Source organism: Rubrivivax benzoatilyticus JA2 = ATCC BAA-35, from assembly GCF_000190375.1.
Taxonomy (GTDB): Bacteria; Pseudomonadota; Gammaproteobacteria; order Burkholderiales; family Burkholderiaceae_C; genus Rubrivivax; species Rubrivivax benzoatilyticus.
The window spans coordinates 109,779-163,838 of the sequence record NZ_AEWG01000074.1; the positions used below are offsets into that span (position 1 = coordinate 109,779).

The following is a 54,060-nucleotide window of genomic DNA, read 5'->3' on the forward strand; positions in this document are numbered from 1 at the left end:
CGTGGGCGAAGAAGTTGACGTTGTACGGCCGGCCGGCGTCACGCAGCCGCTGCAGCGACTGCTCGAGCGCTGGCAGCGGCAGCATCGCCGCTGCCAGCGAGCCGATCGCGCCGGCGTCGGCGGCAGCCAGCGCCAGGCACTCGTCCTGTACGCCGGCCATCGGGGCCTGGATCAGGGCCAGGGTCTGGAACGGGAGGCGCATGCATCGATTCTGCGTCGCTGCAGATGCCCCCGGTTCCGCTGGTGGCAGGCCGGACGCGGCGCCGTGCCGGCGCGAGAGATCAGGCTGGAGCGGCATCGCCCAGCCGCCCTGCGCCGCGGCGCTCGGCCACCGCGCACAAGACCTGCTCGAAACGCTGCAGCACGAGAGGCCAGTCGGCCGCGACAGCGCTCTCGCGGGCCCGGCGGCGCAGGGCCGAGCCGGGCCGGGCCTGCGCCAGCGCGCGGGCCAGTGCGGCCTCGAAGCCGGCTTCGTCGCCCGGCGGCGCCAGGCAGCCGTTGTCGCCGTCGACCACGTGCACCGCGGCGGCGGCGGTGTCGAAGGCGGCGAGCGCCAGCCCGCTGGCCAGGGCTTCCAGCGTCACGTTGCCGAAGGTGTCGGTCAGGCTAGGGAAGGCGAAGGCGTCGGCGCTGGCGTAGTGACGCGCGAGCTCCTCGCCGGTGCGCTGGCCGACGAAACACGCCTCGGGGTGACGGCGCTGCAGGCTCGGGCGCTGCGGGCCGTCGCCGACGACCACCATGCGCAGCCCCGGCCGGGCGGCGCGCAGCCGCTCCCAGCAGCGCAGCGCCAGCGCGACGTTCTTCTCCGCCGCCAGCCGGCCGACGTGCAGCAGCACCGGGTCGGCGGCGGCGGCGCCCCAGGCGGCACGCAGCCTGTCGTCGCGCCGCGCCGGATCGAAACGCCGGGCGTCGACGCCGCGGCCGCTGACCGCCAGCCGCCGGAAGCCGGCTGCCGCGAGCTCGGCCGCCAGCGCGGCGGTCGGCACGAAGCTGCAGTCGGCGCGCTCGTGCAGACGCTGCAGCCAGGCCAGCACCAGCGGCTCCAGCCAGCCCAGCCCGTAGTGCCGGCTATAGGCGTGGAAATTGGTGCGGAAGTCGGCACTGGTCGGGATGCCCTCGGCGCGGGCGGCGGCCAGCGCGGCGTGCGCCAGCGGCCCGGGTGTCGCGACATGCACCAGTGCCGGCGCGATCCGACGCCAGCGCCGACGCAACGCGGCCCGTGTCGCCAGTCCCCAGCGCAGCTCGGGATACATCGGGATCGGCGCGCCGGCACAGCGCCATTCGTCGGCGTCGTCGCGTGCCGCCTCGCCACGCTGGCGCGGGCGCACCAGATGCACCGGGTGGCCTGCGGCCCGGAGGTGGGCCACGGTGCGCGCGGTCGTCAGCGCGACGCCGTTGACTTCGGGCGGATAGGTTTCGGTGACGTAGACGATCTGCACGTTCCCTCTCGTGAATGACGCCGCAGGCGGCACAGGGCGCCTTGGCCGCAGGCGCGGTCTTGGCCCCGCGTGCGCATGACCCCGAATGCCGACCTGCCTCGAAGCCGTTTCGCCGACGCGTCGGCCGCCCGCCAGGCGGTCGATTGCGACCTGCCGCTCATTGAGCCGGCGCTGCGTGACAGTGACGTGAGCGGCCTGGGCGTGCTGCATCCGGCGCGGACCGTGTCGAGCACGACCGTCACGGTGCCACGCATGGAGCATGCTGCAGCGCAGCAACGCTCTGGTATAAGGACTCATCCTGGTGACCCCTGACGCCATGAACCGCTTCTTGCCCCCGCTCTCCGTCCACGATCGATCGGTTCCCGTCGTCCAGGCCGCCGCGCCTGCGCCGCTGCAGGCGCGGGTGGCGGCTGCACGCTGAGGCCCGCCGCGCCATGCGCATCGCTGTCGCCGTCGACGAGAACGCCGGCCGCATCGCCGGCCACGCCGGCCAGTGTCGCCACTGGCTCGTCTACGAATGCCGCGCCGGCCAGCCGCTGCCGCAGCCGCAGACCCTCGAGCTGAGCCGGGAGCAGCTGCCGCATCACTTCAGGGACGACGGCCCGCATCCGCTGCGCGGCTGCGAGATGCTGGTCGTGGGCAGTGCCGGCGACGGCTTCGTGCGTCACATGGCCAGCTGGGGCGCGGAGGTCGTGCGCACCGGCGAGTCGGACCCGCGCCGCGCGCTCGAGCGCCTGATCGCGGGCGACCCGCTGCCCGACACCCGACCGGACGTCACGCGGCTGCTGTGCAAGCTGCGTGACGTCTTCTCGCGCCACTGAGGCCCGCGCTTGACCCGGGGCGCGCCCGGCGCGAGCATGGGCCGATGAACGATCCTGTTCGCAGCGCCCGCCGCCAGAGGCGGGCCGTCATCGGCCTGGTGCTGGTTTCGACGCTGGGCGGCGGCTGCGCATCGGCCGATGGCGAGCGCGTGAGCGTCTTTCTTTCCGCGGGCACGCGGCAGTGCGAGCCGGCCGCGGCCGATCCGATGGACGCCGCGCTGCAGCGCCTGGCGGCTGCCGGCGTGCAGGCGACCGCACCGCGCTGCGGCCACGATGGGCGCATCCGCGCGGCGATGTGCGGCCTGTCAGACGGCCGCATCCTGGTCGTCGATGTGCCCGGCGCGATGCTGGACAAGGCACGGACCTTGGGCTGGCGGCCACTGGCCGAGCTACCCGACGCGCAGCTGCGGCGCTGCGAGTGATCTCGGCCGGCGCGGCCGCCGGAGTCAGTGCAGCAGCTCGAAGCGCGAGGCCCAGCGGCTGCTGCCGTCGGCGCCGACGCGGCGTGCCGCGCTGCGGTCCTCGTGGAAGGCCCGCCCGCTGACGACGACGACCAGGTTCGGGTTGAGCGACACGGCACGGGCCCGGGAGATGAACTGCGCCAGGCGGTCGAGCCGGTGCGAGCGACGGAACGACGGGCTCAGCGAGATGCAGAGCACGTCGTAGTGGCGCGCGGCAACCAGGGTCTGCAGGGCGTCGTCGGTTTCCGGGTACTCGGACTGCGGCAGCCAGCCGGCCTGCCAGAGCGACTCCGCGTCGAGCGCGGCGCCGAGCATGTGGGGCTCGCCGGGCAAAGGCACGACCAGCGCGGCACGGCCGGCATGGCCGGCGACGCGCGAGCCGCAGCCGTCGAGCTGGCGCAGCTCCGACAGCAGCCGGCACAGCCCGATGGTGACCTCGCTCTCGGTGCAGTCGTCGGACGACCACAGATCACCCAGACGTCGAGCCGCCGGCTCGACGAGCCCGGTGAACAGGCGGTGCAGTGAACCGTGGCCGGCGTAGTGCTCGCAAAGCAGCTCTCGCACGCCGGTGCCGGTGGGCCCCACCAGGCGGCGAGCCAGTTCGATGGCCCGGCGCTCGTCGACGACAGCCGGCAGCGACTGGTGCCAGGCCACGAGGCCGGGCAGCAGCACGGACTCGATCAGGCGCATCACCTCGGGCTGCGAGCGCCCGGTGGGCGCCGGTGCGCCATGGCGCCCGGCGGACACCACGGCCGGCATCGTGCAGGGCGCCATCGCGACGCCGCCTGCACAGGCCGAGACGCCCATCTGCAACGGCAAGACGACCGAGCGCCGGCGCACCGCAGCGCTGCGCAGCGCGTACCACAGGCGTGCCAGGCGGTCGGCTGGGCCAAGAAGCCAGAGTGCCGCGCGCAGGGTGCCGCTCCACCGGGGCGAGATCGACTTGCCAGCGTCCCGCGGTGACGGCTCCGAGGCGGGCGCAGGTCCGGTACTGCGTTCCGTCATGCGCCAATCCTAATCACGAATGCCGGACGGGCATGTGGTTGCGACAAACACTAGTCACTTTCCCTGAGTCCTGCGTGCGTCCGCCTGCCGGAACACGAGAGACGATGCCATCTGACGGAAAGCAGCCCGATCTTCTCTCCGTTATCGTCGTGCCCGATGGACTCCGGCCCCCTTCCCCGCGCGCACCGCTGGCCCGCCCGCTCGCGCTGCGCTGGCGTGACGCGCTGCTGCAGTTGTCGGCCTGGGCCTCGCTGGCCCTGGCGGTGGCGGCCGTGGCGGCGGCCTGGGTGGCCTACCGCTGGCTGGAGCCGACGCCCGAGCGCCGCATCGTCATGGCCAGCGGGCCGGCACAAGGCGCTTACGAGGAGTTCGCGCGGCGTTACGTCCCGCTGCTGCGCGCGCACGGTGTCGAGGTCGAGATCCGGCCCACCGGCGGCTCGGCCGACAACCTCCGGCTGCTGCGCGATCCGGCCTCCGGCGTGCAGGTGGCGTTCGTGCAAGGCGGCGTCGACGAGATCGTTGACCGGGACTCCGACACGCTGCAGTCGCTGGGCACGATCGCGCACGAGCCGCTGTGGGTGTTCTACCGCGAGGCCAGTGCGCGGGGTTTCGGGCCAAGGGGGCCGAACCGCGTGGCGCAGATGGCCGGCTGGCGCGTCGAGGTCGGCCCGCAAGGCGGCGGCACGGCGCCGCTGTGGCGGCAGATCCTGGCCGCCAACGGCGTCGACCCAAGAGCGATGCGGCTCGAGCACCGGCCGACCGTGTTCGGCGTCGTCGAGCTCGTCGAGGGCCGGGCCGACGCGCTGGCGATGGTCTCGGCCGCCGATGCGCCGCTGGTGCAGTACCTGCTGCGCGCACCCGGCGTGCGACTGATGGACTTCGAGCAGGCCCAGGCCTACGCCCGTCGGTTCCCGTTCCTGCACGCGCTGGCGCTGCCGCGAGGCGTCGTCGACCTGGCGCACGACCAGCCGCCGCACGACCTGCACCTGGTGGCCACCAGCGCCTCGCTGGTGGCCCGGCAGGACCTGCACCCGGCGCTGGTTCAACTGCTGGTACAGGCCGCCCGCCAGGCGCATGGAGGTGCCGGCTGGCTGCACGCACCCAACGAGTTCCCGCAGGCGGCCAGTGCCGAGTGGCCGCTGGCGCCGGAGGCCGAGCGATTCGCGCGCAGCGGCCCGCCCTGGCTGCAGCGCTACTTCCCGTTCTGGTTCGCAAGCTTCGTCGACCGCATGTGGATCGTGCTGCTGCCGCTGGCCGCGGCACTGATCCCCTTGTCGCGCGTGCTGCCGCCGCTGCTGGCGATGCGCTTCCGCTCGCGCGTCTACCGCTGGTACGCCAATCTGCGGGAGCTCGAGCAGGCCATCGAGCGGCCGGATGCGGAGTTCGGCCGCCTGCACGCCGAGCTCGACCGCATCGACGCGCAGATCGCCCGTATCGGCCTGCCGCTGGCCTACACGGGCGAGCTGTACGACCTGCGCAGCCACGTGCAGCTGGTGCGCAAGCGGCTGCTGGTGCGCGCCTCGGCTCAGGCGGCGGAGACTGCCGCGGGCTGACGCCGCAGCGCTGGGGACCGCGAGGCCGTCTGTTCGCGCCGGAATGAGGCGAACGGAGCGTGTGGGCCGCGGCTCAGCAGGCGACGGATGCGCGCTGGCGCCGGGGCGATCGCACACGCGCCGGCTCGGCCTTCGCCGGCGAGTGGTGGCGCACCATGCGCAGGATGGTGCACACGGTTTCGCACCACGGCAGTTCGTGTGCCAGGCGGTTGAGGGCGACCATCGCCGACAGCCCCTCTTCGGCCGGCGCGGTCGCGCCGACGCAGCGCAGGTTGGACTCGATCCCGTTGGGATCGCTGAGCACCACCACGCCGGGCCGCAGTTCGGTCCAGCTCCATGTCGCGGCCACCTCGACGCCTTCGAGCGTGGCAGCCCACACGGTGTCGCCTTGCCAGCGGCCCTGCTCGTCACGCGGCGCGCGCACCCGAGTTCCCATGTGCCACCACGCCGGCCATTCGGCGGGGTCGTCCGGCATGTACCATTCACGGATGGGCCACATCCGGATCATCCAGGGTTCGACGCAAACGGTGCCCATTAGATGACGATCTGCAAAGGAATTCGCCGGCAAGGGCGCGACGATGCGCCACGGTCGGCATGTTGGTCACGGCGATGAGATACCGGGATTTTCTGGACATTGGCACCGCGAGCGATCACGCGACGTTCAAGTCGCGGCTCGTGAGCTTTGCCCAGAATCTCGACTTCCAGATCGTCCAGGCCGTGCTGATGATCAAGCGCCCGTCGCAGCCGTCCGTCGTCTCGCGCCTGAGCAACCTGCCGTCGGACTTCGCCGAGGCGTCGATGGACGAGGCGGACTCGCGGCGCGACCCGGTGCTGCAGCGCCTGCGCACCGCGAGCGTGCCCTTCGTGTACGACCAGACGACGTACGTCGAGGCCGGCGCCGGCGACCTCTGGGAAACGCAGGCGCGCTACGGGTTCCGCACCGGCATCTCGATGTCGCTGCACATGCCCGGCGGCCGCCAGTTCCTGTTCGGCGTCGACCGCGAACAGGCATTGCCGGCCGACGAGCGCGAACTGATGCGCCTGATGGCCGACCTGCAGCTGCTGGCGGTGCACGCCCAGGAGACTGCGGCGCGGGTGATGATGCCGAAGCTCGACAGCCTCCCGAAGCGTCCGAAGCTCACGCCGCGCGAACGCGAGGTGCTGCAATGGACCCGCGAGGGCAAGTCGGCATGGGCGATCGGCCAGATCCTGTCGATGAGCGAGCACACGGTGGTGTTTCATCTTCGCAATGCGATGACGAAGCTCGAGGTCTCCAGCAAGCACAGCGCGGTGCTGAAAGCCATGGAGATCGGGCTGCTCTGAGGCCTCGGCACGCGAGAGCCTCCCGGTTGGCGAAAAAAGAGGCGTCGCCCATGACGGGCGACGCCTGACGCGAGTGCGCTGGAGGGACGAACGCTCCCGCATCGAAGGCCCGGGTCGTGATCACCAGCACTTGCCGGGCGCAGAAAACATTGCGCGCTGAAAACCGATGGCGCCGGGAGCGAAATCCCGCCGAATTCCATCGGGTCAGCACCGCAATTCAATAATCAATCAGAGGCCGCCGGTGCGAGGGAAGCCCAGGATTTCAGCAATGATGTCCCACATGATCGTCTCCCGATTAAGCCTTGCGGCTGCCAATTCAGTGAGACGAATTCCACCAGCGGAACGCCGTTTCCGGTCCTCCAAACCTTTGCAGGTATGACCCGCAGACGCGCGCCGGCGCCGCCCGACGTCTGGTGACGGGGCGCTGCCAGAGGAGGTGCACCCCGCGACTCAGGGGCGGCGGATTGCGACGAGGGGCCTGAGCCGCCCGCCTGCGGCGGCCGGGCTCAGTCGAAGGCGCAGGAACCCGGGCCGCCGGCGCGGCCGCAGCCGGCGCACGGGTTCGGCATCGGTGCGGGCGCATGGGCTTCGGACTTGCCCGCGGCGAAAACCGACAGCTGTTTGTCCAGCGCCGTCGAGTGGCAGTGCGGGCATTCGGGAACAGTGTCCGAGCGCACCAGCGTCTCGAAGCGCTGGCCGCAGTCCTGGCAGGCGTATTCGTAGATCGGCATCGTCAATCGTCCAAATCGAGCGCAAGGCCGCACCGGCGCGAATGGAAAGACGCGGCACAACTGGCGGCCCAAGCAAAAGGCCCGGTATCTTGCGATACCGGGCCTCGGCTTATCAATGGTCGGGATGGCGGGATTCGAACTCGCGACCCCTTGCACCCCATGCAAGTGCGCTACCAGGCTGCGCTACACCCCGACGAAGCCCTGCAGTATACCTCAGGGAATGCGCTTGTGAATCATGGCGTCAGCAACTCGCGGATCGACAGCAGTTCGGCCCGCAGATGCGACACCCCGTCCGACCAGTCCGCAGCCGTCGCGAGCTCGGAGTCGACCGCCTCGGCCGCCGGATCGGCGGCGCCCTCGAACTCCGCCGGCACCGAGCCGTCGATGGCGTCGAGCGCGGCGGCACGCGCTGCCGGATGGCCGTCGGCCAGCCGGTTGCGTGCGCCGCTGATCGTGAAGCCCTGGTCGTAAAGCAGCTCGCGGATGCGCCGGATCAGCAGCACCTCGTGATGCTGGTAATAGCGGCGGTTGCCCCGCCGCTTCATCGGCTTGAGCTGCGTGAACTCCTGTTCCCAGTACCGCAGCACATACGGCTTGACGCCGCACAGCTCGCTCACCTCACCGATCGTGAAGTAGCGTTTGGCAGGGATGGAGGGGAGCGTTTTCTCCATTGAAAACAACAGGATCGACGCGGGATCGAGACTTTACTCGAAGTCCACCTCGGCCGGCGTGTCGCCCTGCACGATCGCCTTCAACTTGTGACTCGCGTGGAAGGTGACGACGTTGCGCGCCTTGATCGGGATGAGCTCGCCGGTGCGCGGGTTGCGGCCCGGGCGCGGCGCCTTGCGGCGGATGTTGAAGTTGCCGAAGCCCGAGAGCTTGACGTCGTCGCCTTCGACGAGCGTGCCGTGCACGATCTCGAAGAAGGCTTCGACCATGTCCTTGGACTCGCGCTTGTTCAGGCCCAGACGGTCGAACAGCAGGTCGGCGAGCTCGGCCTTCGTGAGGGTCGGCGTCTCCAGCGACGGCAGGATGACGCGTTCCTTCGGTGCGGTGTCGGTCATGTCGGATCTCGGCTAGGGCTCAGGTGCGAAGACGCGCGCCGCAGGCGGCCTGCACGCGCTCGACGGCGGCGGCGACGGCCGCTTCGATGCGCTCCTCGGTCAGTGTCGCGGCCGGGTCCAGCAGTTCCAGGCGCACGGCCAGGCTGCGTTCGCCCGCGGCCAGACCGCCACCCGGCTGAGCCGGCTTGTACAGGTCGAACAGCGTCGCCTGACGCACCAGGGCGTCGGCACGCAGGGCGGCGATCAGCGCGTCGTGGCGCACGCCCTCGCCCACCACCAGCGCCAGATCGCGCCAGACGGACTGCTGGCGCGACAGCGGTTCGACGTTCGGCAGCGGGCGCTCGAGCAGCGCCGCAGCCTCGAGTTCGAAGACCACCGGAGCCTGCGGCAGCTCGTAGGCCTGGCGCCACTTCGGATGCAGCTCGCCGACGAAACCGACGGCACGGCCGTCGACCTCGACGCGCGCGCAGCGCCCCGGGTGCAGCGCCGGGTGCTCGGCGGCGACGAAGACCGGCTTGCGCGGCGCGAACAGCGCCTCGACATCGGCCTTGACGTCGAAGAAGTCGACCGGGCGCTCCTTCTGCCCCCACTGCAGCGGCGCGACGCCGCCGTAGGCCAGGCCGGCCACACGCAGCGGCTGGGCGACGCCGGCCACGGCCAGCGGGCCGTCGACCGCCGCCGGGTCGCGGCGGAAGACGCGGCCGATCTCGAAGACCCGCACGCGCGTCGTCTTGCGCGCCAGGTTGCCGCGCAGCACGGCGACCAGGCTGCCGATCAGGCTCGAGCGCATCACCGCCAGCGGCGCGGAGATCGGGTTCAGCACCTTGATCGGGTCGGCATTGCCGGCCAGCTCGCGCTCCCAGCGCTCCTCGACGAAGCTGAAGTTGATCGTCTCCTGGTAGTCGAGTGCGGCGACCGCACGCTGCAGCGCCGACGCGCTGCGGCGCGCCTCGGGGCGCACGCGCGCCGTCACCGGCGCCTGCGGCGGCGTCGCGGGCAGCTTGTCGTAGCCGACGACCCGCGCGACTTCCTCGATCAGGTCTTCCTCGATCTTCAGGTCGAAGCGCCAGCTCGGCGGCGTCACGGTCAGGCGGCCGGGTTCTTCGCTGAATTGCAGTCCCAGGCGGCGGAAGACCTCGGCGCACTGCGGCTGCGTCAGCGGCAGGCCGGTGACCTTGGCGGCACGCTCGACACGCAGCGTCACCGGCTCGGCCTTCGGCAACGCCAGCGTCTGGTCGTCCATCGGGCCGGCTTCGCCGCCGCAGATGTCGATGATCAGCTGCGTGATGCGTTCGATGTGCTCGACGGTCAGCGCCGGGTCGACGCCACGCTCGAAACGGTGGCCGGCATCGGTGCTGAAGTTGTAGCGCCGCGAACGGCCCTGCACCGCCTCGGGCCACCAGAACGCGGCCTCGACGTAGACGTTCTTCGTGTCGTCGGACACCGCGGTGGCGTCGCCGCCCATGATGCCGGCCAGCGACTCGACCTGCACCGCGTCGGCGATGACGCCGACCTTGGCATCCACGGTGATCGTGTTGCCGTTGAGCAGCTTCAGCGTCTCGCCTTCGTGGCCCCAGCGCACGACCAGCTTCTCGTGGATCTTGTCGAGGTCGAAGATGTGCGACGGGCGGCCGAACTCGAACATCACGTAGTTCGAGATGTCGACCAGCGCGCTGACGCTGCGCTGGCCGCAGCGCGCCAGGCGGTCGACCATCCACTGCGGCGTCCTGGCCTTCGTGTCGACGCCGCGCACGACGCGGCCGGAGAAGCGGCCGCACAGGTCGGCGGCCTGCACCTCGACCGGCAGGCGCTGGTCGTGCGCCGGCACGACCGGCGCGATGGCCGGCGTCACCAGCGGCGTGCCGGTCAGCGCCGAGACCTCGCGTGCGATGCCGTAGACGCTCAGCGCGTGCGCCAGGTTGGGCGTGAGCTTGAGCGTGAAGACGGTGTCGTCGAGCTTCAGGTATTCGCGGATGTCGGTGCCCACCGGCGCGTCGGCCGGCAGTTCGAGCAGGCCGCCGTGCTCGTCGGCGATCTTCAGTTCGCGCGCCGAGCACAGCATGCCGAAGCTCTGCACGCCGCGCAGCTTGCCGACGCCGATCTTGAACGGCTTGCCGTCCTCGCCGGGCGGCAGGACCGCGCCGACGGTGGCCAGCGGCGCCTTCAGGCCGGCGCGCGCATTGGGCGCGCCGCAGACGATCTGCAGCGGCTCGGCGGCGCCGATGGACACCTTGCAGACACGCAGGCGGTCGGCCTGCGGATGCGGCTCGGCTTCGAGGATCTCGGCGACGACGATGCCGCTGAACGGCGGCGCCACCGGCGCCAGGCTCTCGACCTCAAGGCCGGACATGGTCAGCAGGTCAGCGAGCTGTTGCGTGCCGAGCGGGGGGTTGCAGAACTCGCGCAACCAGGATTCTGGGAACTGCATGCGGCTCTCGTCGGGTCAGCGGAACTGGGAAAGGAAGCGCAGGTCGTTGTCGAAGAACAGGCGCAGGTCGGGCACGCCGTAACGCAGCATGGCCAGGCGATCCGGACCCATGCCGAAGGCGAAGCCGATGTGGCGCTCGGGGTCGAGGCCGAAGTTGCGCACGACGTTCGGGTGCACCTGGCCGGAGCCGGCGACCTCGAGCCAGCGCCCGGCCAGCGGGCCGCTGCGGAAGGCGATGTCGATCTCGGCCGACGGTTCGGTGAACGGGAAGAACGACGGCCGGAAGCGCACGTCGAAGTCGTCGGTCTCGAAGAACTGGCGGATGAACTCCGAGAAGACGAACTTCAGGTCCTTGAAGCTGACGTTCTCGCCGATCCACAGGCCTTCGCACTGGTGGAACATCGGCGAGTGCGTCGCGTCGCTGTCGACGCGGTAGGTGCGGCCGGGGGCGACGACTCGGATCTCGGGGATGCTCTTGCCGGCGGCCAGATCGGCAGCGTGCTTGGCGGCGTGGGCACGTGCGTAGCGCACCTGCATCGGGCTGGTGTGCGGACGCAGGTTCAGCCAGCGGCCCTGCTCGTCCTTCAGGTCGACGTAGAAGGTGTCCTGCATCGAACGCGCCGGATGGTTCTCCGGGTTGTTCAGCGCGGTGAAGCTCATCCAGTCGGTCTCGATCTCGGGACCCTCGGCGACGTCGAAGCCCATCGAGCCGAAGATCTGCTCGATGCGCTCGATGACGCGGCTGACCGGGTGCAGCCCGCCGACCGAACGCCCGCGGCCGGGCAGCGTGACGTCCAGCGCCTCGGCGCGCAGCTGCGCGGCGAGTTCGGCTTCGGCCAGGCGCTCGCGCGCGGCCGTCAGCTCGGTCTCGATGCGGGCCTTGGCCTGGTTGATCTCGGCGCCGAGCGTCTTCTTCTGCTCGGGCGGCAAGGCGGCCATGCCCTTCAGCAGCTCGGTCACGCGACCGCTCTTGCCGAGGTAGCGCGCCTTGGCGTTCTCCAGTTCGGCCGGGTTGGGCGCCGCGCCGAAGTCGGCAACGGCAGCCTGCACCAGCGATTCGAGGTCGTTCATGTCGGCAGGATCTGCGGAGAGCCGGCGCCCACGGTGTCGGCTCGAGAAAACAAAAAGGCCGCCTGCAAGCTGACGGCCTTTGGAACGCTCATGCCCCGGCGAGCCGGGGCTTGCCGGTCAAGCGAGCTGGGCCTTCACCTTCGCCACGATGGCGCCGAAAGCCGCCGGGTCCTTGACCGCCAGATCGGCCAGGACCTTGCGGTCGATGTCGATCTGCGCCTTCTTCAGGCCGGCCATGAACTTGCTGTAGGTGATGCCGAGCTCACGGCTCGCGGCGTTGATACGCGCGATCCAGAGCTGACGGAACACCCGCTTGCGGGTACGACGGTCGCGGTAGGCGTACTGGCCCGCCTTCATCACCGCCTGCTTGGCGATGCGGAAGACGTTCTTGCGACGGCCACGGAAACCCTTGGCGAGGGCCAGGATCTTCTTGTGGCGGGCGTGGGCGGTTACACCGCGTTTGACGCGAGGCATTGTGTGGCTCCTTGTGCGTGCGTAAGAAGATTACAGGCCGGCGAAGGGCAGCATCGAGGCGATGTGGCCCATGTCGGTCTCGTGCACGTTCGCGGCGCCGCGCAGGTGGCGCTTACGGGTCGTGCTCTTCTTCGTCAGGATGTGGCGCTTGAACGCCTGGCCCCGCTTGACGGTGCCACCCGGACGCACGCGGAAGCGCTTCTTCGCGCTGCTCTTGGTCTTCATCTTGGGCATGACTGCTCCTTCTAAGTGACCCCTGCAGGCGTCGCCGGAAGAATCCGGCGTGCTTGTCGGCCTGCAGCGGCTTCTGCTCCCCCGCCGCGGTGACCGACCGCGGCGGCGGAATTCCATCAACTCAAACGGCCCGCGCCTTCACTTCCGCTTGGGCGCCAGCACCATGATCATCTGCCGGCCTTCGAGCTTGGGCATGTGCTCGACGACCGCCACGTCCGCCAGCTCGTCGCGGATGCGCTCCAGGAGACGCATGCCGATATCCTGGTGCGTGATCTCGCGGCCGCGGAAACGCAGCGTGACCTTGCCCTTGTCGCCGTCCTCCGCGATGAAGCGGCGCAGGTTGCGCATCTTGATCGCGTAGTCGCCTTCGTCGGTACCGGGACGGAACTTGACTTCCTTGACCTCGATGACCTTCTGCTTGGACTTGGCTTCGGCAGCCTTCTTCTGCTCCTGGTACTTGAACTTGCCGTAGTCCATCAGCCGACACACCGGCGGATCCGCAGTGGCCGCGATCTCGACGAGATCGACGTCCAGCTCGCCAGCCATGCGCAGGGCCTCCATCGTCGGGACGATGCCCAGGGGTTCGTTGTCGACCCCGTTCAAGCGCACCTGCGGCGCCATGATCTCCCGATTCAGCCTGTGCTTGCGCTCCGCGTTGGGAGTGCGGCGATCCATGAACGTAGCGATGTGTCAACTCCTCGAGCGGCCCGAAGGCGACGGGCCGTCAATCCAAGACGTAGGTGCGGGCGGCGCGGGCAAGGCTCATACCTTGGCGGCGATGTCGCTGGCGATCTTCTGCTGGAAGTCTGCGAGAGGCATCACGCCGAGATCGAGGTTGCCCCTCGCGCGCACGGCAACAGCCCCGTTTGCCTTCTCCTTGTCACCGACGACGAGGATGAACGGGGCCTTCTGCACAGAGTGCTCGCGGATTTTATAGTTGATTTTCTCGTTGCGCAGGTCCAGGTGCACTCGCAGCCCCTGCTTTTGCAGCGATTTCGCCACTTCGGCGGCGTAATCGGCCTGGGAATCCGTGATCGACGCCACCACCGCCTGCACCGGCGCCAGCCAGACCGGCAACGCGCCGGCGTGCTGCTCGATCAGGATGCCGATGAAACGCTCGAGGCTGCCGACGATCGCCCGGTGCAGCATCACCGGGTGGCGGCGCGAGCCGTCCTCGGCGACGTACTCGGCGTCCAGCCGCTCGGCCATCGAGAAATCGACCTGCATCGTGCCGCACTGCCATTGGCGACCGATCGCGTCCTTCAGCGTGTACTCGATCTTCGGGCCGTAGAACGCGCCATCGCCCGGGGCGATGACGTAGTCGCAGCCCGAGCGCTTCAGGCTCTCGATCAGCGCCTCCTCGGCCTTGTCCCAGATGGCGTCGCTGCCGATGCGCTTCTCGGGCCGCGTGGCGACCTTGTAGAGGATGTCGGTGAAGCCGAAGTCGCGGTAGACCTTCTGCAGCAGCGCCGTGTAGGCCACGCACTCGCCCAGGATCATGTCCTCGGTGCAGAAGATGTGGCCGTCGTCCTGCGTGAAGCCGCGCACGCGCATGATGCCGTGCAGGCCGCCGGTGGGCTCGTTGCGGTGGCACTGGCCGAACTCGCCGTAGCGCAGCGGCAGGTCGCGGTAGCTCTTGATGCCCTGCTTGAAGATCAGGATGTGGCCGGGACAGTTCATCGGTTTCAGCGCGTAGTCGCGCTTCTCCGATTCCGTCGTGAACATGTTCTCGCGGTACTTGTCCCAGTGGCCGGTCTTCTCCCACAGCGCCTTGTCCAGGATCTGCGGGCCCTTGACCTCCTGGTAGCCGTTGTCGCGGTAGACACGGCGCATGTACTGCTCGACCTCCTGCCAGACGGTCCAGCCCTTGGGGTGCCAGAACACCGTGCCGGGCGAATGCTCGTCGAGGTGGAACAGGTCGAGCTCGCGGCCAAGCTTGCGGTGGTCGCGCTTCTCGGCTTCCTCGAGCATGCGCAGATAGCCCTGCAGCTCGTCCTTGGTCGCCCAGGCCGTGCCGTAGATGCGCTGCAGCTGCTCGTTGTTCTGGTCGCCGCGCCAGTAGGCTCCGGCCACCTTCATCAGCTTGAAGTGCTTGAGCCGGCCCGTGCTCGGCACGTGCGGGCCGCGGCACAGATCCTCGAAGTCGCCTTCGCGGTACAGCGAGACGTCTTCGTTGCTCGGGATGCTGCCGATGATCTCGGCCTTGTAGTCCTCGCCCAGGCCCTTGAAGTAGGCCACGGCCTCGTCGCGCGGCAGCACGCGGCGCACGACCGGCTCGTTCTTGGCCGCGAGTTCGGCCATGCGCTTCTCGATCGCCGCCAGGTCTTCCGGCGTGAACGGGCGCTTGTAGGCGAAGTCGTAATAGAAGCCGTTTTCGACCGTCGGGCCGATCGTCACCTGGGCCTCGGGGAACAGCTGCTTGACCGCGTAGGCCAGGAGGTGGGCCGTCGAGTGGCGGATCAGCTCCAGCGCGTCGGGGTCCTTCTCGGTGACGATCGCGAGCTGCGCGTCGCGTTCGATGCGATAGCTCGTGTCGACCAGCTTGCCGTCGACGCGGCCGGCCAGTGCGGCCTTGGCCAGGCCGGCGCCGATCGAGGCGGCGACGTCGGCGACCGTCAGCGGCGCCGGGTATTCACGCCGGGAACCATCCGGCAGGGTGATCTGGATCATGTTCAACCTCGGGAAATGAAAAAGCGCGGAGCCAGGCCGCGCTTTGTCCGGAGAAAGGGAATCGCGGGACGCGCGGGGCTCAGACCTCGGTGGTGAACGGGGTAGTCCGCGGTGTCATAACCGTCATGCCTTTCTCGCCCTTGTTGGGTTGATGGGAACGGGCATTTTAGCCCTCATGCAAGCGCCGCAGCGTCGATCGTGCGCCCGGAAGCCACCAGCTCGGCGAATTCGTCGGCCAGGCGGCGGCTCTCGTCGACTGCGCGGCGCCACACGCGCACGCGGCCCGCAAGGTCGTCGCCGTAGGCCTTGAAGTCGGCGCGGTCGGGCAGCTTGCCGTTCGGCAGCGAGGCCACCCACTCGGGTGTCGGCGCCAGGACGACGACGTTGTCGAGCAGCGGTGTCGCGCGATGGCGGCGTTTCCAGGCCTTGTCCAGCCAGCCGGGCACGACCTGTGGCTGGAAGTGCGGGTACAGCACCAGGCCGTCGGTCATCGCCGCGTAGCCCAGGTGCAGGTGGTAGTCGGTGATGCCACCGTCCCAGTAGGCGCCGCGCGGGCCACCCGGCACGTCGTGCACGGCGTCGAGCCAGAACGGGATCGAGCAGCTGGCCAGCACCGCCGGCGCGAGGTTGTGCGGTGTCAGCGCGCAGACCCGGCTCGGATAGTCCGACAGCGCGAACGGCAGCGCGTCGCGCGGGTCGCTGAAGACGACCCGCTCGATCCAGCCGCCCAGCGCTCGCCGGCTGGCGGCGTTGGCGACGAAGGCGCCGGCGTAGCCGATCGGCGTGCGCCAGCGCCCTTCCCGCCGCAGGACATGGCGGCCGCGACTCGTGAAAACGTGCAGCCGAAAACGCGGATGCGACAACACCTCGTCAGCGCGAACACCCAGTCGTGCGTTGACGGTCTGTCCGAATGATTCGCTGACCTGCCGCTTCGTCGGCGGCCGGCCCGGTTCGTGCTCGTAGTGTTGCGTGATGTAGTCCTCGGCCAGAGTCGCCAGCGCCCCGTCGGCGTCGGGCAGGCAGGCCGAAGCCAGTCTCCAGGAGCCGATCGATGCGCCCAGAAGGTGCACGGTCTCCGTCGTGTCACGCAGCCAATGCCCGAAAATGAACCGGTCGAGCGGAATGAGCACCAGACCTTTCGGCCCGCCGGCGGCACCCGGCATCACCCGGACGTCGGTGGCCCGCAGGCCGCGTTCCTGGAGTGCACGCCGTGCGCGTGGCCCGGCGAAGAGTTGCAAAGCACGCATGGGCCGCGATGCTAGGGCAGGTCTTGTTGCCATCGCTCACGGCCCGATACGCCCGCACCCCGCGACACGCGGCGGTTGCGACCCTATGTTCCAAGGCAATGCAAATTGAAGCGACGTCCGTGATGCGCCGCAGCGGCTGGCTGCGTGCCCTGACGACCCTCGTGGTCGCCGCCTCCTCCCTGACGGCCGGCCAGGCCGGCGCCTTCGGCCTCGACGATGTCGCCCGCGACGCCGAAGCCCTGGCGCGCCAGCCTTACCGGGAACCGGCGCCGCTGCCGGCCGAACTCGCCCAGCTCAGCTACGACGACTACCGCAAGGTCCGCTTCCGCCCCGACCAGGGCCTGTGGCGCGCCGAGGCCCTGCCCTTCGAGCTGCAGTTCTTCCACGTCGGCCGCGGCTTCACGCGGCCGCTGAAGCTGATGGAGATCGTCGACGGCCAGGCCCGGCCGCTGGAGATCCCGCGCGCCGCGTTCAGCGACGAAGGCGTGCTGCCGCCGTCGGAGGTGGTCTCCGGCATCGCCGGGCTGCGTGTGCACCACGCGCTGAACACGCCGAAGGTGATGGACGAGCTGATCGTCTTCCTCGGCGCGAGCTACTTCCGCGCGCTGGGCGCCGGCCAGCGCTACGGCCTGTCGGCACGTGGCCTGGCGGTGGACACCGCCGGCGGCAGCGGCGAGGAGTTCCCGGCCTTCACCGCCTTCTGGCTCGAACGCCCGGTGCCGGGCGCGCAGACGCTGCGCCTGTACGCCCTGCTCGACGGCCCGCGCGTGGCCGGCGCCTACCAGTTCGACGTCAAGCCCGGCGCGACGACCATCGTCGACGTGCAGGCCCGGCTGTGGCTGCGCGCGCCGGTCGCGACGCTGGGCATCGCGCCGCTGTCGAGCATGTTCCTGCACGGAGAGAACCAGCCGGTGGCCGACGACTACCGCCCCGAGGTACACGACTCCGACGGCCTGCAGATCGCCACCGGCGACGGCGAGTGGATCTGGCGTCCGCTGACCAACCCGAGGCGAGGCGCCTTCGTCACCTCGTTCGCGCTGAAGTCCCCGCGCGGTTTCGGCCTGCAGCAGCGTGACCGCAGCTTCACCAGCTACGAAGACCTCGAAGCCGCCTACGAGCGCCGCCCCAGCGTCTGGATCGAGCCGCTCGGCGACTGGGGCGCCGGCCGTGTCGAGCTGCTGCAGTTCCACACGCCCGACGAAACCCACGACAACATCGCCGCCTACTGGGTGCCGCAGACGCTGCCGCCCCCGGGACAGCCGCTGGCCATCGGCTGGCGCATGCACTGGGCCGCCGATGCCGCGACGCAGCCGCCGGGCGCGCGCGTCGTGCAGACGCGTTTCGGCCACGGCTACCGCGAGGCGCCGATCCCGCCACAGCGCCTGCAGTTCCACCTCGACTTCGACGGCCCGGCGCTGGCCGGACTGCCGGCCGACGCCGCCGTCGAGGCGGTCGTCAGCGGCAATGACAACGCGCGTGCGCTGCGCGCGGTCGCTTATCCCAATCCGGCGCGCGGCGGCTGGCGTGTCTCGATCGATGTCGAGCGCGCCGATGCCGGCCGCGCCCTCGAGCTGCGTGCGTTCCTGCGCCTGGGCGACCGCACGCTGTCCGAAACCTGGTCCTACGCCCTCGCACCCCAATGAAAACCACTCTACGCACCGCACCCCCGGTCGCGCGTTCGCCGATGCGACCGCACCCCTGGTTCGGTTTCCTGCGCGGCCTGCTGTTCGCCGCGATGCCCGGCATGAGCTACGGCGCGGTGCCACGCGACACGCCCTGGCTGGCCGCCGCGATGGCGCGCCGCCGGCTGCTGCTGGCGCTGGTGGCGGCGTTCGCCGTCGCCGCCTGGTCGCTGACACCCGAGGGCACGCCATGGCCGCAGGCGCTGCTGCAGACGCTGCTCTTCGCCTGGGTGGCGATCGGCTTCGTCACCGCGCTGATGGGCGGCTGGGTGATGCTGCGCGGCGACCCGCACGCGCTGACGCTCAAGCGCCCGCACGCGCCGATCGACCGCGGCGCACGCACCGCGGTGATCATGCCGATCTGCAACGAGGACATCACCACCGTGTACGGCGGCCTGCGCGCGACCTGCGAGTCGCTCGCCGCCACCGGGGCGCTGTCGCTGTTCGACATCTACGTGCTGTCGGACACCGCCGACCCGAAGCTGCGCGCGGCCGAAGTCGCCGCCTGGGAGCGGCTGCGCACGATGCTGGGCGACGGCGAGGTCGACGGCGGCGCGCGTGTCTTCTACCGCTGGCGCCGCCGGCGCACCAAGCGCAAGGCCGGCAACGTCGCCGACTTCTGCCGCCGCTGGGGCTCGCAGTACCGCTACATGGTCGTGCTCGACGCCGACAGCACGATGAGCGGCCGCACGCTGGTCGACATGGTGCGGCTGATGGAAGAGAACCCGCGCGCCGGCATCGTGCAGTCGCTGCCGACGGCGCGGGCGCAGGACACGCTGCACTCGCAGCTGCAGCAGTTCGCCACGCGGGTCACCGGCCGGCTGTTCTCGCTGGGCATGGCCTTCTGGCAGCTCGGCGAGTCGCACTACTGGGGCCACAACGCGATCATCCGCGTCGAAGCCTTCATGACGCACTGCGCGCTGGCGCCGATCCCGGGCCGCGGCGGCCTGGCCGGCGAGATCCTGTCGCACGACTTCGTCGAGGCCGCGCTGATGCGCCGCGCCGGCTACGAGGTCTGGCTGGCGCCGCAACTCGACGGCTCCTGGGAGCAATACCCGCCCAACCTGCTGGCCGAGCTGCAGCGTGACCGCCGCTGGTGCCAGGGCAACCTGCAGAACGCGCGCCTGGTCGCCGAACCGGGCTGGCGCCCGGCGCACCGCGCGATGTTCGTCACCGGCGCGCTGTCGTACGCGATCGCGCCGCTGTGGATCGGCTTCGTCGTGCTGGGCACGCTGCTGGACCCGCCGGAGATGTCGCACGACAGCGCCGTCGTGCTCTGGGTCATGACCGCCGTGCTGCTGCTGATGCCGCGCGTGCTGGGTGTCGTCGCGGTGCTGGCCGCCGGCCAGGCGCGCCGCTTCGGCGGCACCGCCGCGCTGCTCGCCAGCTCGGTGCTGGAACTGCTGGCCTCGGCGATCCAGGCACCGCTGCGCATGCTCGCCCACACGACCTTCGTCATCGGCGCGCTGACCGGGCTGAAGCTGGAATGGAAGTCGCCGCCGCGGCAGGCCGGCACGGTCGCCTGGCGCGACGCCGCGGTCAGCATCGGCCTGATGTCGCTGCCGCTGCTGGCGCTGGCGGTGCTGGGCCAGCGCAGCGGCGAGATCGGGGGTCTGGCACCTGGCGCCGCTGGTCGTGCCGCTGCTGCTGGCGGTGCCGTTCACGGTGCTGACCGGCAGCGAGGCCGTCGGCCGCGCAGTGCGCCGCGCCGGCCTGCTGCTGACGCCGGAAGACCGCGAGCCGCCGCGCCCGGTGGCACGCGCCGCCGAGAACCGCGGTTTTGCCGACCTCGTGCCGCCGCCGGTGGTCAACGCCGCCCGCAGCGCAGCCGCTGCCATCGGCCGGCCGCGCGCGGTGATGGCCACGGGCATGGCCGCGCTGGCGGTGTTCGTCACGCTGCCGCAGACCGGCATCACGCCGCAGCTGTCACCGGCGCTGCAGGCCCAGCGCGACATCTTCGCGCTGATGCGCTCGTCGCCGATCAGCGTGCCGCAGGTGCAGCTGGAGCCCAGCCCGGTGGCCGTGCGTCTGGACGCCAGCTACCGCCCGGCGGCGCGCATCGACGACGACATCCGCCGCCGCGCGCTGGAGGCCGTCCAGCGCGCCCAGGGCCAGGAGAACTACGAGCGCTTGGTCAACAACTTGGCGAAGGCCGCGGCCATCGCGCCCTGACCCTGCTGCTGCGCGGCGGCCTGGCCGCCGCCGCGGGCACGCTCGTCGCGTCCCGCGGGCCGGTAGGCGTTGCCGCCGCGGTCCCCCGCCGGGCGCGGCGCCGCATCCAGCTTCATCGTCAGCGAGATGCGCTTGCGTGCCAGGTCGACCTCGAGCACACGCACCTTGACCGTCTGGCCGGTCTTCACGACCTCGCGCGCGTCGTTGACGAACTTGTTCGACAGCTGGCTGACGTGCACCAGGCCGTCCTGGTGCACACCCAGGTCGACGAAAGCGCCGAACTGGGCGACGTTGCTGACCGTGCCTTCGAGCACCATGCCCGGCTGCAGGTCCTTGATGTCCTCGACGCCTTCGTTGAAGCGCGCCACCGTGAAGTCGGGCCGCGGGTCGCGCCCGGGCTTCTCCAGTTCGGCGAGGATGTCCTTGACCGTGATGGCGCCGAACTTGTCGTCGGCGAAGAGTTCGGGCTTCAGCGTGCGCAGCACCTCGGCGCGGCCCATCAGCTCCTGCACCGGCCGGCCGGTGGCGGCCAGCATCTTCTGCACGACCGGATAGGTCTCCGGGTGCACCCCGGTCAGGTCCAGCGGGTTGTCGCCGTCGCGGATGCGCAGGAAACCGGCGGCCTGCTCGAAAGTGCGCGGCCCCAGGCCCGACACCTCCAGCAGCTGCTGGCGGTTGCGGAAGGCGCCGTGCGCGTCGCGCCAGCGCACGATGCTCGCCGCCACGGCCGGCGACAGCCCCGACACCCGCGCCAGCAGCGGCGCCGACGCGGTGTTCAGGTCGACACCGACGCCGTTCACGCAGTCCTCGACGACGGCGTCCAGCGACTTCGCCAGCCCGCTCTGGTTGACGTCGTGCTGGTACTGGCCGACGCCGATGCTCTTCGGGTCGATCTTCACCAGCTCGGCCAGCGGATCCTGCAGCCGGCGCGCGATGCTGACGGCACCGCGCAGGCTGACGTCCAGCTCGGGCAACTCCTTGCTCGCGTACTCGCTGGCCGAATAGACCGAGGCGCCGGCCTCGCTGACGACGACCTTGTCGATCTGGACGTCGGGCGCCATCTGGCGGATGCGTTTGATCAGGTCGGCGGCCAGCTTGTCGGTCTCGCGGCTGGCGGTGCCGTTGCCGATCGCGATCAGGTTGACGCCGTGCGTCGCCACCAGGCGGCCGAGCACGTGCAGCGAACCTTCCCAGTCGTTGCGCGGCTCGTGCGGGTAGACGGTCGAGGTGTCCAGCACCTTGCCGGTGTCGCTGACGACGGCCACCTTGACGCCCGTGCGGATGCCCGGGTCCAGGCCCATCACGACACGCTTGCCGGCCGGCGCGGCCAGCAGCAGGTCGCGCAGGTTGTCGGCGAAGACCTTGATCGCCACGCCTTCCGCTTCCTCGCGCAGGCGCGAGAACAGGTCGCGCTCCAGCGACAGCGAGAGCTTGACCTTCCAGGTCCAGGCGACGGTCTTGCGGATCAGGTCGTCGGCCGGGCGCTTGGCATGGCTCCAGCCCAGGTGGCGCGCGATGCGGCCTTCGGCCCGCGAGGGCTGGCCGGGCACGAGTTCCTCGTCCAGCACCAGCTTGGCGTCCAGCCACTCCTGCGTGCGGCCGCGGAACACGGCCAGCGCGCGGTGGCTGGGCACGGTGCGGATCGGCTCGGCGTAGTCGAAGTAGTCGCGGAACTTGGCGGCGTCGGCGTGGTTGCCGTCCTTGCCGTCGACCAGCTTGCTCTGGAACAGGCCTTCGGCCCAGAGCCATTCGCGCAGCTGGCCGACCAGCACCGCGTCTTCGGCCCAGCGTTCGGCGAGCAGGTCGCGCACGCCGTCGAGCACCGCGTGCGCGTCGGCAAAACCGCCGTCGGCGTTGATGAAGGCGGCGGCCTCGGCCAGCGGCTCCAGCGTCGGGTCGGCAAAGAGCTTGTCGGCCAGCGGCTCGAGGCCGGCTTCGCGCGCGATCATGCCCTTGGTGCGGCGGCGCGGCTTGTACGGCAGGTACAGGTCTTCCAGTTCCTGCTTGGTCGGCGCGGCCTCGATGGCGGCGCGCAGTTCGGGCGTCAGCTTGCCTTGTTCGTCGATGCTCTTGAGCACCGCGGCGCGGCGCTCCTCCAGCTCGCGCAGATAGGCCAGGCGGGCCTCCAGTTCACGCAGCTGGACGTCGTCGAGGCCGTCGGTCGCCTCCTTGCGGTAACGGGCGATGAACGGCACCGTGGCGCCGCCGTCGAGCAGTTCGACCGCGGCCAGCACCTGCGCCGGGCGAACCTTCAGTTCGGCGGCGATCTGCAGAACGATCTTGTCCAAAAGCAAAGTCCGGGAAAGCGAAAGGCGCGCAGTTTAATGGCCGGCCGTGACCGCCCGCCGGCGGTGGCCACGGCCGGCGCGAGGGCTCAGCGCGACAGCCAGCGCGCGGCGCCGTCACCCGCCGCGAGCCCGGTCGTGAAGCAGCCGGTCAGCAGATAACCGCCGGTCGGTGCCTCCCAGTCGAGCATCTCGCCGGCGACGAAGACGCCCGGAAGCGCGTGCAGCATCAGGGCGTCGTCGACGGCACCGAGGCGCACGCCGCCGGCGCTGCTGATCGCCTCGGCGATCGGCCGCGGCGCCGTCACCGGCACCGGCAAGGCCTTGATCGCCGCGGCCAGCTTGTCGACGTCGTGCTGATCGGCCTTGGGCACCAGCTCCCACAGCAGCGCGGTCTTCACGCCGCCCAGGTTCAGGCGCGACTTCAGGTGCGAGGCCAGCGAGCGGCTGCCACGCGGGTGCGCCAGTTCGCGCCGCACCCACTCCAGCGGCCGCGCCGGCAGCAGGTCGAGCTCGAACACCGCCCGGCCGTCGCGCGCGATCGCATCGCGCAGCGCGGCCGAGAAGGCGTAGACCAGGCTGCCTTCGACGCCGGTCTCGGTCAGCACGAATTCGCCCGGGCGGCGCTCGCCGCCGAAGGTGATGGCCACCGACTTCAGCGGCTCGCCGGCGTGGCGCGTGCGCAGGAACTCGCTCCAGGCGACGTCGAAACCGCAGTTGGACGGCGCCAGCGGCGCGAGTTCGACGCCACGCGCTGCCAGCCAGGGCCACCAGGCGCCGTTGCTGCCCAGGCGCGGCCAGCTGGCGCCGCCCAGCGCCAGGATCGTGGCGTCGGCGCGGCGCGTCACCGGCCCGGCCGGGCCGTCGAAGGCCAGCGCGCCGTCATCGCTCCAGCCGGTCCAGCGGTGGCGCATCTGGAAGACGACGCCGGCCGCACGCAGCCGGTGCAGCCAGGCGCGCAGCAGCGGCGCGGCCTTCATCTCCGCCGGGAAGACGCGGCCCGAGGTGCCGACGAAGGTCGACACGCCGAGCCCGGCGGCCCAGGCGCGCAGCGCGTCAGCGCCGAAAGCCTGCAGCCGCGGCGCCATCCAGCCGGCGGCCGGGCCGTAACGCGTGACGAAACGCTCGAAGGGCTCGGAGTGCGTCAGGTTCAGCCCGCCCTTGCCGGCGAGCAGGAACTTGCGCCCCGCCGAGGGCATCGCGTCGAAGACCTCGACACGGTGCCCGGCGGCGGCCAGGCGTTCGGCGGCCATCAGTCCGGCCGGGCCGGCACCGATGACGACGGCCAGGCGATCAGCCATCGGCCCTCCCCTGGCGCCACTGCACGAGGTCCTCGATGGACAGCGTCGGCAGCCCGTGCAGCGCGGCGAAGGCCTCGATCTGGGCGCCACGCGCCATGCTGCCGTCGGGGTTCATCAGCTCGCAGAGCACCGCGGCGCGTTGCAGGCCGGCCAGGTCGCAGAGCTCGATCGCGCCTTCGGTGTGGCCGCGGCGCTGCAGCACGCCGCCAGCTTCGGCACGCAGCGGGAAGACGTGGCCGGGGCTGACCAGCGCGTTGGCACCGGCACCGGGCGCGGTGGCGGCACGCACCGTCGTCAGCCGGTCGGCGGCGCTGACACCGGTCGTGACGCCGTCGCGCGCCTCGATCGACACGGTGAAGGCCGTGCCGTGGCGGCTGCCGTTGTGAACGACCATCGGCGCCAGGCGCAGCCGCGCTATGGCCTCGGGCGGCAGGCACAGGCAGACGATGCCGCTGCATTCGCGGATCAGCATCGCCATCGTCGCCTCGGTGAGGTGTTCGGCGGCGACGATCAGGTCGGCCTCGTTTTCGCGGTCGTCGTCGTCGACGAGCAGCACCGGGCGGCCGGCGCGCATCGCCGCCGCGGCGGCAGCCAGCCGCTGGCGCAGCGTGGACGGAGAACCGGCCAGCGCCGGGGTGTGGACAGAGTGATTCATGTGGAGACGCTCCTTCGAGTGGGATGGAGACGTTCCAGGGACGCCTGCGCGCCGCCACGCCGCAACCAGCCGGAGCCGGGCGCGGCACAGCGGCACGTCTTCTTTCATCCGGACTGTGACCGTCGGCCCTGGCTTCGCACCAGGTCTGCTGACCCCGGCTTGCGCCGGGCGCTCGCGGGCTCGCGGCCGGAGCCGCCTACCGCCGGTGGGGAGTTCCACCCCGCCCTGAAGACGTGTGCCGGCACCATGCCGGCGCCCGGACTGTAACCGCTGCCGCTCAGCCCCGGCCGCGCAGCGCCGCGCGCAGCTGGTCGCCGACCTGGGGTCGGTCGGCGAAGGCGTCGCTCGGGTTACGCCCGGCGACGAGGTCGTCCAAACGCTGGCGCACCGAGCCCAGCGTCTGCGGATGGCTGAAGACGTAGAAGCGGTTCTCGTCCATCGCGTCGAAGACCCACTGCGCGACGTCGGCAGCGCTGACCTTGCCGCCGGTGACGGCTTTTTCCATCATCGCCTGGGCGACCATCTGGCTGCGTGTCGGCCGGCCGTCGGCGGCCAGCTCGGGCGGGCGGTGGCGGCCGCTCTCGTGGATGCCGGTGGGCACGAAGAACGGGCACAGCACGTGGGCGTGCACACGTTCGGCGACCAGCGACAGGTCCTGGTACAGCGTCTCGCTGAGCGCCACGACGGCGTGTTTGCTGACGTTGTAGACGCCCATGTTGGGCATGTTGACGAGGCCGGCCATGCTGGCGGTGTTGACGACGTGGCCGCGGTAGCCGGGGTCGGCTTTCGCCGCTTCCAGCATCGCCGGCACGAAGACGCGCACGCCGTGCGCCACGCCCATCAGGTTGACGCCCAGCACCCATTCCCAGTCGCGCGCCGACTGCTCCCAGATCAGCCCGCCGGCACCGACGCCGGCGTTGTTGAAGACGAAATGCGGCGTGCCGAAACGCTCGAAGGTGGCCGCGGCCAGCGCCTCGACCTCGGCCGCCTTGGCGACGTCCAGCCGGAACGGCAGCACCTCGGCGCCACGGCCACGCAGCTCCTCGGCCGCGGCCTCCAGCGCGGCGGCCTGCAGGTCGGCGGCGACGATCCTCATGCCGCGTGCGGCAGCGATGCGCGCGGTCTCCAGCCCGAAGCCGCTCGCGGCGCCGGTGATGACCGCGACGCGGCCCTGCCAGTCGGTGTTCATCGGGGGCTCCTCAGCAGCATTTCGAGGTGGGGGATGTCGTCTTCGAGATAAGGCTCGCCGACCGGCTCGAAGCCGAAGCCGGCGTAGAAACGTTCGAGGTGGGCCTGGGCGCTGATGCGGATGCCCTGCCCCGGCCACGCCGCCAGACAGCGCGTGACGCCCTCGGCGACCAGCGCGCGGCCCAGCCCGGTGCCGCGGCGCTCGGCCGAGCTGATGACGCGGCCGATCGACGGCTCGGCGTACTTCAGCCCCGGATCGACGACACGCAGATAGGCCTGCAACACGCCGGCGTCGTCGCGGCCGAGCAGATGCCAGCAGTGCCGGTCGATGCCGTCGGGGTCCAGGTACGGCCCTTGTTCGAGGATGAAGACGCGGCAGCGCAGCGCCAGCGCGTCGTAGAGGTCGTCCAGGCGCAGGTCGTCCCAGCGCAGCCAGTGCCAGTGGATCAAACGAGTTTCACCAGTTGTTTGCCGAAGTTGCGGCCCTTCAGCATGCCGAGGAAGGCCTCGGGCGCCGCGGCCAGGCCGTCGGCGATGCTCTCGCGGTACTTGATCGTGCCGCCGGCCACACCCGCCGCCAGTTCGCGCAGCGCCTCGGGCCAGTCGCCCATGTGTTCGCTGACGATGAAACCCTGCACCGTCAGCCGCGACTGCAGGATGAGCTGCGGCCAGGTCATCGGGATGGGCTGGCCGTCGTAGCCGGCGATCATTCCGCACAGCGAGATGCGGCCGAAGTCGTTCATTCGCAGCATCGTCGCGTCCATCACCGCGCCGCCGACGTTCTCGAAGCACCCGTCGACGCCGTCGGGAGCGGCGTCGCGCAGCGCACGTGCCAGCGAGCGTGCGTCGGCGTGTTCGCGGTAGTCGATGCAGGCGTCGAAGCCCAGTTCGTCGACGACGTAGGCGCATTTGGCCGCTCCGCCGGCATAACCGACGACGCGGCAGCCGCGCGCCTTGGCGAGCTGACCGACGACGCTGCCGACCGCGCCGCTGGCGGCGCTGACGACCACCGTCTGCCCGGGCTTGGGCGCGATGATGCGCACCAGCCCGTACCAGGCGGTGACGCCCGGCATGCCGACGGCGCCCAGATAGGCCGACAGCGGCAGCCGCGTGTCGACCTTGCGCAGCATGCCGGCCGCGCCGCCGTCGACCACCGAATAGAGCTGCCACCCACCCATGCCGACGACCGCATCGCCGGCGGCGTAGCCCGGGTGGCGGGAGTCGACGACCTCGCCGACCGTGCCGCCGATCATCACCTCGCCCAGCGGCTGCGGCGCGGCGTAGCTCTTGGAGTCGTTCATGCGGCCGCGCATGTACGGATCGAGGCTCAGGTAGTGGTGGCGCACGAGCACCTGGCCGTCGGCCAGCGCCGGCAGCGGCGCCTCGACGAAGCGGAAGTTGGCGGCCGTCGCTTCGCCCTGCGGGCGCGAGGCCAGCACGATCTGCTGGTTGTTCATGTCGTCTCCTTCGGCTTAGCCGGCATGCACGGCGCTGACACCGCCGTCCACCGCCAGCACCTGGCCCGTGATGTGTTTGCCCGCCGGGCTGCACAGCAGCAGCGCGGCGCCCTTCAGATCGTCGTCGTCGCCGATGCGGCCCAGCGGCGCGGCGGCGGCCAGGCGCTGTTCGCCGACCGCTTCGAGCGTGCCGCGTGTCATCTTGCTCGGGAAAAAACCCGGCGCCAGCGCGTTGACGTTGATGCCGTGGCGGCCCCATTCGCCGGCCAGCGTGCGCGTGAAGTTCACCACCGCGCCCTTGCTCGTGCCGTAGGCGATGAACTGCATGTTCAGGCTGCCGGCCAGCCCGGCGATCGAGGCGACGTTGACGATGCGCCCCGAACGGCGCGGGATCATGCTGGCGCGTGCCACCGCCTGCGAGAACAGGAACAGGCTGCGCACGTTCAGGTCCATGACCTTGTCCCAGGCGTCGAGCGGGTGGTCCTCGGCCGGCGCGCCCCAGGTGGCGCCGGCGTTGTTGACGAGGATGTCGATCGGCCCCAGGCGCTGCAGCGTCTCGTCGACGACGTGCTGCACGTCCTCGGGGCGGCTGGCGTCGCCGGCGACCCAGCGCGCGTCGATTCCCCGCTCGGCCAGGCGGGCGACGGCCTCCTCCAGGTCGGCCGCCTTGCGCGAGGTCAGCATCACCTTGGCGCCGGCTTCGCCCAGCGCCTCGGCGATCTGCAGCCCCAGGCCGCGCGAGCCGCCGGTGACGAGCGCGACACGTCCGTCGAGGCGGAAGAGGTCCATCACCGGCGTGCTCATCAGCCCTCCGTCGTGTAGTCGAGCACGTGGCGCGTCTGGCGCAGCGTGCCCAGGATCTTGGCCACCGCCTGGTGATGCGGGTGGTTCTGGTAGGCGTCCAGCGCGGCGGCGTCGGCGAAGGTCGAGTCCAGCAGAACGTCGACGTTGGCCTCGCAGCCCGGCTCGGCGATCGCGGCGCGGAAGTGCAGCATGCCCGGCACCAGCGCCGCGCAGGAATCGAGTTCGGCCTTGAAGCGCGGCGCGTCGGCCTTGTCCTTCAGGGTCCACATCACCAGGTGTCGTACAGCCATCGTTCGGTCCTCGCTCAGAAACAGGAGTCGTCCAGTTCACGCACCAGCGCCTCGCGCCGCGCCACCGGCGCCAGCCAGGCGTCGATCTTGGGCAGTTCGTAGGCGTAGAAGTAGCGTGTGGCCGCCAGTGTGCCCGGCCGCGAAGCACCCGTCGCCAGCGCCAGATCCAGCCACAGCCAGGCGACGACGACGTGACCGAAAGCCTGCAGATAAGGCGTGGCGTTGGCCGTCGCCGCCTCGGCGTCGCCGGTGGCCCAGGCCGAACGTGTCGCAGCGCCCAGGCGCTGCAAGGCACCGGCCAGCGCGACGCCGGCTTCGGCCAGTCCGGCGACCTGGCCGGCACGCTGCGCGGTGGCGTCGATGCGGGTCACCAGCAGCTTCAGCGCCGCGCCGCCGTCGGCCAGCACCTTGCGGCCCAGCAGGTCCAGCGCCTGGATGCCGTGCGTGCCCTCGTGGATCATGTTCAGGCGGTTGTCGCGCCAGTACTGCTCGACCGGGAAATCGCGTGTGTAGCCGCAGCCGCCCAGCACCTGGATCGCCAGCGAGTTGGCCTCCAGGCACCACTCGCTGGGCCAGCTCTTGGCGATCGGCGTCAGCAGGTCCAGCAGCCGGCGCGCGTCGGCCGCGGCCTCGGGCGCGCCGGTGCGCGCCTCGTCGACGAGGCGGGCGCAGTACAGCGACAGCGCCAGCCCGCCTTCGACATAACTCTTCTGCGCCAGCAGCATGCGGCGCACGTCGACGTGGCGCAGGATCGGCACCTGCGGCTGCGTCGCGTCCTTGGCGCCCAGCGGCCGGCCCTGCGGGCGTTGGCGGGCGTACTCCAGGCTCGCTTCGTAACCCGCCCAGCCCAGCATCACCGCGCCCAGGCCGACGGCTATGCGCGCCTCGTTCATCATGTGGAACATGCAGCGCAGGCCGTCGCCGGGGCGGCCGACGAGCCAGGCGACGGCGCCGTCGCGCTCGCCGAAGTTCAGCAGCGTGTTCGTCGTGCCGCGGTAACCCAGCTTGTGGTTCAGCCCGGCCAGCGCGACGTCGTTGCGCCGGCCCAGCCGGCCGTCGGGCCCGGGCAGGAACTTCGGGCAGATGAACAGCGACAGGCCCTTGACGCCCGGCGGCAATCGACCGGTTTCGTCTGGAATCTTGGCCAGCACCAGATGCACGATGTTGGCCGCCAGCTCGTGCTCGCCGCCGGAGATCCACATCTTGTGGCCGCGCAGCCGGTAACGCGGGCCCAGCGCATCGGCCTCGTGGCCGGGGCCGTCGGGCTCGGCGCGTGTCGCGACGTCCGACAGCGACGAGCCGGCCTGCGGCTCGCTGAGGCACATCGTGCCGAACCACTCGCCGGCGAACAGCCGGCGTGCGAAGGTCTCGCGCTGCGCCGGCGTGCCGTGCGCGGCGATCAGGTTGGCGTTGCCGGTGGTCAGCATCGCGTAGCCGGCGATCGCGACGCTGGCCTTGCTGAAGAAGGCGTTGGCCGCCATCTCGGCGACGCACGGCAGCTGCAGACCGCCGAACTCGGCGTCCTGCGACGCCGCCAGCAGCCCCGACTCGACATAGGCGGCGACCGCAGCGCGTGTGCTCTCGGGCAGGTGCACGCGTTCGCCGTCGAAACGCGGCTCCTCGACGTCGGCGCGGCGGTTGGCCGGCGCGAACCGTTCGTCGGCGATGCGCTCGGCCAGGTCGAGCACCGCACCGACGGTCTCGCGCGAGTGCTCGGCGTGGCGTTCGCGGCTGAACAGTGTGTCGACGTCCAGCCAGTCGTGCAGCAGGACGTCCAGGTGTTCGCGCAGCGAACTCACTTTGGCACCCTTCGGCCTGCGGCCGGTCCCGCCAGGCGGGAAAGAGCCCCGGACAAGTCCTGAGGGCTCACTGGCGCACCCTTCGGCCTGGCGGCCGGTCCCGCCAGGCGGGAATGAGCCCCGGACAAGTCCTGAGGGCTCATGCGGCGTCTCCGAGCCGGACGGTGGGGCGCGCCCTGGAGCGAAGTAAAGGAGGAGTCCCGGCGCAGCCGGGACGGGGGACATGAGCGCAAGGGCGCGCCCCGGCGGCCGGCTCTCGCGCCGGCTTGTCAGCCGCGAGCCTCACAGCACCTCGAACACGCCGGCCGCGCCCATGCCGCCGCCGATGCACATCGTCACGCAGACCCGTTTGGCACCGCGGCGCCGGCCTTCGATCAGCGCGTGGCCGGTCAGGCGCTGGCCGCTGACGCCGTAAGGGTGGCCGATCGCGATCGCGCCGCCGTTGACGTTGAGCCGCTCCATCGGGATGCCCAGCCGGTCGGCGCAGTACAGCACCTGCACCGCAAAGGCTTCGTTGAGCTCCCAGAGGTCGATGTCGTCGACCGTCAGGCCCAGACGCTGCAAGACCTTGGGCACCGCGAACACCGGGCCGATGCCCATCTCGTCGGGCTCGCAGCCGGCGACGGCGAATCCGAGGAAACGCCCCAGCGGCTTCAGCCCCTTCTGCTCGGCGTAACGCTCGTGCACGACGACGCAGGCGCCGGCACCGTCGCTGAACTGGCTGGCGTTGCCGGCGGTGATCACGCCGCCGGGCATCGCCGGGCGGATGCCCTGGATGCCTTCGTAAGTCGTGCCCGGGCGCAGGCCTTCGTCGACGCTGACCGTGACTTCGCGGCTGCGCAGCCCCAGCACCTTGTCGGCGACGCCGGCCACCGTCGTCACCGGCACGATCTCGTCGGCGAACAGGCCCTGCTCCTGCGCCGCGCAGGCGCGCTGCTGGCTCTGCGCGCCGTAGCAGTCCTGGCGCTCCTTGGAGATGCCGTAGCGCCGGGCGACGTTCTCGGCCGTCTGCAGCATCGTCCAGTAGATCTCGGGCTTGCTCTTCTTCAGCGCCGGGTCGAACAGCATGTGCTGGTTCATCTCCTGCTGCACGCAGGAGATGCTCTCGACGCCGCCGGCGACATAGACCTCGCCTTCGCCTGAGACGATGCGCTGGGCCGCGCTGGCGATCGTCTGCAGGCCGCTGGAACAGAAGCGGTTGATCGTCATGCCGGCGGTCGTGACCGGCAGCCCGGCACGCAGCGCGATCTGGCGCGCGATGTTGGCGCCGGTCGCGCCTTCGGGGTTGGCGCAGCCCATCAGCACGTCCTCGACGGCGGCGGGTTCGATGCCGGCGCGCTGCACGGCCGCGGCGACGGCCGCAGCCCCCAGCGTCGCGCCGTGGGTCATGTTGAATGCACCCTTCCAGCTCTTGGCCAGCGGCGTGCGTGCGGTGGAGACGATGACGGCTTGGCTCATGGTCGGTCCTCGGGTTCGGGGCTTCAGGCGGTGAAGCGGCGGCCTTCGGCGGCCAGGCGGGCGAGCAGCGGCGCAGGCTCCCAGAAGCCGGCGTCGTCCAGCGGGTTGCGCGCGAAGGCCTTCATCGTCTGCACGACGTTGAAGAGGCCCTGGCTGTCGGCGTAGCACATCGGCCCGCCGCGCCACAGCGGGAAGCCGTAGCCGGTGAGGTAGACCATGTCGATGTCGCTGGCCTTGCTGGCGATGCCGTCCTCGAGGATCTTGGCGCCTTCGTTGACCAGCGCGTAGACCAGGCGGTGCACGATCTCGTCGTCGGAGATCGTGCGCGCCGTGATGCCGAGCCCGGCGCGGTGCTTCGCCACCATCTCCTCGACCACCGGCGACGGGATCGCGTCGCGTTTGCCGGGCGCGTAGTCGTACCAGCCGGCGCCGGTCTTCTGGCCGTAGCGGCCCATCTCGCAGAGCAGGTCGGCGGTCTGGCTGTAGCGCATCTGCGGCTGCTCGACGTAGCGGCGCTTGCGGATCGCCCAGCCGATGTCGTTGCCGGCCAGGTCGCCCATGCGGAACGGGCCCATCGCGAAGCCGAAGGCCTCGACGGCCTTGTCGACCTGCTGCGGCGTGCAGCCTTCTTCCAGCAGGAAACCGGCCTGGCGGCTGTACTGCTCGATCATGCGGTTGCCGATGAAGCCGTCGCAGACGCCCGAGACCACCGCCGTCTTGCGGATCGTCTTGGCGAGCTGCATCACGGTGGCCAGCACGTCCTTGGCGGTCTTCTCGCCGCGCACCACCTCCAGCAGCTTCATCACGTTGGCCGGGCTGAAGAAGTGCATTCCCACCACGTCGGCCGGGCGCTTGGTGAAGCCGGCGATGCGGTTCACATCCAGCGTCGAGGTGTTGCTGGCGAGGATGGCGCCGGGCTTCACCACCTCGTCGAGCGCGCCGAAGACCTGCTGCTTGACGCCCAGGTCCTCGTAGACGGCCTCGATGACGAGGTCGCAGCCGGCCAGGTCGGCGTAGGACAGCGTCGTCGTCAGCAGCGCCATCCGCTGCTGGTACTTGTCTTCCTTCAGCTTGCCCTTCTTGACCTGGGCCTCGTAGTTGCGGCGGATCGTCGCGACACCCCGCTCCAGCGCCTCGGCCGTCGTCTCCAGGATCGTCACCGGCAGGCCGGCGTTGAGGAAGTTCATGCTGATGCCGCCGCCCATCGTGCCGGCGCCGACGACACCGACCTTGGTGATGCGGCGCAGCGGCGTGTCCTCCGGGACGTCGGGGATCTTGCTGGCCGCGCGTTCGGCGAAGAAGGCGTGGCGCAGCGCCTGGCTCTCGGGCGTGAACATCAGCGCCATGAAGAGCTCGCGCTCGTAGGCCAGGCCGGCGTCGATGTCGCGTTTGACCGCCGCCTCGACGGCATCGACACACTTGGCCGGCGCCGGGAAGTGCCGGGCCATCGCCTTCACGGTGTTGCGCGCGAACTGGAAGAAGGCGTCGGGGTTGGCGTGGCGCGCCTTCAGGTCGCGCACCCGCGGCAGCGGCGCGCCGCCGGCGTGTTCGTGGCCCTTGGCGGCGGCGAAGGCCACGGCGCCGGCCAGCAGCTCGCCTTCGACGATCTGGGCGAAGAGCTTCTGCCCCGGCAACGAGGCCAGCAGCTCGCTGGCCACCGGCTCGCCGGAGACGATCATGTTCAGCGCGGTCTCGACGTCGAGCACGCGCGGCAGGCGCTGCGTGCCGCCGGCGCCGGGCAGCAGGCCGAGCTTGACCTCGGGCAGCGCGACCTGGGTGGCCGGCGCGGCGACGCGGTAATGGCAGGCCAACGACAGCTCCAGCCCGCCGCCCATGCAGGTGCCGTGCATCGCGGCGACCACCGGCTTGCCCGCCAGCTCCACCTGGCGGATCAGCGAATGCAGATTGGGCTCGGCGATCGCCCGGTCGGTGCCGAACTCCTTGATGTCGGCGCCGCCCGAGAACACCTTGCCGGCGCCGGTGACGACGATCGCGACGACGGCCGGGTCGGCCAGCGCACGTTCGAGGCCGGCGCTCAGTTCGCGCCGCGTCGCCAGCCCCAGGCCGTTGACCGGCGGGTTGTCCAGCGTGAGCACGGCGACCTCGCCGTGGAGGTCGTAACGGACGGCCATGATGTCTCCTTCTGGGGGCCTGTTTCCGAGGGGCAAACGCCTCGGTCGGGCTCGGTTTCGAACGGTCGTTTCATTCTAGGAGTCGGGTTTCGGGGCGCGCTGTCCCTGCGGCGACAAAGGCCGGCGCCGCCCCGTGCATGACATCCATCAAGCCCATGACGGCGACGCGCCGATATCGTGCGCCGGCCACTCGGGGCCTTGATGCCCCTCAAACGACCGTGAACGACTTCCACACCACCGACGTCGCCATCGTCGGCGCCGGCCCCGCGGGCCTGGCGCTGGCGGCGGCGCTCGCGCAGGCCGGCCTGCGTTGCACCGTGCTCGAACAGAACAGCGCCGAGTCGCTGGTCGCGCCGCCGGAAGACGGCCGCGACATCGCGCTGACGCACCGTGCGCGCGCCATCCTCGAGCGCCTGGGCCACTGGGACCGCCTGCCGGCCGACGAGATCGCGCCGCTGAAGCGCGCGCTGGTGCGCAACGGCGCGTCGCCGCTGGTGCTGCCCTTCGACGGTCAGGCCGACGGCCACGAGGCGCTGGGTTTCCTGGTGCCCAACCACCGCCTGCGCGAAGCCGCCTACGCCGCGGCCGCCGCCACGCCGGGCGTCGAGATCGTCGGCGACGCGCGGGTCACCGCGCTGCAGCGCGACGAACAGGCCGCGACCGTGCGCCTGGCCGACGGCCGTGCCTGGCGTGCGCCGCTGGTCGTCGCCGCCGACAGCCGCTTCTCGACGACGCGGCGCCTGGGCGGCATCGGCGCGCACATGCTGGACTTCGGCCGCACCTGCATCGTCGTGCGCATGCGCCACGAGGAAGACCACGAGAACACCGCGCACGAGTGTTTCCGCTACGGCAACACGCTGGCCATCCTGCCGATGGCCGGGCGCCAGAGCTCGGCCGTCGTGACGCTGAAGAGCGACCAGGCGCCGGAGTGGATGGCGCTGTCGGACGAAGCCTTCGCGCTGCGGGTCGAGGAGCACTTCGACCGTCGCCTGGGTCGCATGGACGTCGCCGCGCCGCGCCACGCCTACCCGCTGGTCGCGGCCTACGCGACGCGTTTCGTCGGCCCGCGTTTCGCGCTCGTCGGCGACGCCGCGGTCGGCATGCACCCGGTCACCGCGCACGGCTACAACTTCGGCCTCTACGGCGTCGAGGTGCTGGCGCGTGAACTGGCGCGCGCCGCACGCGAGCGCCGCGACCTCGGCGACGCCGCGGTGCTGGCGGCCTACGAACGCGAGCACCGGATGCGCACGCTGCCGATCTACCTCGGCACCAACGCCATCGTGCGCCTGTTCACCGACGACACGCCGCCGGCCAAGCTGGTGCGCGGCGCGGTGCTGAAGGCGGCCAGCGTCGCGTCGCCGCTGCGCACGCTGATCGCGCGCCAGCTCACCGGGGGCGTGCGGGGCTCGGCGTCGGCCTGAACGCCAAAGTATCGCAAAAGCGATACAGTGCCGCGATGAAGTCTACGACCATCCCGCCGGTGCGCATCGAGCCGCAGTTCCGCGAGGAGATCGAGCAGGCGCTCGAAGAAGGCGAGAGCCTGGCGTCGCTGGTCGAGCAGGCGGTGCGCACCGAGGTCGCGCGCCGCCGCGACCAGGCCGAGTTCGTGCGCCGCGGCCTGGCCGCGGTCGCACGCTCCGAGGCCGACGGCGACTGGGTGCCGGCGGAGACGGTCATCGCCAAGCTCGAAGCCCGGCTGAGCAAGGCGCGCGAGCGCCGTCAGAAGCCGGCCGAATGAACTACGAGGTCGTCTTCAGCCGCGAGGCCGAAGAGGATCTGCTGAGGCTGTTCGAACACGCCTTCGCGCGTGAACTGAACAGTCCCTCGGGTGATCTCGACATCCCCGCCCGGGCGATCGACGCGATCCGCCAGGCTTGCCGCTTCCTCGCCGTCAGCCCGTTCAGCTGCCGCAAGGCGGCCAGCAGTCCGTTTGCGCGCGAGCTGATCGTGCCCTTCGGCGCCAGCGGCTTCGTCGTCTATTTCGAGATCCGGGCCGAGCGGCGTGTGCACGTCGGTGCGGTGCGCCATCAGCGCGAAAGCGACTATCACTGAAGGCATCCTGGGCCAACCGAAGGCCCGCACGCGAACTCACGCGAGCAGGCAAGGCCCTCAGACCTCCAACCACTCTTGCCGCACGCCGGCGTCTGCCGCCAGCGCCGCCGGTGTGCCGGCGAAGACGATGCGGCCGTGGCCCATCACCAGGCAGCGGTCGGCGAGTTGCAGCGCGATCGCCAGCTTCTGCTCGACCAGCAGCACGCCGACGCCGCGCCGGCGCGCCTCGGCCAGCAGTTCGGCCACCTGGGCGACGACCTGCGGCGCCAGGCCTTCGGTCGGCTCGTCGACGATCAGCACAGCGGGGTCGCCGACCAGCGTGCGGGCCAGCGTCAGCATCTGCTGCTCGCCGCCGGACAGCACGCCGGCCGGCGCCTGGGCGCGCTCGGCCAGGCGCGGGAAGCGGGCCAGCAGCTCGGTCGTCGTCCAGCGCCGGGTGCCGGCGCGCGGGCGTTCGCCCAGGCGCAGGTTCTCGGCGACGCTGAGCGTCGGGAAGACGTCGCGGCTCTCGGGCACGTAGCCCAGGCCGGCATGCGCGATCTGGTGCGCCGGTCGTCCCAGCAGTTCGACACCGTTCCAGCGCACCGAACCGCGTGCCGGCAGCAGGCCCATCAGCGCCTTGGCCGTCGTCGACCGGCCCGAGCCGTTTCGGCCGAGCAGCGCGACGATCTCGCCGGGCGCGACGTCGAACTCGACGCCGTGCAGCACCGGACGCACGCCGTAGCCGGCTTCGAGGCCACGCACCGTCAGCATGCGCCCTCCCCGGCCGCCGGCAGCGCGCCCAGATAGGCCTGCTGCACGCGAGCGTCGGCACGCACGGCCGCGGGCGTGTCGAAGGCGACGACCTCGCCGTCGACCAGCACCGCGATGCGGTCGGCGAGCTCGAAGACGACGCTCATGTCGTGTTCGACGACGAGCAGCGTGCGGCCTTCGGTCGCGCGGCGGATCAGCGCGACGAACCAGGCCGTCTCCTCGCGGCTCATGCCGGCGGTCGGCTCGTCGAGCAGCACGATGCCGGCGCCGCCGGCGATCGTCAGGCCGATCTCCAGCGCACGCTGCTCGGCGTAGGCGAGCTGCGCCGCCGGGACGTCGCGCCTGTGCTCCAGGCGCAGCATCGCCAGCAGCGCCTCGGCACGTTCGTCGAGGCCGCGGCGCCGTGCCGGGCGCCAGAAGGCGTAGCCGGCACCTTCGCTGTGCAGCAGCGCGCAGCGCAGGTTCTCCACCGTCGACAGGCGCGCGAACAGCTGGCTGGTCTGGAAGCTGCGCGCCAGCCCGCGGCGCACGATCTCGTACGGCGGCAGGCCTTGGATCGCCTGGCCGTTCAGCAGGATCTCGCCGGCGTCGGGCGCGAGCTGGCCGCTGATCAGGTTGAACAGCGTGCTCTTGCCGGCGCCGTTGGGGCCGATCAGCGCGACGCGTTCGCCCGGCTTCACGGCCAGGCTGGCGCCGCGCACGACCTCGGTGCGGCCGAAACGCCGCTGCACGTTGCGCAACTCCAGTGCCGGCGTCATCGCGCTCCCTCCCGCGCCCATTGCGGCGCCAACTGCCGCCGTGCCAGTTCGAACAAGCCCGCCGCGGTGGCCAGCAGCAGCGCCGCGCCGACCCAGGCGTCGGCCGACTCGGCGCTCAGCTGCAGGCCGAAGAAGTTCAGCGCCGGGCCCGAAGCGGCGTCGAGCTGGCGCCGGTACAGCAGCTCGACGATGACCGCCAGACCGGCCAGCGCCGCGACGGCCAGCACGACCAAGGCCGCCAGCCCGGCCCACAGCCGGCGCAGGACGCCCGCGGCGGCGGCGCGCGTCAGGCCCGCCAGCGCACCGGCCAGCCCGCCGGGCGCGAGCATCACGACGGCGATGAAGGCCAGCCCGAGGTACAGCAGCCAGGCGCGCGTCAGCGCCGACAGCAGCACGCCGGCCAGCACCATCAGCACCGCGCCGAGGATCGGCCCGGCGAAATAGCCGCTGCCGCCCAGCACCGTGAACAGCAGGTAGGCGCCCGAACGCAGCGAGCCCAGCACCTCGGCGCTGACGATCTCGAAGTGCAGCGCCGCCAGCCCGCCGGCCACGCCCATGAAGAAGCCCGACACCAGGAAGGCCCGGTAGCGCACGCGGCGTGCGCTGTAGCCGACGAACTCGGCGCGCAGCGGGTTGTCGCGCACGGCGTTCAGCATGCGCCCCAGCGGCGTGCGCGTGAAGCCGTACATCGCCGCGGTGCAGACAAAGCAGTAGACGGCGATCAGCGCGTAAACCTGCCAGGCCGGGCCGAAGCTGATGCCCCAGACGGGCTCGCCGATCACGCGGTCGGCGCTCAGCCCGCCTTCGCCGCCGAAGACCGTCGGGAACATCAGCGCCACCGCGGCGACCAGCTCGCCCAGGCCCAGCGTGATCATCGCGAACGGCGTGCCGGCGGTGCGTGTCGTCAGCCAGCCCAGCGTCGCCGCGCCGGCCAGCCCGCCCAGGCCGCCGACCAGCGGCACCAGGCTGACCGGCAGCGCCAGTTCGCCGGCGACCATCCAGCGCAGCGTGTGGATCGCCGCGTAGGCGCCCAGCCCCGAATAGACCGCATGGCCGAAGCTCAGCATGCCGCCCTGCCCCAGCAGCAGGTTGAAGGCCAGGCAGGCGACGATGGCGATGCCGATCTGCGACAGCAGCGTCAGCGCCAGGCTGCTGTCGAACAGCCACGGCGCGCCGGCCAGCACCAGCGCGTAGGCGCCCCAGACGAGCGCGGCCCGGACCCGGCGCCCCGTCATCCTTCGCGCGTGCCGAACAAGCCGCGCGGGCGCAGCACCAGCACCAGCACGAGCAGCAGGTACGGCAGGATCGCCGCCACCTGCGACAGCTTCACGCTCCACAGCGCCAGCGCCGCGGTCTCGGGCGCCAGCGTCCAGTGCAGCGCCGCCGCCAGATCGGCCAGCGAACGGTCGCTGGCCACGGCGAACGAGTCCAGCACGCCCAGCAGCAGCGAGGCGACGAAAGCCCCGGCCAGCGAGCCCAGCCCGCCGATGACGATCAGCGCGAAGACCACCGGCCCGACGGCTTGCGCCATCGAGGGCTCGGTGACACGCATCGCGCCGCCGACGACGCCGGCCAGCGCCGCCAGCGCGGTGCCGGCGCCGAAGACCAGCATGAACACGCGCGGCACGTCGTGGCCCAGCGCCTGCGCCATCTGCGGGTGCGTCAGCGCGGCGCGGATCACCAGGCCCAGCCGCGTCGTGCGCAGCGCCAGCGCCAGCACGGCCAGCAGCAGCAGCGCCAGCGCCATCGCGAAGGCACGCAGCGCCGGGAACTGGGTGCAGACCAGCGCCGCGTCGCCACGGCAGGCCTCGGGTGCCGCGCCCCAGGCCAGCGCCAGCCCGGCCGGCGCCTGCACCAGCGTGAACAGCGGCCCGGCCAGCGCCGCCGGCGGCTCGAAGGCCAGCGGCTGACGGCCCCAGACGAGCTGCACCGCCTCGACGACGACGTAGGCCAGCCCGAAGGTGACGAGCAGCTCGGCGACGTGGCCTTGCGCATGCACGCGCCGCAGCACCCAGCGCTCGAAGGCCGCGCCGGCCAGCCCGACGACCAGCGGCGCCACCAGCAGCGCGAGCCAGAAGCCGGCGCCGGCCGCGACGGTGGCGCCGACGTAGGCGCCCAGCATGTAGAAGCTGGCGTGGGCGAAGTTCAGCACGCCCATCAGGCTGAAGATCAGCGTCAGCCCCGAGGCCAGCAGGAACAGCAGCAGCCCGACGGACAGCCCGTTGAGCAGCGAGACGAGGAAGTGCGAGGCGTCCATCACGAAGGCGTGACGATAACGGCCCGCGCCGGTGAAGCCCCTGCGCCGGCGTGGCGCGCGCCCGCTTCCGACAATGGATCCGATGAACGCCCCCGACCGGATCTTCCCCGACGGCCCGCGCTGGCGCGACGACGGTTTCGTGCGCCGCGCCGGCGCTCCGCTGGCCGTCGCCCAGCCGCCGCAGCCGGTGCCCGAGGCGCACTGGGTGGCGCGCAACGAGGCCTACGCACACGAACTCGGCTGGTGGGACTGGCTGCAGCGCGACGAAGCGCTGGCGCTGCTGGCCGGCAACGCCCAGCCGGCCGGCGGCACGCTGGCCACGGTCTACTCGGGCCACCAGTTCGGCGTCTGGGCCGGGCAGCTGGGCGACGGCCGCGCGCTGCTGCTGGGCGAGGCCGACACGCCACTCGGGCCGCTGGAGCTGCAGTTGAAGGGCAGCGGCCTGACGCCCTACTCGCGCATGGGCGACGGCCGCGCCGTGCTGCGCTCGTCGATCCGCGAGTACCTGGGCTCCGAGGCGATGCACGCGCTGGGCATTCCGACGACGCGCGCGCTGGCGCTGGTCGGCTCGCCGCTGCCGGTGCGGCGCGAGCGCGTCGAGACCGCCGCCGTCGTCACGCGTGTCGCGCCCAGCTTCCTGCGTTTCGGCCACTTCGAGCACTTCGCCCACACCGCGGCCGACAACGCGGCGCTGCGCCGGCTGGCCGACGACGCGATCGAACGCTATTTCCCGGCCCAGGCCGAGGCCGCCAACCGCTACGCCGCGCTGCTGGAAGAAGTCGCGCGGCGCACGGCGCGGCTGGTGGCGCAGTGGCAGGCGGTCGGCTTCTGCCACGGCGTGATGAACACCGACAACATGTCGCTGCTGGGCCTGACGATCGACTACGGGCCGTTCGGCTTCCTCGACGCCTTCGACCCCGGCCACGTCTGCAACCACTCCGACCACCAGGGCCGCTACGCCTACGCGCGCCAGCCCAACGTCGCGTTCTGGAACCTGCACGCGCTGGCCCAGGCGCTGCTGCCGCTGATAGTCGACCCCGACGCCGCGGTGGCCGCGCTGGAGCCTTACAAGAGCGAGTTCCTGGCCGCGCTGCAGACGGCGATGCGCGCCAAGCTCGGCCTGCGTGACGAACGCCCAGAAGACGGCGCGCTGGTCGACGACCTGCTGCGCCGCATGGCCGCCGACGGCGCCGACTACACGATCAGCTTCCGCCGCCTGGCGCGTTTCGACAGCACGCCCGGTGCGACGCACGACGCGCTGCGCGACCTGTTCCTGGACCGTGAGGCCTTCGACGCCTGGGCCTTGCGCTACGCCGAGCGCCTGCGCGCCGAGGCCAGCGTCGACGCCGAGCGCCGCTTGCGAATGGAGCGCACCAACCCCAAGTACGTGCTGCGCAACCACCTGGCCGAGACCGCGATCCGCCAGGCCGAAGCCGGCGACTTCGGCGAGGTCTCGCGGCTGCTGGCCGTGCTGCAGCATCCGTTCGACGAGCAGCCCGAACACGAGGCGCTCGCCGGTTTCCCGCCCGACTGGGCGCGCCAGCTGGAGATCTCCTGTTCGTCATGAGCCTGTTCGACAAGAAACCTGCCGCCCATCCGCACGACGACCCGCGCTACGAGGTCCGCAAGAGCGACGCCGAATGGCGCGCCCAGCTCGACCCGACGCAGTACCAGGTCGCGCGCCACGCGGCCACCGAGCGCCCCTTCACCGGCAAGTACTGGGATCACACCGGTCGCGGCCACTACGACTGCATCGGCTGCGGTGCGCCGCTGTTCTCCAGCGAAACCAAGTTTGACGCCGGCTGCGGCTGGCCGAGCTACTGGCAGCCGCTGGAGGCCGACGTCATCGAGGAGGTGCGCGACACCAGCCACGGCATGGTTCGGGTCGAGGTGCGCTGCCGCCGCTGCGGCACCCATCTGGGCCATGTCTTCGACGACGGCCCGGCGCCGACCGGCCAGCGCTACTGCATCAACTCGGCGGCCATCGACTTCAAGCCCGAGGCCGCGTGAACCCCCAGCCCGTATCGGCCCGCCGCCGTCACGGCTTCGCCGCAACCCACCCGACGCAGCCGGCACAATCGCCCCATGAACCGCTCCCGTCGCCTCGCATGAAGCTGTTGCTGGACTTCCTGCCGATCGTCCTTTTCTTCGCCTGCTTCAAGCTCGCCGAGGGCCGCCCGGAATGGGCGGCGGACTTCGCCACCGCCAACTTCGGCGCGCTCGTCTCCGGCGGCGTCGTCGGCCCGAAGGAGGCGCCGGTGCTGCTGGCGACCGTCGTCGTGATCCTCGCGACGCTGGCCCAGGTGCTGGTGCTCAAGCTGCGCGGCAAGCGCATCGACGCGATGCTGTGGATCAGCCTGGTGCTGGTCGTCGTCTTCGGCGGCCTGACGATCTGGTTCCACAACGAGACCTTCATCAAGTGGAAGCCCAGCGTGCTGTACTGGACGATGGGCACCGCGCTGTGGCTGGCGCCGCTGCTGGCCGGCAAGAACCTGCTGAAGCTGCTGCTGGGCGAGCAGATGGTGCTGCCCGAACGTGTCTGGCACCGGCTGAACTTCGCCTGGGTCGCGTTCTTCGCCGCGATGGGCCTGCTCAACATCTGGGTGGCCTACAGCTTCAGCACCGACGCCTGGGTCAACTTCAAGCTCTTCGGCGGCATCGGCCTGATGTTCGCCTTCACGATCGCCCAGGGCCTGTACCTCGGCCGTTATCTCGAAGAGCCGGCGGCGCCGAACGAGGGCAAACAATGAGCCGCGCCGCCGACATCGAAGCCGCGCTGCGCGCCGCTCTGGAGCCGACCGAGCTCGAAGTCGTCGACGACAGCGCCCGACACGCCGGCCACGCCGGCGCGCGCGAAGGCGGCCATTTCCAGGTGCGCATCCGCAGCGCGCGCTTCGCCGGGCTGGCCCCCTTGGCGCGCCATCGCCTTGTGTATGATGCCCTCGGCCCTCTGGGCCAACGGGGTGTGCATGCCCTCGCGATCGACGCGCAGCCGCCCCGCCAGGACTGACACCCCTCGAACAACTCCATCGTCGCGCCGCCGCTTCGGGCGATCCGCGACCCATCCGAAAGTGCCATCCATGAGCTCGAAGACCTTCGCCGTGCGCACGGCGCTCGCCACCGCGGCCGCCGCACTGCTGATGCCGCTGGCCGCACAGGCGCAGAACATCGCCGTCGTCAACGGCAAGCCGGTGCCCAAGAGCCGTGTCGAGACGCTGCTGCAGCAGGCAGCGCGTGCCGGCCAGCAGATCGGCCCGGAACTGCAGCAGCAGGCCCGTGACCAGGTCGTGCTGCGCGAGATCTTCGTCCAGGAAGCCGAGAAGAAGGGCATCGCCACCTCGGCCGACTACAAGGCGCAGATGGAACTCGCCCGCCAGAGCATCCTGATCCGCGAGCTGTTCGACAGCTACCGCAAGACGCACCCGGTGACCGACGCCGACGCCCAGGCCGAGTACGACAAGTTCAAGGCCGCGGCCTCGGGCACCGAGTACCGTGCCCGCCACATCCTGGTGGAGACCGAGGACGAGGCCAAGAAGCTGATCGCCCAGATCAAGTCCGGTGGCAGCTTCGAGGAACTGGCGAAGAAGCACTCCAAGGACCCGGGCTCCGGCGAGAACGGCGGCGACCTGGACTTCGCCAAGCCCGACGCCTACGTGCCCGAGTTCAGCCAGGCCATGGCCGCGCTGAAGAAGGGCGAGATGACGCAGACGCCGGTGAAGAGCCAGTTCGGCTGGCACATCATCCGCCTCGACGACACGCGCGAGGCGCAGTTCCCGGCCTTCGACGACGTGAAGGACCAGATCAAGCAGCGCATCGAGCAGGCCCGCCTGCAGCAGTACCAGGAAGAGCTGCGCAAGAAGGCCCGCACCGACTACAAGTTCGGCGGCGAGTGACACGGTGCCGCCGGGCAACCGGCGGCAGACAGGCAAAAGGCCCCTCGCGGGGCCTTTTTCATTGGTGCCTCGGGAGGCCGCCGCTCAGCGACGCGGCCCGCGCGGGCCTTGCGAGGCGCGGCCGCCGCCGTGGCCGTGCGAGGACCCGCCGCGCGGCGACGACGCACCACCGCGCCCCCGGCGCCGGCCGGGCGCTGGCCACCACCCCCGTTGCCACCGCCCGACGCGCCTTGCGGCCGGCCGCCGCGCGAGGGCATGCCACCACCGGCGTTGCGGCGCGTGCCGCCGACGCCGATGGTCATGCGGCCGAGCACGATCGGCTCGGCGCGCTCGCCGGCCGGGGGCTCGAAGCCGGGGATCACCTGCACCGGGATCTCGCGCTTGATCAGGCGCTGGATGTCGCGCAGGAAGATCTCCTCGTCCAGGCAGACCAGCGAGACCGCCTCGCCGCTGGCGCCGGCACGGCCGGTGCGGCCGATGCGGTGAACGTAGTCTTCCGGCACGTTCGGCAGCTCGTAGTTGACGACGTGCGGCAGCTGGTCGATGTCGATGCCGCGCGCGGCGATGTCGGTGGCCACCAGCACCTGCAGCGTGCCGGCCTTGAACTCGGCCAGCGCCTTGGTGCGCGCGCCCTGGCTCTTGTTGCCGTGGATCGCCATCGCCGTGATGCCCTGCTCGTTCAGGTACTCGGCCAGGCGGTTGGCGCCGTGCTTCATGCGCGTGAAGACCAGCACCTGGTGCCAGTCGCCCTGGCGGATCAGGTGCGCCAGCAGCTCCTTCTTCTTCTCGCGCCCGACCGGGTGCACCTTCTGCGCGATGGTGTCGGCGGTGGCGTTGCGGCGCGCGACCTCGATCAGCGCCGGCTGGTTCAGCAGGCGGTCGGCCAGGGCCTTGATCTCGTCGCTGAAGGTCGCCGAGAAGAGCAGGCTCTGCTTCTTCTGGGGCAGCACCGCGAGCACCTTCTTGATGTCGTGGATGAAGCCCATGTCGAGCATGCGGTCGGCTTCGTCGAGCACCAGGATCTGCACCTGAGACAGGTCCAGCGTGCCCTGGCCATGGTGGTCCAGCAGCCGGCCGGGCGTCGCGACGAGGATGTCGACGCCTTTGCGGAGGCGGTCGATCTGCGGCTGCATGCCGACGCCGCCGAACATCACCATGCTGGTCAGCGGCAGGTACTTGCCGTAGGCACGAACGCTTTCCTCGACCTGGGCGGCAAGTTCACGTGTCGGCGTCAGCACCAGCGCGCGCACGGCGATGCGGCCGCGGGAGTCGCGCACCGGCTTGGAAGCGGACAGACGCTGCAGCATCGGCAGCGTGAAACCGGCGGTCTTGCCGGTGCCGGTCTGCGCGCCGGCGAGCAGGTCGCCGCCTTGCAGCACCGCCGGGATCGCCTGGGCCTGGATCGGGGTCGGCACGTCGTAGCCCTGTTCGCGAACGGCGCGCAGCAGCGGCTCGGCAAGGCCGAGATCGGAAAAATTCATGGACTTGGTATTCGGTCGGCCTGTCGCCCGCTCGGGGGCGCCAGTCGCAGGCGTCGGATCATGGGGCCGCGAGGCGGCGTCGGGCTCGACGACGATGCAGCGACTGGGCTCTGCATCGGTGCCGAAAATTCTATCTGATGCAGATCAAACCTGCTGAGTGAAACCCCACCGGGCAAAACCATGGCCTCGGCCGACGCCACCCGCGGCGGGGAAACGGCGCGGGTGAGGACACGCGGAAAGGCGACAATAGCGGTTTGGCCGCGCCAAGCGGCCGTGCTCCACCCATACCGAAAGAACCGAACAGGACTCCATGGCCCAGTACGTATTCACGATGAACCGCGTCGGCAAGATCGTGCCGCCGAAGCGGCAGATCCTGAAGGACATCTCGCTGTCCTTCTTCCCTGGCGCGAAGATCGGCGTGCTCGGCGTCAACGGCAGCGGCAAGTCGACGCTGCTGAAGATCATGGCCGGGCTGGACAAGGACATCGAGGGCGATGCCGTCCCGATGCCCGGCCTGAAGATCGGATACCTGCCGCAGGAACCCGAGCTGAACCCCGACCAGACCGTGCGCGAAGCCGTCGAACAAGGCATCGGCGGCGTGCTCGCCGCCAAGAAGCGCCTGGACGAGGTCTACGCCGAGTACGCCGAGCCCGACGCCGACTTCGACAAGCTGGCCGCCGAGCAGGCCGAGCTCGAGGCGATCATCGCCGCGGCCGGCAGCGAGAACACCGATCTGCAGCTCGAACTGGCCGCCGACGCGCTGCGCCTGCCGCCCTGGGACGCGCAGATCGGCCTGCTGTCCGGCGGCGAGAAGCGCCGCGTGGCGCTGTGCCGGCTGCTGCTGTCCAAGCCCGACATGCTGCTGCTCGACGAACCCACCAACCACCTGGACGCCGAGTCGGTGGACTGGCTGGAGCAGTTCCTGCAGCGTTTCTCGGGCACTGTCGTCGCGATCACCCACGATCGCTACTTCCTGGACAACGCCGCCGAGTGGATCCTCGAACTCGACCGCGGCATGGGCATCCCGTACAAGGGCAACTACTCCGAGTGGCTGGACCAGAAGGAACGCCGCCTGGAAGTCGAGCAGAAGAAGGAAGACGCGCGCATCAAGGCGATGAAGGAGGAGCTCAAGTGGGTGCGCTCCAACGCCAAGGGCCGCCAGGCCAAGAGCAAGGCGCGTCTGGCCCGCTTCGAGGAGCTGTCGGACGTCGACTACCAGCGCCGCAACGAGACCAACGAGATCTTCATCCCGGTCGCCGAGCGCCTGGGCAACGAGGTCATCGAGTTCAAGAACGTCACCAAGAGCTTCGGTGAGCGCTGCCTGATCGACAACCTCAGCTTCAAGGTCCCGCCGGGCGCCATCGTCGGCATCATCGGCCCCAACGGCGCCGGCAAGTCGACGCTGTTCCGCATGATCCAGGGGCTGGAAAAGCCGGACAGCGGCGAGGTCGTGATCGGCAAGACCGCCAAGGTGACCTTCGTCGACCAGAGCCGCGAGAGCCTGGCCGGCGACAAGACCGTGTGGGAAGACGTCTCCGGCGGCCTGGACAACATCGTCGTCGGCCAGTTCGTGATGCCCAGCCGCGCCTACCTGGGCCGCTTCAACTTCAAGGGCAACGACCAGCAGAAGCTCGTCGGCAACCTCTCCGGCGGCGAACGCGGCCGCCTGCACCTGGCCAAGACCCTGGCCCAGGGCGGCAACGTGCTGATGCTCGACGAACCGTCGAACGACCTGGACGTCGAAACGTTGCGTGCGCTGGAAGAGGCGCTGCTCGAGTTCGCCGGCAGCGCGATGGTCATCAGCCACGACCGCTGGTTCCTGGACCGCATCGCGACCCACATCCTGGCCTGCGAAGGCGAGTCGCAGTGGTTCTTCTACGCCGGCAACTACCACGAGTACGAAGAGGACAAGAAGAAGCGCCTGGGCGAAGAAGGCGCGCGGCCGAAGCGCGTGCGCTTCAAGCCGATCAAGTGAGACCGGGCGGCGACGCCTGAACGGACGGCGGCCTGCGGGCCGCCGTTTTCGTTTCCGGGCGTCCGATTGCCGCTTGACTTGTACAAGCGTATAACGCGCAGCATGAATTCCCGCCCCGCTGCCGACCCCGGCGCCCGCGAACGCCTGCTGCAGGCCGGACTGGTGCTGGCGCGCGAGCGCGGGCTGAAGGCGCTGACGGTGCGTGCCGTCGCCGCCGAGGCCGGCGCCAACCTCGGCAGCTTCGTGCATCACTTCGGCACGCGCGACGCCTTCGTCACCGAGCTGATCGAGCGCTGGTACGCGCCGATGTTCGGCCAGCTGCAGGACCTGGCGCGGCGCCCCGGCGACCCGCTGCCGGCGCTGCGCGAGGCGTTGCTGGAGTTCGTCGCCTGGGTCGCGCGGCACCGCGACTTCCTCGCGCTGCTGCTGGCCGACGCCGCGGCCGGCGAACCCGCGGTGCGGCGTTTCGTCGCGACGATCGAGCAGCGCCACCCGGCGGTGCTGCTGGGCCTGATCGTCCAGGCGCAGGCCGCCGGCCGGCTGCGCCGTGCCGAGCCGCTGCACCAGCTGATGTTCCTGCTCGCCTCGCTGGCGCTGCCGGTGCTGGTGACGCGGTTGATGGGCGCACGCGAGATCGCCCCGGCCGCTTTCGTCGAGCGCCTGACGCCGCTGGCCGTGGCCCCCGAACGCATCGCCGAGCGCCTGGACTGGGCGCTGCGTGGCCTGGCCCCCGACCCGGAGCGCTGAGATGAACGCCCTGCCCCGCCACGCCGCCGTGCTGGCCGCCGTCCTGTCGCTTGCCGGCTGCGGTGCCGAGCGTGACGCGCCCTTGGCCGGTTATGCCGAGGCCGAGATGGTCTACGTCGCGGCTTCCGCCGGCGGCACGCTGCGCACGCTGCACGTGCGCCGCGGCGACGCGGTGCAGGCCGGGCAGCCGCTGTTCGCGCTGGACGCCGACGCCGAGGCGCTGTCGCGCCAGGCCGCCGACGCACGCCGCGCGGCCGCCGAGTCGCAGGCCGAGGACCTGCGCAAAGGCAAGCGCCCGTTGGAGCGTGCCGCGCTCGACGCCCAGCTCGCCCAGGCGCGTGCCGCGCTGGTGGCCAGCGAATCGGCGCTGAAGCGCCAGCGTGCGCTGGTCGACCAGGGTTTCGTCTCGGCGGCGCGGCTGGACGAACTCGTCGCCGCACGCGACGCCGACGCCGCGCGCGTGCACGAGCTCGAAGCAGAGCGCCGCCTGGCCGACGAAGCGGCACGCGCCGACGCCGTGGCGGCGGCCGCCGCCAGCGCCCGCGGCGCCGGAGCCGACGCTGCGCTGGCGCGCTGGCACGAGGACCAGAAGTCGCGCAGCGCCCCGGTCGCCGCCCAGGTCTACGACACGCTGTACCGCCCCGGCGAGTGGGTGCCGGCGGGCTCGCCGGTGGTCGTGCTGCTGCCGCCGGGCGCCGTCAAGCTGCGTTTCTTCGTGCCCGAGGCGCTGCTGGCGCGCGCCAAGGTCGGCGCCAGCGTCGCGGTGGCCTGCGACGGCTGCCCCGCCGGCCTCACGGCGCGCATCGGCCATGTCTCGCCGGAAGCGGAATACACGCCGCCGGTCATCTACAGCAACGAGTCGCGCAGCAAGCTCGTCTTCCGCGCCGAAGCCTGGCCCGATGGTGTCTCGGCGCTGAAGCCCGGCCAGCCGGTGCAGGTCTCGCTGCCGGACGCCGCACGATGAACACCGAGTTCGCGATCGACGTGAGTGGCCTGAGCAAACGCTTCGGCGAACGCACCGTCGTCGACACGATCTCGATCCAGGTGCGCCGCGGCGAGATCTGCGGCTTTCTCGGCCCCAACGGCAGCGGCAAGACGACGACGATCCGCATGCTCTGCGGCCTGCTCGAGCCCGATGCCGGCGAAGGCCGCTGCCTGGGCCTGGACCTGCGCCGCGACACACGCCGCATCAAGCGCCGCGTCGGCTACATGACGCAGCGTTTCGGCCTCTACGACGACCTGTCGATCGAGGAGAACCTGGACTTCGTCGCGCGCGTCTACGGCATGGCGCGGCGGCGCGAGGCGGTCGACGGCGCGCTCGAACGCCTGGGGCTGGCCGGCCGCCGCACCCAGCTCGCCGGCTCGCTGTCGGGCGGCTGGAAGCAGCGCCTGGCGCTGGCCGCCTGCATGCTGCACCAGCCCGAGCTGCTGCTGCTGGACGAGCCGACCGCCGGCGTCGACCCCAAGGCGCGGCGCGACTTCTGGCAGCAGATCCACAGCCTGGCCGCCGAAGGCCTGACGGTGCTGGTGTCGACGCACTACATGGACGAGGCCGAACGCTGCCACCGCCTGGCCTACATCAGCTACGGCCGGCTGCTGGCCGCCGGCAGCGCGGCCGAGGTCGTGGCGGCCGCGGGGCTGCGCACCTGGACGCTGCGCGGCGAACACCTCGCCGACGCGGTGGCACTGCTGGCGCAGGACGATCGCTGGATGGCCGTGCCCTTCGGCAGCGCGGTGCACGTCAGCGCGCGCGCCGGCGAGGACTTCGCCGCCTGGCTGGACGGTGCCGCGCCCGGCCACCGCTGGACCGTCGAGCCGATCGCCACCGGGCTCGAAGACGTCTTCATCTCGCTGACCCAGCATGCCCAGGATCCTCTCGCTTAGCTGGGGCCGCATCCTCGCAGTGCTGCGCAAGGAGCTGATCCAGCTGCGCCGCGACCGGCTGACCTTCGCGATGCTGATCGGCGTGCCGCTGATGCAGCTGGTGCTGTTCGGCTACGCGATCAACGGTGACCCCAAGCACCTGCCGACGGCCGTCGTCGCGCTGGACGAGTCGCCGGTCGTGCGCAGCGTCGTCGCCGCGGTGCGCAACACCGGCTACTTCGAGATCGTCGCGACGCCCAGCGAAGCCGGTGCCGAGGAGCTGATCGCGCGCGGCGAGGTCCAGTTCGCACTGGTCTTCCCGGGCGACTTCACGCGCCGGCTGCTGCGCGGCGAGACGCCGCCGCTGGTCGTGCTGGCCGACGCCAGCGACCCGGCAGCCACCGGGCAGGCGGTGGCCGCGCTGGCGGCGCTGCCGACGCTGGCGCTGCGCAGCGAGCTCACAGGCGTGCTGGCGCCGCTGGCCGGCGGTGCGGCGCCGTTCGAGCTGCGTGTGCACAAGCGCTACAACCCCGAGGGCATCACCGCGTTCAACGTCGTGCCGGGGCTGATGGGCGTCATCCTGACGATGACGCTGGTGATGATGACCTCGATGGCGATGACCCGCGAACGCGAGCGCGGCACGCTGGAGAACCTGCTGGCCACCCCGGTGCGTCCGGTGGAGATGATGGCCGGCAAGATCCTGCCCTACGTGATCATCGGCTACGGCCAGGTGCTGCTGGTCTTCGCCGCGGCACGCGTGCTGTTCCACGTGCCGATGGCCGGCAGCTTCGTGCTGCTGTCGGCGATGGTGCTGCTGTTCATCGTCGCGACGCTGTCGGTGGGTTTCACCTTCAGCACGATCGCGCGCTCGCAGATGCAGAGCATGCAGATGACGATGTTCTATTTCCTGCCGAACATCCTGCTGTCGGGCTTCATGTTCCCGTTCCGCGGCATGCCGGGCTGGGCGCAGACGATCGGCGAGGTGCTGCCGCTGACGCACTTCCTGCGCATCGTGCGCGCCGTGATGCTCAAGGGCAGCGGCTTCGCCGACCTGTGGCCCGAGGCGGCGGCGATCGCCGCCTTCGCGCTGGCCACCGGCGGCGTGGCGATGCTGCGCTACCGCCAGACCATCGACTAGCGCTGAAGCCTCAAGACCTTGCCTCGTGACGCGGCCGGAAGTCGACTGATCGGAGCGAGCGCGCCGCGCGGCGACGCTGCGGCTTGATCAGGCCGTCGTGGCCTCGGCCACCCGCCCCGCCTCGATGCGCAGCTGGCGTTCGCAGCGCGCGGCGATCTGCAGGTCGTGGGTGACGAGCACCAGCGTCGTGCCGGCCTCGCGGTTGAGCTCGAACATCAGCTCCATCACCTTGGCGCCGGTGGCGAAGTCCAGGCTGCCGGTGGGCTCGTCGGCCAGCAGCACCGCCGGACGCACGACGAAGGCACGTGCCAGCGCGACCCGCTGCTGCTCGCCGCCGGACAGCAGCTTCGGGTAGTGGCCCAGGCGTTCGGCAAGACCCACGCGCTGCAGCATCTCGGTGGCCGCGGCACGCGCGTCGCGCCGGCCCATCAGCTCCAGCGGCAGCATCACGTTCTCCAGCGCCGTCAGGTGGCCCAGCAGCTGGAAGTTCTGGAACACGAAGCCGACCTGGCGCGCGCGCAGCGCCGCACGTGCGTCCTCGTCGAGCGCGAAGAGGTCGGTGCCGGCCAGCGTCACCGTGCCCGCGGTCGGCGTGTCCAGCCCGGCCAGGATCGCCAGCAGCGTGCTCTTGCCCGAGCCCGAGGCGCCGACGATGGCCACCGTCTCCTTCGGGAAAAGCGCGAAATCGATGTCGTGGAGAATCGTCAGCGTGCCGGTCGAATCGGCGACCTGCTTCGAGATGCGTTGGACGGAGATGATCGGATCGGACATTCGGATGCGGTGGACCCGCCGGCAGTGGCTGGCGCATGCTAGCGCGCTCGCCGTCTCCCCGGCGGTCGCGGGCCCGGCGGCGGCAGCCGGCACGCGCACCCTGCTCGTGCTCGGCGACAGCCTGTCGGCCGAGTACGGCCTGGCGCGCGGCAGCGGCTGGGTGTCGCTGCTCGACAAGCGTCTGGGCGCCCAGGCGCCGGGCTGGAAAGTCGTCAACGCCAGCATCAGCGGCGAGACGACCTCCGGCGGCCGCACGCGGCTGCCGGCGCTGCTCAAGCAGCACCAGCCGGACCTGGTGATCCTGGAGCTCGGCGGCAACGACGCGCTGCGCGGCCTGCCGATCGCCAACACACGCGACAACCTGGCGGCGATGGCGCGCAGCGCGCGCGAGGCCGGCGCCAAGGTCGTCGTCGTCGGCATGGAGGTGCCGCCGAACTACGGCCGCCGCTACGCCGAGGACTTCGCCGCCTCGTTCGCCAAGGTCGCGCGCGAGACCGGCGCAGCGCTCGTGCCCTTCCTGCTGCGCGGCGTGGCCGACGTGCCCGAGGCCGAGACGCTGTTCCAGCCCGACCGCATCCACCCCACCGCGCAGGCCCAGCCGACGATGCTCGACAACGTCTGGCCGGTGCTCAAGCCGCTGCTGCGCTGATCCACCGCGGCGCCTGGGCGCCCCAACGCGGGCCACCAGGACGCTGCCCGCGCGCCTGAGCCCGGCGCCGGGGCCGATTCAGCGATCGTCCTGGCGCGGGCCGCCGCGGCGCTCGCCGCCGCGCCGATCCTCGGCCTTGTCGTCACGGCGTTCGGGCTGGCGCGGCTGCATCTGCGGCTGCATCTGCGGCTGCATCTGCGGGCGCTCCGGTGGGCGCTCCTGCACCGCCTCTCGGCCGCGCGGCTCGACCGGCATGCGCGTGAACTCGCGGCCCGGGCGTTCGACGCCCTGGTCGGGCGCACGGCGCTCGACGGTCTGCGGCGGCCGCGGAGCACGCTCCTCGGCCGGCCGCGTGGTCCAGGTCGTGCCGCGGCGCTCGGTCGAGGCCGGCGGGTCCGTGCGCTCGGTGGGCTCGCGCCGCGGCATCGTGGGCTCCGGGCTGCCGAAGTTCGTCGCCGGCAGCGGACGCGTCGTCGTGCGATCGTTCTGCCGCTCGTCGCGGCGGTCGTCCCGCCGGTCGTCGCGGCGCTCGTCGGCGCGCTCGGCCGGCGGTACCGGCGTTCTGGTGAAGCCGGAGCCCGGGCGGGTCGCCCCGCGGTCGGTGTCCGGCCAGGGCGACGGCACTCGCTCGTCGCGCTGCTCGCGTGGCGGGTCGCGACGCACCGGCGGCAGCGTGCCGCGGCGGCCGTCGTCACCGCCGCTCCAGCGCGGCGAAGGCGGCGGCGGCCGGCGCACGGCGTCGCTGGCCGGCGCCTGCGGCAGCGCCGCCGGGGTGTCGGTGCGCAGCGGCTGGCGGCCCACCGGCACGTCGACCACCGCCCGGGCCACCGGCTGGCGGCGCACCAGCACGTCGCGCGAGACGACGGTGACGCCGCCGGGCACACCCTGGTTGGTGTACATGATCGGCCCGGTCGGCACGCGGCGCGGCAGGTGCGGGTGGTGGTTCACGCGGTCGACGTAGACCGGCGTGACGCGGTAGTACGGCACGAAGACCTCGCGCGGCGCCAGCGGCACCCAGCCGACCGGCGGCCCGCCGAGGTTGATCGAGAGGCTGAAGTTGGAGCCGCCGACCCAGGCCACCAGCGCCGGCGCGTAGACCGGGCGTGCGACATAGGCGCCCGGATACCAGGCCCAGCGGTTGCCCCAGTACATCCAGCGGCCGTAGTGGAAAGGCGCGAAGCCCCAGGGCGCGTCGTCGACCCAGGTCCAGCCCCAGGGCGCGACCCAGGCCCAGTGGCCGTAGCGGTACGGCGCCCAGCCGGCCGGCACCGCCGACGGGACCCAGACGTTGCCGTACTCGGGGTGGCGGTCCCAGCGGCCGTAGCGGTCCAGATCCTCGGCACCGGTCATCTCGGGCGAGACGTAGCGGTAGGCGGCACTGCGTTCGTCGGCGCGGTCCTCGCGGCGGGCCCAGTCGGCGAACTCGTCGTCGGGCGGCTCGTCCCAGCGGCGCTGGGCCCGGCCACGTTCGTTCCAGAGTTCGACGCGGCGGCCGTCGTCGACGGTGAAGGCCGCGGCGCCGGCCGGGTCGACCCTCAGCTCGCCGCGCCAGGCCGTGGCCCAGCTGACGTCGTCGACGCGGTCGGCGCGGTAGTAGCCGGCACGGCGCGGGTGCAGCGTGGCCTCGTCGGTGACGAGTTCGGTCTCGTCGGCGACCTCGCTGGAGCGCACGCGCAGCGCCGCCGCGCCGCTGTGCAGCCGCAGCGAGACCCGCTGGTCGTCCAGGCGCTGCACCTCCAGCTCGGTGCTGCCGCCCAGGCGCACCGTCGTCGAGCCGATGCGCAGCGTGGCGCGGGCATCGCCGTCGGTGGAGATTCGGTCGCCGCGGGTCAGCGGGCGATTGGTGGAAACGTCGACCCAGGCGCCCTGGGCGTCGTCGTAGAGCCAGACGCGGCCGTCGGTGGCGGCGACCCGGCCGACGCGCCCGGGCGGGTCGTCCTGCGCGAAACCCAGCGCCGGCACGGCCAGCGCCGCGACGG

Annotated in this window: 53 protein-coding genes, 1 tRNA gene, 1 pseudogene and 1 riboswitch (2 of these 56 running past the window's edge); of the genes and pseudogenes, 22 read left to right on the plus strand and 33 right to left on the minus strand. The window is 71.3% G+C overall.

The window, feature by feature from the left end:
• Positions 1-202, minus strand: partial view of an NAD(P)H-dependent flavin oxidoreductase gene (locus RBXJA2T_RS08630; protein ID WP_009856961.1) — the 5' end (the start) only. It extends 830 nt beyond the left edge of the window; 202 of the gene's 1,032 nt are visible here — the first part of the coding sequence; the start codon lies at positions 200-202; its stop codon lies beyond the left edge, outside the window.
• Positions 203-281: 79 nt separating this feature from the next.
• Complete coding sequence (locus RBXJA2T_RS08635; protein ID WP_009856962.1) at positions 282-1,439, minus strand: glycosyltransferase; 1,158 nt, start codon at positions 1,437-1,439, stop codon at positions 282-284.
• A 75-nt stretch (positions 1,440-1,514) separates the two neighbouring features.
• On the opposite strand from RBXJA2T_RS08635, the gene RBXJA2T_RS20105 reads away from it, so the two are divergent.
• The 3 genes from RBXJA2T_RS20105 to RBXJA2T_RS08645 all read left to right on the plus strand — a co-directional run bounded on the left by RBXJA2T_RS20105 (position 1,515) and on the right by RBXJA2T_RS08645 (position 2,682).
• A complete protein-coding gene (locus RBXJA2T_RS20105; RefSeq protein WP_138938820.1) occupies positions 1,515-1,751 on the plus strand; it encodes a hypothetical protein in 237 nt (78 codons plus the stop codon).
• A gap of 122 nt (positions 1,752-1,873) precedes the next feature.
• Positions 1,874-2,260, plus strand: coding sequence for a NifB/NifX family molybdenum-iron cluster-binding protein (locus RBXJA2T_RS08640; RefSeq protein ID WP_009856963.1), 387 nt, complete (start codon positions 1,874-1,876; stop codon positions 2,258-2,260).
• 44 nt (positions 2,261-2,304) lie between these two features.
• A complete protein-coding gene (locus RBXJA2T_RS08645; RefSeq protein ID WP_009856964.1) occupies positions 2,305-2,682 on the plus strand; it encodes a hypothetical protein in 378 nt (125 codons plus the stop codon).
• 24 nt (positions 2,683-2,706) lie between these two features.
• Here RBXJA2T_RS08645 and RBXJA2T_RS08650 read toward each other — a convergent pair whose 3' ends face one another.
• On the minus strand, positions 2,707-3,495 hold the full coding sequence (locus tag RBXJA2T_RS08650) for a cobalamin B12-binding domain-containing protein (protein ID WP_237704868.1): 789 nt from the start codon (positions 3,493-3,495) through the stop codon (positions 2,707-2,709).
• A gap of 335 nt (positions 3,496-3,830) precedes the next feature.
• Here RBXJA2T_RS08650 and RBXJA2T_RS08655 point away from each other — a divergent pair, with 335 nt between their 5' ends.
• Complete coding sequence (locus RBXJA2T_RS08655; RefSeq protein WP_081467609.1) at positions 3,831-5,279, plus strand: TAXI family TRAP transporter solute-binding subunit; 1,449 nt, start codon at positions 3,831-3,833, stop codon at positions 5,277-5,279.
• A gap of 73 nt (positions 5,280-5,352) precedes the next feature.
• Here RBXJA2T_RS08655 and RBXJA2T_RS20520 read toward each other — a convergent pair whose 3' ends face one another.
• Positions 5,353-5,814, minus strand: a complete 462-nt coding sequence (locus RBXJA2T_RS20520; RefSeq protein ID WP_193384725.1) for a hypothetical protein — start codon at positions 5,812-5,814, stop codon at positions 5,353-5,355.
• Positions 5,815-5,873: 59 nt separating this feature from the next.
• Here RBXJA2T_RS20520 and RBXJA2T_RS08665 point away from each other — a divergent pair, with 59 nt between their 5' ends.
• Entirely contained in the window at positions 5,874-6,602 is a 729-nt protein-coding gene (locus tag RBXJA2T_RS08665; RefSeq protein ID WP_009856968.1) for a helix-turn-helix transcriptional regulator, read from the plus strand.
• Between the two features lie 506 nt (positions 6,603-7,108).
• Here the strand turns inward: RBXJA2T_RS08665 and RBXJA2T_RS08670 are convergent.
• The 11 genes from RBXJA2T_RS08670 to RBXJA2T_RS08720 form a co-directional block, all read right to left on the minus strand.
• Complete coding sequence (locus RBXJA2T_RS08670) at positions 7,109-7,333, minus strand: FmdB family zinc ribbon protein (RefSeq protein WP_009856969.1); 225 nt, start codon at positions 7,331-7,333, stop codon at positions 7,109-7,111.
• A 116-nt stretch (positions 7,334-7,449) separates the two neighbouring features.
• Positions 7,450-7,526 (minus strand) — tRNA-Pro (locus RBXJA2T_RS08675).
• 40 nt (positions 7,527-7,566) lie between these two features.
• Positions 7,567-8,004: a MerR family transcriptional regulator gene (locus tag RBXJA2T_RS08680; RefSeq protein WP_009856970.1), complete on the minus strand. Its 438-nt coding sequence runs from the start codon at positions 8,002-8,004 to the stop codon at positions 7,567-7,569.
• A gap of 33 nt (positions 8,005-8,037) precedes the next feature.
• A complete protein-coding gene (locus tag RBXJA2T_RS08685) occupies positions 8,038-8,397 on the minus strand; it encodes an integration host factor subunit alpha (protein WP_009856971.1) in 360 nt (119 codons plus the stop codon).
• Positions 8,398-8,416: 19 nt separating this feature from the next.
• On the minus strand, positions 8,417-10,825 hold the full coding sequence (gene pheT, locus RBXJA2T_RS08690) for a phenylalanine--tRNA ligase subunit beta (RefSeq protein WP_029718360.1): 2,409 nt from the start codon (positions 10,823-10,825) through the stop codon (positions 8,417-8,419).
• Between the two features lie 15 nt (positions 10,826-10,840).
• A complete protein-coding gene (gene pheS, locus RBXJA2T_RS08695) occupies positions 10,841-11,896 on the minus strand; it encodes a phenylalanine--tRNA ligase subunit alpha (protein WP_009856973.1) in 1,056 nt (351 codons plus the stop codon).
• 117 nt (positions 11,897-12,013) lie between these two features.
• The gene (gene rplT, locus RBXJA2T_RS08700) at positions 12,014-12,370 is read right to left on the minus strand and encodes a 50S ribosomal protein L20 (RefSeq protein WP_009856974.1); all 357 of its coding nucleotides are present in this window, start codon (positions 12,368-12,370) and stop codon (positions 12,014-12,016) included.
• Positions 12,371-12,400: 30 nt separating this feature from the next.
• Positions 12,401-12,604, minus strand: coding sequence for a 50S ribosomal protein L35 (gene rpmI, locus RBXJA2T_RS08705; RefSeq protein WP_009856975.1), 204 nt, complete (start codon positions 12,602-12,604; stop codon positions 12,401-12,403).
• 138 nt (positions 12,605-12,742) lie between these two features.
• Positions 12,743-13,279 (minus strand): translation initiation factor IF-3, encoded by a 537-nt coding sequence (gene infC / locus RBXJA2T_RS08710; RefSeq protein WP_081467610.1) that lies wholly within the window; start codon positions 13,277-13,279, stop codon positions 12,743-12,745.
• A gap of 87 nt (positions 13,280-13,366) precedes the next feature.
• A complete protein-coding gene (gene thrS, locus RBXJA2T_RS08715) occupies positions 13,367-15,274 on the minus strand; it encodes a threonine--tRNA ligase (protein WP_009856977.1) in 1,908 nt (635 codons plus the stop codon).
• Between the two features lie 173 nt (positions 15,275-15,447).
• On the minus strand, positions 15,448-16,521 hold the full coding sequence (locus tag RBXJA2T_RS08720; protein ID WP_009856978.1) for a patatin-like phospholipase family protein: 1,074 nt from the start codon (positions 16,519-16,521) through the stop codon (positions 15,448-15,450).
• A 122-nt stretch (positions 16,522-16,643) separates the two neighbouring features.
• Between RBXJA2T_RS08720 and RBXJA2T_RS08725 the strand changes: the two genes are divergently transcribed.
• From RBXJA2T_RS08725 to RBXJA2T_RS20685, 3 genes and pseudogenes are all read left to right on the plus strand, one after another.
• Positions 16,644-18,164, plus strand: a complete 1,521-nt coding sequence (locus tag RBXJA2T_RS08725) for an OpgD/OpgG family glucan biosynthesis protein (protein WP_009856979.1) — start codon at positions 16,644-16,646, stop codon at positions 18,162-18,164.
• Between the two features lie 149 nt (positions 18,165-18,313).
• Positions 18,314-19,732: pseudogene (mdoH, locus tag RBXJA2T_RS20680) on the plus strand (glucans biosynthesis glucosyltransferase MdoH); the annotation flags it as partial.
• Between the two features lie 106 nt (positions 19,733-19,838).
• Positions 19,839-20,375: a hypothetical protein gene (locus RBXJA2T_RS20685; RefSeq protein ID WP_009856983.1), complete on the plus strand. Its 537-nt coding sequence runs from the start codon at positions 19,839-19,841 to the stop codon at positions 20,373-20,375.
• On the opposite strand, the gene RBXJA2T_RS20690 is transcribed toward RBXJA2T_RS20685, so the two are convergent.
• From RBXJA2T_RS20690 to RBXJA2T_RS08785, 11 genes are all read right to left on the minus strand, one after another.
• Positions 20,324-22,663 (minus strand): Tex family protein, encoded by a 2,340-nt coding sequence (locus RBXJA2T_RS20690; RefSeq protein WP_009856984.1) that lies wholly within the window; start codon positions 22,661-22,663, stop codon positions 20,324-20,326. The genes RBXJA2T_RS20685 and RBXJA2T_RS20690 overlap by 52 nt on opposite strands.
• Positions 22,664-22,749: 86 nt before the next feature.
• Entirely contained in the window at positions 22,750-23,961 is a 1,212-nt protein-coding gene (locus tag RBXJA2T_RS08740; protein WP_009856985.1) for a TIGR03862 family flavoprotein, read from the minus strand.
• On the minus strand, positions 23,954-24,616 hold the full coding sequence (gene ribB / locus RBXJA2T_RS08745; RefSeq protein WP_009856986.1) for a 3,4-dihydroxy-2-butanone-4-phosphate synthase: 663 nt from the start codon (positions 24,614-24,616) through the stop codon (positions 23,954-23,956). The genes RBXJA2T_RS08740 and ribB overlap by 8 nt, the downstream gene beginning before the upstream one ends.
• Positions 24,617-24,708: 92 nt before the next feature.
• A riboswitch (FMN riboswitch) is annotated at positions 24,709-24,853 on the minus strand.
• Positions 24,854-24,893: 40 nt separating this feature from the next.
• Positions 24,894-25,805, minus strand: coding sequence for an SDR family oxidoreductase (locus tag RBXJA2T_RS08750; protein ID WP_009856987.1), 912 nt, complete (start codon positions 25,803-25,805; stop codon positions 24,894-24,896).
• The gene (locus RBXJA2T_RS08755) at positions 25,802-26,254 is read right to left on the minus strand and encodes a GNAT family N-acetyltransferase (RefSeq protein ID WP_009856988.1); all 453 of its coding nucleotides are present in this window, start codon (positions 26,252-26,254) and stop codon (positions 25,802-25,804) included. The genes RBXJA2T_RS08750 and RBXJA2T_RS08755 overlap by 4 nt, the downstream gene beginning before the upstream one ends.
• On the minus strand, positions 26,251-27,261 hold the full coding sequence (locus RBXJA2T_RS08760) for an NADP-dependent oxidoreductase (protein ID WP_009856989.1): 1,011 nt from the start codon (positions 27,259-27,261) through the stop codon (positions 26,251-26,253). Before RBXJA2T_RS08760 ends, RBXJA2T_RS08755 begins: the two co-directional genes overlap by 4 nt.
• Positions 27,262-27,276: 15 nt before the next feature.
• On the minus strand, positions 27,277-28,065 hold the full coding sequence (locus RBXJA2T_RS08765) for an SDR family oxidoreductase (RefSeq protein ID WP_009856990.1): 789 nt from the start codon (positions 28,063-28,065) through the stop codon (positions 27,277-27,279).
• Positions 28,065-28,355: a Dabb family protein gene (locus RBXJA2T_RS08770; protein WP_029718357.1), complete on the minus strand. Its 291-nt coding sequence runs from the start codon at positions 28,353-28,355 to the stop codon at positions 28,065-28,067. Before RBXJA2T_RS08770 ends, RBXJA2T_RS08765 begins: the two co-directional genes overlap by 1 nt.
• A 14-nt stretch (positions 28,356-28,369) precedes the next feature.
• Positions 28,370-30,154, minus strand: a complete 1,785-nt coding sequence (locus tag RBXJA2T_RS08775) for an acyl-CoA dehydrogenase family protein (RefSeq protein WP_009856992.1) — start codon at positions 30,152-30,154, stop codon at positions 28,370-28,372.
• A 282-nt stretch (positions 30,155-30,436) separates the two neighbouring features.
• Positions 30,437-31,612, minus strand: a complete 1,176-nt coding sequence (locus RBXJA2T_RS08780; RefSeq protein WP_009856993.1) for an acetyl-CoA C-acyltransferase — start codon at positions 31,610-31,612, stop codon at positions 30,437-30,439.
• 23 nt (positions 31,613-31,635) lie between these two features.
• Entirely contained in the window at positions 31,636-33,744 is a 2,109-nt protein-coding gene (locus RBXJA2T_RS08785) for a 3-hydroxyacyl-CoA dehydrogenase NAD-binding domain-containing protein (RefSeq protein WP_009856994.1), read from the minus strand.
• A 218-nt stretch (positions 33,745-33,962) separates the two neighbouring features.
• On the opposite strand from RBXJA2T_RS08785, the gene ubiM reads away from it, so the two are divergent.
• Genes ubiM through RBXJA2T_RS08800 form a run of 3 tightly spaced genes read left to right on the plus strand, consistent with a single transcriptional unit; the run spans position 33,963 to position 35,796 of the window.
• Positions 33,963-35,165, plus strand: a complete 1,203-nt coding sequence (ubiM, locus tag RBXJA2T_RS08790) for a 5-demethoxyubiquinol-8 5-hydroxylase UbiM (protein WP_009856995.1) — start codon at positions 33,963-33,965, stop codon at positions 35,163-35,165.
• Between the two features lie 35 nt (positions 35,166-35,200).
• The gene (locus RBXJA2T_RS08795; RefSeq protein WP_029718355.1) at positions 35,201-35,482 is read left to right on the plus strand and encodes a YlcI/YnfO family protein; all 282 of its coding nucleotides are present in this window, start codon (positions 35,201-35,203) and stop codon (positions 35,480-35,482) included.
• Complete coding sequence (locus tag RBXJA2T_RS08800; RefSeq protein WP_009856997.1) at positions 35,479-35,796, plus strand: type II toxin-antitoxin system RelE/ParE family toxin; 318 nt, start codon at positions 35,479-35,481, stop codon at positions 35,794-35,796. The genes RBXJA2T_RS08795 and RBXJA2T_RS08800 overlap by 4 nt, the downstream gene beginning before the upstream one ends.
• A gap of 57 nt (positions 35,797-35,853) precedes the next feature.
• Here RBXJA2T_RS08800 and RBXJA2T_RS08805 read toward each other — a convergent pair whose 3' ends face one another.
• Genes RBXJA2T_RS08805 through RBXJA2T_RS08820 form a run of 4 tightly spaced genes read right to left on the minus strand, consistent with a single transcriptional unit; the run spans position 35,854 to position 39,564 of the window.
• Positions 35,854-36,549: an ABC transporter ATP-binding protein gene (locus RBXJA2T_RS08805; RefSeq protein WP_009856998.1), complete on the minus strand. Its 696-nt coding sequence runs from the start codon at positions 36,547-36,549 to the stop codon at positions 35,854-35,856.
• The gene (locus RBXJA2T_RS08810) at positions 36,543-37,307 is read right to left on the minus strand and encodes an ABC transporter ATP-binding protein (protein ID WP_009856999.1); all 765 of its coding nucleotides are present in this window, start codon (positions 37,305-37,307) and stop codon (positions 36,543-36,545) included. Before RBXJA2T_RS08810 ends, RBXJA2T_RS08805 begins: the two co-directional genes overlap by 7 nt.
• Positions 37,304-38,542, minus strand: a complete 1,239-nt coding sequence (locus RBXJA2T_RS08815) for a branched-chain amino acid ABC transporter permease (RefSeq protein WP_009857000.1) — start codon at positions 38,540-38,542, stop codon at positions 37,304-37,306. The genes RBXJA2T_RS08810 and RBXJA2T_RS08815 overlap by 4 nt, the downstream gene beginning before the upstream one ends.
• Positions 38,539-39,564, minus strand: coding sequence for a branched-chain amino acid ABC transporter permease (locus RBXJA2T_RS08820; RefSeq protein ID WP_009857001.1), 1,026 nt, complete (start codon positions 39,562-39,564; stop codon positions 38,539-38,541). The genes RBXJA2T_RS08815 and RBXJA2T_RS08820 overlap by 4 nt, the downstream gene beginning before the upstream one ends.
• An 82-nt stretch (positions 39,565-39,646) precedes the next feature.
• Between RBXJA2T_RS08820 and RBXJA2T_RS08825 the strand changes: the two genes are divergently transcribed.
• From RBXJA2T_RS08825 to RBXJA2T_RS08845, 5 genes are all read left to right on the plus strand, one after another.
• Positions 39,647-41,131, plus strand: a complete 1,485-nt coding sequence (locus RBXJA2T_RS08825; RefSeq protein WP_009857002.1) for a protein adenylyltransferase SelO — start codon at positions 39,647-39,649, stop codon at positions 41,129-41,131.
• Entirely contained in the window at positions 41,128-41,574 is a 447-nt protein-coding gene (gene msrB, locus RBXJA2T_RS08830; protein ID WP_009857003.1) for a peptide-methionine (R)-S-oxide reductase MsrB, read from the plus strand. The genes RBXJA2T_RS08825 and msrB overlap by 4 nt, the downstream gene beginning before the upstream one ends.
• Before the next feature lie 98 nt (positions 41,575-41,672).
• Entirely contained in the window at positions 41,673-42,314 is a 642-nt protein-coding gene (locus tag RBXJA2T_RS08835; RefSeq protein ID WP_009857004.1) for a septation protein A, read from the plus strand.
• Positions 42,311-42,574, plus strand: a complete 264-nt coding sequence (locus RBXJA2T_RS08840) for a BolA family protein (protein ID WP_009857005.1) — start codon at positions 42,311-42,313, stop codon at positions 42,572-42,574. Before RBXJA2T_RS08835 ends, RBXJA2T_RS08840 begins: the two co-directional genes overlap by 4 nt.
• Positions 42,575-42,644: 70 nt before the next feature.
• A complete protein-coding gene (locus tag RBXJA2T_RS08845; RefSeq protein WP_009857006.1) occupies positions 42,645-43,457 on the plus strand; it encodes a peptidylprolyl isomerase in 813 nt (270 codons plus the stop codon).
• Here RBXJA2T_RS08845 and RBXJA2T_RS08850 read toward each other — a convergent pair.
• The gene (locus RBXJA2T_RS08850; RefSeq protein WP_009857007.1) at positions 43,436-44,938 is read right to left on the minus strand and encodes a DEAD/DEAH box helicase; all 1,503 of its coding nucleotides are present in this window, start codon (positions 44,936-44,938) and stop codon (positions 43,436-43,438) included. The genes RBXJA2T_RS08845 and RBXJA2T_RS08850 overlap by 22 nt on opposite strands.
• A 310-nt stretch (positions 44,939-45,248) precedes the next feature.
• Between RBXJA2T_RS08850 and ettA the strand changes: the two genes are divergently transcribed.
• The 5 genes from ettA to RBXJA2T_RS08875 all read left to right on the plus strand — a co-directional run bounded on the left by ettA (position 45,249) and on the right by RBXJA2T_RS08875 (position 50,661).
• Positions 45,249-46,913 carry an energy-dependent translational throttle protein EttA gene (gene ettA, locus RBXJA2T_RS08855; protein WP_009857008.1) on the plus strand — a complete coding sequence of 555 codons (1,665 nt, stop codon included), beginning with the start codon at positions 45,249-45,251 and terminating at the stop codon, positions 46,911-46,913.
• A 102-nt stretch (positions 46,914-47,015) separates the two neighbouring features.
• The gene (locus tag RBXJA2T_RS08860; RefSeq protein ID WP_009857009.1) at positions 47,016-47,660 is read left to right on the plus strand and encodes a TetR/AcrR family transcriptional regulator; all 645 of its coding nucleotides are present in this window, start codon (positions 47,016-47,018) and stop codon (positions 47,658-47,660) included.
• A gap of 1 nt (position 47,661) precedes the next feature.
• Positions 47,662-48,624, plus strand: coding sequence for an HlyD family secretion protein (locus RBXJA2T_RS20935; RefSeq protein WP_009857010.1), 963 nt, complete (start codon positions 47,662-47,664; stop codon positions 48,622-48,624).
• Positions 48,621-49,544 (plus strand): ABC transporter ATP-binding protein, encoded by a 924-nt coding sequence (locus tag RBXJA2T_RS08870; protein WP_009857011.1) that lies wholly within the window; start codon positions 48,621-48,623, stop codon positions 49,542-49,544. The genes RBXJA2T_RS20935 and RBXJA2T_RS08870 overlap by 4 nt, the downstream gene beginning before the upstream one ends.
• On the plus strand, positions 49,522-50,661 hold the full coding sequence (locus RBXJA2T_RS08875) for an ABC transporter permease (protein WP_029718351.1): 1,140 nt from the start codon (positions 49,522-49,524) through the stop codon (positions 50,659-50,661). The genes RBXJA2T_RS08870 and RBXJA2T_RS08875 overlap by 23 nt, the downstream gene beginning before the upstream one ends.
• An 87-nt stretch (positions 50,662-50,748) precedes the next feature.
• Here RBXJA2T_RS08875 and RBXJA2T_RS08880 read toward each other — a convergent pair whose 3' ends face one another.
• Complete coding sequence (locus tag RBXJA2T_RS08880) at positions 50,749-51,432, minus strand: ABC transporter ATP-binding protein (protein WP_009857013.1); 684 nt, start codon at positions 51,430-51,432, stop codon at positions 50,749-50,751.
• Between the two features lie 4 nt (positions 51,433-51,436).
• On the opposite strand from RBXJA2T_RS08880, the gene RBXJA2T_RS08885 reads away from it, so the two are divergent.
• On the plus strand, positions 51,437-52,081 hold the full coding sequence (locus RBXJA2T_RS08885) for an arylesterase (RefSeq protein ID WP_009857014.1): 645 nt from the start codon (positions 51,437-51,439) through the stop codon (positions 52,079-52,081).
• Between the two features lie 78 nt (positions 52,082-52,159).
• Here RBXJA2T_RS08885 and RBXJA2T_RS08890 read toward each other — a convergent pair whose 3' ends face one another.
• A protein-coding gene (locus RBXJA2T_RS08890) for a DUF6600 domain-containing protein (RefSeq protein WP_009857015.1) crosses the window boundary here: on the minus strand, positions 52,160-54,060 show its 3' portion. Its footprint extends 49 nt past the window's final position; 1,901 of the gene's 1,950 nt are visible here — the last part of the coding sequence; the start codon falls outside the window, past its right edge; its stop codon occupies positions 52,160-52,162.

Bases quoted from the DNA above. Each gene is read 5' to 3' on its own strand.
- pheS (WP_009856973.1), bottom strand. From the start codon at position 11,896: ATGAACGACCTCGAATCGCTGGTGCAGGCTGCCGTTGCCGACTTCGGC.
- RBXJA2T_RS08750 (WP_009856987.1), bottom strand. From the start codon at position 25,805: ATGAACACCGACTGGCAGGGCCGCGTCGCGGTCATCACCGGCGCCGCG.
- ettA (WP_009857008.1), top strand. From the start codon at position 45,249: ATGGCCCAGTACGTATTCACGATGAACCGCGTCGGCAAGATCGTGCCG.
- RBXJA2T_RS08815 (WP_009857000.1), bottom strand. From the start codon at position 38,542: ATGACGGGGCGCCGGGTCCGGGCCGCGCTCGTCTGGGGCGCCTACGCG.
- RBXJA2T_RS08740 (WP_009856985.1), bottom strand. From the start codon at position 23,961: ATGGCTGATCGCCTGGCCGTCGTCATCGGTGCCGGCCCGGCCGGACTG.
- RBXJA2T_RS08870 (WP_009857011.1), top strand. From the start codon at position 48,621: ATGAACACCGAGTTCGCGATCGACGTGAGTGGCCTGAGCAAACGCTTC.
- RBXJA2T_RS08850 (WP_009857007.1), bottom strand. From the start codon at position 44,938: ATGAATTTTTCCGATCTCGGCCTTGCCGAGCCGCTGCTGCGCGCCGTT.
- RBXJA2T_RS20520 (WP_193384725.1), bottom strand. From the start codon at position 5,814: ATGGGCACCGTTTGCGTCGAACCCTGGATGATCCGGATGTGGCCCATC.
- infC (WP_081467610.1), bottom strand. From the start codon at position 13,279: ATGGATCGCCGCACTCCCAACGCGGAGCGCAAGCACAGGCTGAATCGG.
- RBXJA2T_RS08765 (WP_009856990.1), bottom strand. From the start codon at position 28,065: ATGAGCACGCCGGTGATGGACCTCTTCCGCCTCGACGGACGTGTCGCG.
- RBXJA2T_RS08810 (WP_009856999.1), bottom strand. From the start codon at position 37,307: ATGACGCCGGCACTGGAGTTGCGCAACGTGCAGCGGCGTTTCGGCCGC.
- thrS (WP_009856977.1), bottom strand. From the start codon at position 15,274: ATGATCCAGATCACCCTGCCGGATGGTTCCCGGCGTGAATACCCGGCG.
- RBXJA2T_RS20105 (WP_138938820.1), top strand. From the start codon at position 1,515: ATGACCCCGAATGCCGACCTGCCTCGAAGCCGTTTCGCCGACGCGTCG.
- rplT (WP_009856974.1), bottom strand. From the start codon at position 12,370: ATGCCTCGCGTCAAACGCGGTGTAACCGCCCACGCCCGCCACAAGAAG.
- msrB (WP_009857003.1), top strand. From the start codon at position 41,128: ATGAGCCTGTTCGACAAGAAACCTGCCGCCCATCCGCACGACGACCCG.
- RBXJA2T_RS08860 (WP_009857009.1), top strand. From the start codon at position 47,016: ATGAATTCCCGCCCCGCTGCCGACCCCGGCGCCCGCGAACGCCTGCTG.
- RBXJA2T_RS08785 (WP_009856994.1), bottom strand. From the start codon at position 33,744: ATGGCCGTCCGTTACGACCTCCACGGCGAGGTCGCCGTGCTCACGCTG.
- ribB (WP_009856986.1), bottom strand. From the start codon at position 24,616: ATGAATCACTCTGTCCACACCCCGGCGCTGGCCGGTTCTCCGTCCACG.
- RBXJA2T_RS08650 (WP_237704868.1), bottom strand. From the start codon at position 3,495: ATGGCGCCCTGCACGATGCCGGCCGTGGTGTCCGCCGGGCGCCATGGC.
- RBXJA2T_RS08685 (WP_009856971.1), bottom strand. From the start codon at position 8,397: ATGACCGACACCGCACCGAAGGAACGCGTCATCCTGCCGTCGCTGGAG.
- RBXJA2T_RS08770 (WP_029718357.1), bottom strand. From the start codon at position 28,355: ATGGCTGTACGACACCTGGTGATGTGGACCCTGAAGGACAAGGCCGAC.
- RBXJA2T_RS08875 (WP_029718351.1), top strand. From the start codon at position 49,522: ATGCCCAGGATCCTCTCGCTTAGCTGGGGCCGCATCCTCGCAGTGCTG.
- RBXJA2T_RS08820 (WP_009857001.1), bottom strand. From the start codon at position 39,564: ATGGACGCCTCGCACTTCCTCGTCTCGCTGCTCAACGGGCTGTCCGTC.
- RBXJA2T_RS08645 (WP_009856964.1), top strand. From the start codon at position 2,305: ATGAACGATCCTGTTCGCAGCGCCCGCCGCCAGAGGCGGGCCGTCATC.
- RBXJA2T_RS08655 (WP_081467609.1), top strand. From the start codon at position 3,831: ATGCCATCTGACGGAAAGCAGCCCGATCTTCTCTCCGTTATCGTCGTG.
- RBXJA2T_RS08840 (WP_009857005.1), top strand. From the start codon at position 42,311: ATGAGCCGCGCCGCCGACATCGAAGCCGCGCTGCGCGCCGCTCTGGAG.
- RBXJA2T_RS08835 (WP_009857004.1), top strand. From the start codon at position 41,673: ATGAAGCTGTTGCTGGACTTCCTGCCGATCGTCCTTTTCTTCGCCTGC.
- RBXJA2T_RS08880 (WP_009857013.1), bottom strand. From the start codon at position 51,432: ATGTCCGATCCGATCATCTCCGTCCAACGCATCTCGAAGCAGGTCGCC.
- RBXJA2T_RS08800 (WP_009856997.1), top strand. From the start codon at position 35,479: ATGAACTACGAGGTCGTCTTCAGCCGCGAGGCCGAAGAGGATCTGCTG.
- RBXJA2T_RS08795 (WP_029718355.1), top strand. From the start codon at position 35,201: ATGAAGTCTACGACCATCCCGCCGGTGCGCATCGAGCCGCAGTTCCGC.
- RBXJA2T_RS20935 (WP_009857010.1), top strand. From the start codon at position 47,662: ATGAACGCCCTGCCCCGCCACGCCGCCGTGCTGGCCGCCGTCCTGTCG.
- pheT (WP_029718360.1), bottom strand. From the start codon at position 10,825: ATGCAGTTCCCAGAATCCTGGTTGCGCGAGTTCTGCAACCCCCCGCTC.
- rpmI (WP_009856975.1), bottom strand. From the start codon at position 12,604: ATGCCCAAGATGAAGACCAAGAGCAGCGCGAAGAAGCGCTTCCGCGTG.
- RBXJA2T_RS08725 (WP_009856979.1), top strand. From the start codon at position 16,644: ATGCGCCGCAGCGGCTGGCTGCGTGCCCTGACGACCCTCGTGGTCGCC.
- RBXJA2T_RS08780 (WP_009856993.1), bottom strand. From the start codon at position 31,612: ATGAGCCAAGCCGTCATCGTCTCCACCGCACGCACGCCGCTGGCCAAG.
- RBXJA2T_RS08885 (WP_009857014.1), top strand. From the start codon at position 51,437: ATGCGGTGGACCCGCCGGCAGTGGCTGGCGCATGCTAGCGCGCTCGCC.
- RBXJA2T_RS08665 (WP_009856968.1), top strand. From the start codon at position 5,874: ATGTTGGTCACGGCGATGAGATACCGGGATTTTCTGGACATTGGCACC.
- RBXJA2T_RS08845 (WP_009857006.1), top strand. From the start codon at position 42,645: ATGAGCTCGAAGACCTTCGCCGTGCGCACGGCGCTCGCCACCGCGGCC.
- RBXJA2T_RS08805 (WP_009856998.1), bottom strand. From the start codon at position 36,549: ATGCTGACGGTGCGTGGCCTCGAAGCCGGCTACGGCGTGCGTCCGGTG.
- RBXJA2T_RS08825 (WP_009857002.1), top strand. From the start codon at position 39,647: ATGAACGCCCCCGACCGGATCTTCCCCGACGGCCCGCGCTGGCGCGAC.
- RBXJA2T_RS08640 (WP_009856963.1), top strand. From the start codon at position 1,874: ATGCGCATCGCTGTCGCCGTCGACGAGAACGCCGGCCGCATCGCCGGC.
- RBXJA2T_RS08680 (WP_009856970.1), bottom strand. From the start codon at position 8,004: ATGGAGAAAACGCTCCCCTCCATCCCTGCCAAACGCTACTTCACGATC.
- RBXJA2T_RS08720 (WP_009856978.1), bottom strand. From the start codon at position 16,521: ATGCGTGCTTTGCAACTCTTCGCCGGGCCACGCGCACGGCGTGCACTC.
- RBXJA2T_RS08670 (WP_009856969.1), bottom strand. From the start codon at position 7,333: ATGCCGATCTACGAATACGCCTGCCAGGACTGCGGCCAGCGCTTCGAG.
- RBXJA2T_RS08760 (WP_009856989.1), bottom strand. From the start codon at position 27,261: ATGAACAACCAGCAGATCGTGCTGGCCTCGCGCCCGCAGGGCGAAGCG.